The organism is Mycobacterium sp. MFM001 (genome assembly GCF_003402475.1).
GTDB lineage: Bacteria > Actinomycetota > Actinomycetes > Mycobacteriales > Mycobacteriaceae > Mycobacterium.
The window spans coordinates 1-55013 of the sequence record NZ_BFAB01000018.1; the positions used below are offsets into that span (position 1 = coordinate 1).

At 67.2% G+C, this 55013-nt stretch carries 59 protein-coding genes and 1 pseudogene (1 of these 60 running past the window's edge); 32 read left to right on the forward strand and 28 right to left on the reverse strand.

Translation table 11 applies throughout. The features are described from left to right. Positions 1 to 66: 66 nt before the first annotated feature. A complete protein-coding gene (locus MFM001_RS21935; protein WP_116377375.1) occupies positions 67 to 972 on the reverse strand; it encodes an alpha/beta hydrolase-fold protein in 906 nt (301 codons plus the stop codon). Positions 973 to 1044: 72 nt separating this feature from the next. Between MFM001_RS21935 and MFM001_RS21940 the strand changes: the two genes are divergently transcribed. Together MFM001_RS21940 and MFM001_RS21945 are read left to right on the forward strand one after the other, a co-directional pair. After that, positions 1045 to 1665, forward strand: coding sequence for a TetR/AcrR family transcriptional regulator (locus tag MFM001_RS21940; protein WP_116377376.1), 621 nt, complete (start codon positions 1045 to 1047; stop codon positions 1663 to 1665). A gap of 28 nt (positions 1666 to 1693) precedes the next feature. Next, a complete protein-coding gene (locus MFM001_RS21945; RefSeq protein WP_116377377.1) occupies positions 1694 to 3118 on the forward strand; it encodes an APC family permease in 1425 nt (474 codons plus the stop codon). Here MFM001_RS21945 and MFM001_RS21950 read toward each other — a convergent pair. Further along, complete coding sequence (locus tag MFM001_RS21950; RefSeq protein ID WP_304481790.1) at positions 3081 to 3977, reverse strand: DUF429 domain-containing protein; 897 nt, start codon at positions 3975 to 3977, stop codon at positions 3081 to 3083. The genes MFM001_RS21945 and MFM001_RS21950 overlap by 38 nt on opposite strands. A gap of 22 nt (positions 3978 to 3999) precedes the next feature. Here MFM001_RS21950 and purB point away from each other — a divergent pair, with 22 nt between their 5' ends. The 3 genes from purB to MFM001_RS21965 are packed head-to-tail and all read left to right on the forward strand — an operon-like array spanning position 4000 to position 7723. Beyond that, on the forward strand, positions 4000 to 5412 hold the full coding sequence (purB, locus tag MFM001_RS21955; protein ID WP_116377378.1) for an adenylosuccinate lyase: 1413 nt from the start codon (positions 4000 to 4002) through the stop codon (positions 5410 to 5412). Positions 5413 to 5417: 5 nt separating this feature from the next. Beyond that, entirely contained in the window at positions 5418 to 6638 is a 1221-nt protein-coding gene (locus MFM001_RS21960) for a cytochrome P450 (RefSeq protein WP_116377379.1), read from the forward strand. Beyond that, positions 6635 to 7723 carry a tellurite resistance/C4-dicarboxylate transporter family protein gene (locus tag MFM001_RS21965; protein ID WP_255422466.1) on the forward strand — a complete coding sequence of 363 codons (1089 nt, stop codon included), beginning with the start codon at positions 6635 to 6637 and terminating at the stop codon, positions 7721 to 7723. The genes MFM001_RS21960 and MFM001_RS21965 overlap by 4 nt, the downstream gene beginning before the upstream one ends. Here the strand turns inward: MFM001_RS21965 and MFM001_RS21970 are convergent. After that, a complete protein-coding gene (locus tag MFM001_RS21970; protein WP_116377381.1) occupies positions 7623 to 8237 on the reverse strand; it encodes a hypothetical protein in 615 nt (204 codons plus the stop codon). The two genes, MFM001_RS21965 and MFM001_RS21970, sit on opposite strands and share 101 nt — an antisense overlap. 99 nt (positions 8238 to 8336) lie before the next feature. Between MFM001_RS21970 and MFM001_RS21975 the strand changes: the two genes are divergently transcribed. Together MFM001_RS21975 and MFM001_RS21980 are read left to right on the forward strand one after the other, a co-directional pair. Continuing rightward, positions 8337 to 9230 (forward strand): phosphoribosylaminoimidazolesuccinocarboxamide synthase, encoded by an 894-nt coding sequence (locus MFM001_RS21975; protein ID WP_116377382.1) that lies wholly within the window; start codon positions 8337 to 8339, stop codon positions 9228 to 9230. Further along, entirely contained in the window at positions 9227 to 11365 is a 2139-nt protein-coding gene (locus MFM001_RS21980; RefSeq protein WP_116377383.1) for a S9 family peptidase, read from the forward strand. The genes MFM001_RS21975 and MFM001_RS21980 overlap by 4 nt, the downstream gene beginning before the upstream one ends. Here MFM001_RS21980 and MFM001_RS21985 read toward each other — a convergent pair. Together MFM001_RS21985 and MFM001_RS21990 are read right to left on the reverse strand one after the other, a co-directional pair. Continuing rightward, entirely contained in the window at positions 11294 to 11740 is a 447-nt protein-coding gene (locus MFM001_RS21985) for a DoxX family protein (protein WP_116377384.1), read from the reverse strand. The genes MFM001_RS21980 and MFM001_RS21985 overlap by 72 nt on opposite strands. A gap of 34 nt (positions 11741 to 11774) precedes the next feature. Then, positions 11775 to 13349, reverse strand: coding sequence for a DHA2 family efflux MFS transporter permease subunit (locus MFM001_RS21990; RefSeq protein ID WP_371685601.1), 1575 nt, complete (start codon positions 13347 to 13349; stop codon positions 11775 to 11777). A gap of 61 nt (positions 13350 to 13410) precedes the next feature. Between MFM001_RS21990 and MFM001_RS21995 the strand changes: the two genes are divergently transcribed. The 3 genes from MFM001_RS21995 (at position 13411) to MFM001_RS22005 (ending at position 16345) form a co-directional block, all read left to right on the forward strand. Then, positions 13411 to 13899, forward strand: coding sequence for a glutathione peroxidase (locus tag MFM001_RS21995; protein ID WP_116377386.1), 489 nt, complete (start codon positions 13411 to 13413; stop codon positions 13897 to 13899). A 76-nt stretch (positions 13900 to 13975) separates the two neighbouring features. Beyond that, positions 13976 to 14680 carry a DUF2334 domain-containing protein gene (locus MFM001_RS22000; protein WP_116377387.1) on the forward strand — a complete coding sequence of 235 codons (705 nt, stop codon included), beginning with the start codon at positions 13976 to 13978 and terminating at the stop codon, positions 14678 to 14680. A gap of 18 nt (positions 14681 to 14698) precedes the next feature. Further along, the gene (locus tag MFM001_RS22005) at positions 14699 to 16345 is read left to right on the forward strand and encodes an FAD-binding dehydrogenase (protein WP_116377388.1); all 1647 of its coding nucleotides are present in this window, start codon (positions 14699 to 14701) and stop codon (positions 16343 to 16345) included. 67 nt (positions 16346 to 16412) lie between these two features. Here the strand turns inward: MFM001_RS22005 and MFM001_RS22010 are convergent, their stop codons facing one another. Next, positions 16413 to 17051 carry an MBL fold metallo-hydrolase gene (locus MFM001_RS22010; RefSeq protein ID WP_116377449.1) on the reverse strand — a complete coding sequence of 213 codons (639 nt, stop codon included), beginning with the start codon at positions 17049 to 17051 and terminating at the stop codon, positions 16413 to 16415. A gap of 27 nt (positions 17052 to 17078) precedes the next feature. Here MFM001_RS22010 and MFM001_RS22015 point away from each other — a divergent pair, with 27 nt between their 5' ends. Genes MFM001_RS22015 through purQ form a run of 3 tightly spaced genes read left to right on the forward strand, consistent with a single transcriptional unit; the run spans position 17079 to position 18715 of the window. Then, positions 17079 to 17750 (forward strand): ATPase, encoded by a 672-nt coding sequence (locus tag MFM001_RS22015; protein WP_238159335.1) that lies wholly within the window; start codon positions 17079 to 17081, stop codon positions 17748 to 17750. Positions 17751 to 17804: 54 nt separating this feature from the next. Beyond that, positions 17805 to 18044, forward strand: coding sequence for a phosphoribosylformylglycinamidine synthase subunit PurS (gene purS, locus MFM001_RS22020; RefSeq protein WP_062538764.1), 240 nt, complete (start codon positions 17805 to 17807; stop codon positions 18042 to 18044). Further along, positions 18041 to 18715: a phosphoribosylformylglycinamidine synthase subunit PurQ gene (gene purQ / locus MFM001_RS22025; protein ID WP_116377389.1), complete on the forward strand. Its 675-nt coding sequence runs from the start codon at positions 18041 to 18043 to the stop codon at positions 18713 to 18715. Before purS ends, purQ begins: the two co-directional genes overlap by 4 nt. A 40-nt stretch (positions 18716 to 18755) precedes the next feature. On the opposite strand, the pseudogene MFM001_RS24980 reads toward purQ, so the two are convergent. Then, a pseudogene (locus MFM001_RS24980) lies at positions 18756 to 19988 on the reverse strand (glycosyltransferase); the annotation flags it as partial. Positions 19989 to 20125: 137 nt separating this feature from the next. Here MFM001_RS24980 and MFM001_RS22035 point away from each other — a divergent pair. Further along, entirely contained in the window at positions 20126 to 20704 is a 579-nt protein-coding gene (locus MFM001_RS22035; protein ID WP_160118033.1) for a TetR/AcrR family transcriptional regulator, read from the forward strand. Between the two features lie 83 nt (positions 20705 to 20787). Here MFM001_RS22035 and MFM001_RS22040 read toward each other — a convergent pair whose 3' ends face one another. Next, positions 20788 to 21585, reverse strand: a complete 798-nt coding sequence (locus MFM001_RS22040; RefSeq protein WP_116377391.1) for a family 1 encapsulin nanocompartment shell protein — start codon at positions 21583 to 21585, stop codon at positions 20788 to 20790. Continuing rightward, on the reverse strand, positions 21582 to 22595 hold the full coding sequence (locus MFM001_RS22045) for a Dyp-type peroxidase (protein WP_116377450.1): 1014 nt from the start codon (positions 22593 to 22595) through the stop codon (positions 21582 to 21584). The genes MFM001_RS22040 and MFM001_RS22045 overlap by 4 nt, the downstream gene beginning before the upstream one ends. Positions 22596 to 22644: 49 nt before the next feature. Here MFM001_RS22045 and MFM001_RS22050 point away from each other — a divergent pair, with 49 nt between their 5' ends. After that, the gene (locus MFM001_RS22050; protein WP_116377392.1) at positions 22645 to 23886 is read left to right on the forward strand and encodes a M18 family aminopeptidase; all 1242 of its coding nucleotides are present in this window, start codon (positions 22645 to 22647) and stop codon (positions 23884 to 23886) included. A 4-nt stretch (positions 23887 to 23890) separates the two neighbouring features. Here MFM001_RS22050 and MFM001_RS22055 read toward each other — a convergent pair whose 3' ends face one another. Next, positions 23891 to 24283, reverse strand: coding sequence for a nuclear transport factor 2 family protein (locus MFM001_RS22055; RefSeq protein WP_116377393.1), 393 nt, complete (start codon positions 24281 to 24283; stop codon positions 23891 to 23893). A 126-nt stretch (positions 24284 to 24409) separates the two neighbouring features. Here MFM001_RS22055 and MFM001_RS22060 point away from each other — a divergent pair, with 126 nt between their 5' ends. Next, entirely contained in the window at positions 24410 to 25216 is an 807-nt protein-coding gene (locus MFM001_RS22060; protein ID WP_116377394.1) for a helix-turn-helix domain-containing protein, read from the forward strand. Between the two features lie 14 nt (positions 25217 to 25230). After that, complete coding sequence (locus MFM001_RS22065) at positions 25231 to 25578, forward strand: VOC family protein (protein ID WP_116377395.1); 348 nt, start codon at positions 25231 to 25233, stop codon at positions 25576 to 25578. Here MFM001_RS22065 and MFM001_RS22070 read toward each other — a convergent pair. Next, positions 25575 to 25814 (reverse strand): hypothetical protein, encoded by a 240-nt coding sequence (locus tag MFM001_RS22070; protein WP_116377451.1) that lies wholly within the window; start codon positions 25812 to 25814, stop codon positions 25575 to 25577. The genes MFM001_RS22065 and MFM001_RS22070 overlap by 4 nt on opposite strands. Before the next feature lie 153 nt (positions 25815 to 25967). Between MFM001_RS22070 and purL the strand changes: the two genes are divergently transcribed. From purL to purM, 6 genes are all read left to right on the forward strand, one after another. Next, positions 25968 to 28268 carry a phosphoribosylformylglycinamidine synthase subunit PurL gene (gene purL, locus MFM001_RS22075; RefSeq protein ID WP_192887023.1) on the forward strand — a complete coding sequence of 767 codons (2301 nt, stop codon included), beginning with the start codon at positions 25968 to 25970 and terminating at the stop codon, positions 28266 to 28268. Between the two features lie 4 nt (positions 28269 to 28272). Continuing rightward, on the forward strand, positions 28273 to 30027 hold the full coding sequence (locus MFM001_RS22080) for an alpha/beta-hydrolase family protein (RefSeq protein WP_116377396.1): 1755 nt from the start codon (positions 28273 to 28275) through the stop codon (positions 30025 to 30027). Continuing rightward, a complete protein-coding gene (locus tag MFM001_RS22085) occupies positions 30027 to 30653 on the forward strand; it encodes a CPBP family intramembrane glutamic endopeptidase (RefSeq protein ID WP_116377397.1) in 627 nt (208 codons plus the stop codon). The genes MFM001_RS22080 and MFM001_RS22085 overlap by 1 nt, the downstream gene beginning before the upstream one ends. After that, positions 30637 to 31023, forward strand: coding sequence for a sterol carrier family protein (locus MFM001_RS22090; protein WP_116377398.1), 387 nt, complete (start codon positions 30637 to 30639; stop codon positions 31021 to 31023). Before MFM001_RS22085 ends, MFM001_RS22090 begins: the two co-directional genes overlap by 17 nt. 158 nt (positions 31024 to 31181) lie before the next feature. After that, a complete protein-coding gene (purF, locus tag MFM001_RS22095) occupies positions 31182 to 32738 on the forward strand; it encodes an amidophosphoribosyltransferase (RefSeq protein WP_192887024.1) in 1557 nt (518 codons plus the stop codon). 28 nt (positions 32739 to 32766) lie between these two features. Beyond that, complete coding sequence (gene purM, locus MFM001_RS22100; protein ID WP_116377400.1) at positions 32767 to 33849, forward strand: phosphoribosylformylglycinamidine cyclo-ligase; 1083 nt, start codon at positions 32767 to 32769, stop codon at positions 33847 to 33849. Here purM and MFM001_RS22105 read toward each other — a convergent pair. Beyond that, on the reverse strand, positions 33846 to 34037 hold the full coding sequence (locus MFM001_RS22105) for a DUF3073 domain-containing protein (RefSeq protein ID WP_116377401.1): 192 nt from the start codon (positions 34035 to 34037) through the stop codon (positions 33846 to 33848). The two genes, purM and MFM001_RS22105, sit on opposite strands and share 4 nt — an antisense overlap. A gap of 136 nt (positions 34038 to 34173) precedes the next feature. Next, positions 34174 to 35268: a folate-binding protein YgfZ gene (locus MFM001_RS22110; RefSeq protein WP_116377402.1), complete on the reverse strand. Its 1095-nt coding sequence runs from the start codon at positions 35266 to 35268 to the stop codon at positions 34174 to 34176. A gap of 135 nt (positions 35269 to 35403) precedes the next feature. Here MFM001_RS22110 and MFM001_RS22115 point away from each other — a divergent pair, with 135 nt between their 5' ends. Next, on the forward strand, positions 35404 to 36255 hold the full coding sequence (locus MFM001_RS22115; protein ID WP_116377453.1) for an aminodeoxychorismate lyase: 852 nt from the start codon (positions 35404 to 35406) through the stop codon (positions 36253 to 36255). Positions 36256 to 36482: 227 nt separating this feature from the next. Here the strand turns inward: MFM001_RS22115 and MFM001_RS22120 are convergent, their stop codons facing one another. The 7 genes from MFM001_RS22120 to lmeA form a co-directional block, all read right to left on the reverse strand. After that, positions 36483 to 37124 (reverse strand): FABP family protein, encoded by a 642-nt coding sequence (locus MFM001_RS22120; RefSeq protein ID WP_116377403.1) that lies wholly within the window; start codon positions 37122 to 37124, stop codon positions 36483 to 36485. Between the two features lie 117 nt (positions 37125 to 37241). Beyond that, entirely contained in the window at positions 37242 to 37544 is a 303-nt protein-coding gene (locus MFM001_RS22130; protein WP_045374431.1) for a DUF1416 domain-containing protein, read from the reverse strand. Position 37545: 1 nt separating this feature from the next. Further along, the gene (locus tag MFM001_RS22135) at positions 37546 to 38379 is read right to left on the reverse strand and encodes a sulfurtransferase (protein WP_116377405.1); all 834 of its coding nucleotides are present in this window, start codon (positions 38377 to 38379) and stop codon (positions 37546 to 37548) included. Further along, on the reverse strand, positions 38358 to 38846 hold the full coding sequence (locus MFM001_RS22140) for a DUF4395 domain-containing protein (protein WP_116377406.1): 489 nt from the start codon (positions 38844 to 38846) through the stop codon (positions 38358 to 38360). The genes MFM001_RS22135 and MFM001_RS22140 overlap by 22 nt, the downstream gene beginning before the upstream one ends. 81 nt (positions 38847 to 38927) lie before the next feature. After that, positions 38928 to 39020: an Ms5788A family Cys-rich leader peptide gene (locus tag MFM001_RS25255; protein WP_371685602.1), complete on the reverse strand. Its 93-nt coding sequence runs from the start codon at positions 39018 to 39020 to the stop codon at positions 38928 to 38930. A gap of 29 nt (positions 39021 to 39049) precedes the next feature. Continuing rightward, entirely contained in the window at positions 39050 to 39454 is a 405-nt protein-coding gene (locus MFM001_RS22145) for a thioredoxin family protein (RefSeq protein WP_116377407.1), read from the reverse strand. Continuing rightward, positions 39451 to 40263, reverse strand: a complete 813-nt coding sequence (gene lmeA / locus MFM001_RS22150) for a mannan chain length control protein LmeA (protein ID WP_160118034.1) — start codon at positions 40261 to 40263, stop codon at positions 39451 to 39453. Before lmeA ends, MFM001_RS22145 begins: the two co-directional genes overlap by 4 nt. A gap of 128 nt (positions 40264 to 40391) precedes the next feature. Here lmeA and MFM001_RS22155 point away from each other — a divergent pair, with 128 nt between their 5' ends. Genes MFM001_RS22155 through pstB form a run of 6 tightly spaced genes read left to right on the forward strand, consistent with a single transcriptional unit; the run spans position 40392 to position 45969 of the window. Continuing rightward, complete coding sequence (locus MFM001_RS22155) at positions 40392 to 41156, forward strand: response regulator transcription factor (RefSeq protein ID WP_116377409.1); 765 nt, start codon at positions 40392 to 40394, stop codon at positions 41154 to 41156. Further along, positions 41153 to 42049, forward strand: a complete 897-nt coding sequence (gene mshD, locus MFM001_RS22160) for a mycothiol synthase (RefSeq protein ID WP_116377410.1) — start codon at positions 41153 to 41155, stop codon at positions 42047 to 42049. Before MFM001_RS22155 ends, mshD begins: the two co-directional genes overlap by 4 nt. A gap of 43 nt (positions 42050 to 42092) precedes the next feature. Further along, positions 42093 to 43220 (forward strand): phosphate ABC transporter substrate-binding protein PstS, encoded by a 1128-nt coding sequence (pstS, locus tag MFM001_RS22165; protein ID WP_238159336.1) that lies wholly within the window; start codon positions 42093 to 42095, stop codon positions 43218 to 43220. Positions 43221 to 43243: 23 nt separating this feature from the next. Then, positions 43244 to 44269: a phosphate ABC transporter permease subunit PstC gene (gene pstC, locus MFM001_RS22170; RefSeq protein WP_192887025.1), complete on the forward strand. Its 1026-nt coding sequence runs from the start codon at positions 43244 to 43246 to the stop codon at positions 44267 to 44269. Next, positions 44266 to 45180 (forward strand): phosphate ABC transporter permease PstA, encoded by a 915-nt coding sequence (gene pstA, locus MFM001_RS22175; RefSeq protein WP_116377412.1) that lies wholly within the window; start codon positions 44266 to 44268, stop codon positions 45178 to 45180. The genes pstC and pstA overlap by 4 nt, the downstream gene beginning before the upstream one ends. Positions 45181 to 45192: 12 nt before the next feature. Continuing rightward, positions 45193 to 45969, forward strand: a complete 777-nt coding sequence (pstB, locus tag MFM001_RS22180; RefSeq protein WP_116377413.1) for a phosphate ABC transporter ATP-binding protein PstB — start codon at positions 45193 to 45195, stop codon at positions 45967 to 45969. Here pstB and phoU read toward each other — a convergent pair. From phoU to MFM001_RS22205, 5 genes are all read right to left on the reverse strand, one after another. After that, entirely contained in the window at positions 45966 to 46634 is a 669-nt protein-coding gene (phoU, locus tag MFM001_RS22185; protein ID WP_116377414.1) for a phosphate signaling complex protein PhoU, read from the reverse strand. The two genes, pstB and phoU, sit on opposite strands and share 4 nt — an antisense overlap. Before the next feature lie 74 nt (positions 46635 to 46708). After that, the gene (locus MFM001_RS22190; protein ID WP_116377415.1) at positions 46709 to 48826 is read right to left on the reverse strand and encodes an LCP family protein; all 2118 of its coding nucleotides are present in this window, start codon (positions 48824 to 48826) and stop codon (positions 46709 to 46711) included. Positions 48827 to 49010: 184 nt separating this feature from the next. Further along, entirely contained in the window at positions 49011 to 50144 is a 1134-nt protein-coding gene (gene dusB / locus MFM001_RS22195; protein WP_116377416.1) for a tRNA dihydrouridine synthase DusB, read from the reverse strand. A 6-nt stretch (positions 50145 to 50150) separates the two neighbouring features. Beyond that, on the reverse strand, positions 50151 to 51173 hold the full coding sequence (locus MFM001_RS22200; protein ID WP_116377417.1) for an acyl-ACP desaturase: 1023 nt from the start codon (positions 51171 to 51173) through the stop codon (positions 50151 to 50153). A 101-nt stretch (positions 51174 to 51274) separates the two neighbouring features. Next, positions 51275 to 51856 carry a TetR/AcrR family transcriptional regulator gene (locus tag MFM001_RS22205; RefSeq protein WP_116377418.1) on the reverse strand — a complete coding sequence of 194 codons (582 nt, stop codon included), beginning with the start codon at positions 51854 to 51856 and terminating at the stop codon, positions 51275 to 51277. A 70-nt stretch (positions 51857 to 51926) separates the two neighbouring features. On the opposite strand from MFM001_RS22205, the gene MFM001_RS22210 reads away from it, so the two are divergent. Next, positions 51927 to 52925, forward strand: a complete 999-nt coding sequence (locus tag MFM001_RS22210) for an oxygenase MpaB family protein (RefSeq protein ID WP_116377419.1) — start codon at positions 51927 to 51929, stop codon at positions 52923 to 52925. A 6-nt stretch (positions 52926 to 52931) separates the two neighbouring features. Here MFM001_RS22210 and MFM001_RS22215 read toward each other — a convergent pair whose 3' ends face one another. The 3 genes from MFM001_RS22215 to MFM001_RS22225 are packed head-to-tail and all read right to left on the reverse strand — an operon-like array spanning position 52932 to position 54067. Further along, entirely contained in the window at positions 52932 to 53135 is a 204-nt protein-coding gene (locus MFM001_RS22215) for a zinc transporter Slc39a7 (protein WP_116377420.1), read from the reverse strand. 4 nt (positions 53136 to 53139) lie between these two features. Continuing rightward, on the reverse strand, positions 53140 to 53529 hold the full coding sequence (locus tag MFM001_RS22220; RefSeq protein WP_116377421.1) for a metalloregulator ArsR/SmtB family transcription factor: 390 nt from the start codon (positions 53527 to 53529) through the stop codon (positions 53140 to 53142). Between the two features lie 40 nt (positions 53530 to 53569). After that, complete coding sequence (locus MFM001_RS22225) at positions 53570 to 54067, reverse strand: nucleoside deaminase (protein WP_116377422.1); 498 nt, start codon at positions 54065 to 54067, stop codon at positions 53570 to 53572. Between the two features lie 69 nt (positions 54068 to 54136). Here MFM001_RS22225 and MFM001_RS22230 point away from each other — a divergent pair, with 69 nt between their 5' ends. Continuing rightward, positions 54137 to 55013, forward strand: partial view of an SAM-dependent methyltransferase gene (locus MFM001_RS22230; RefSeq protein ID WP_116377423.1) — the 5' portion only. Its footprint extends 20 nt past the window's final position; the window shows 877 of its 897 coding nt (coding positions 1-877); the start codon lies at positions 54137 to 54139; its stop codon lies beyond the right edge, outside the window.

Sequence of the window (55013 nt, forward strand, 5' to 3'; positions counted from 1 at the left end):
GAGAGACGCAGAATCGCACGCGGAACGCCCGCGCAATGCGATTCTGTGTCTGCTCGGCCATGTTGACTACGCCGTGAGCAGCGGCGCCATCCACGTCAGTTCGGCCGGCAGCTGCGAGCTCCAGAACGACGCGTCATGCCCGCCCGGCGAAAACCCGCCCGCCGGCGGATTGGGCAGCTGCGCGACGAACTGCTTGGTCGCGCTGTAGAACGGATCGCTGTCGCCGCAGTCGACCCGAATCGGGATGGACGCCAGCGCAGGCATTCCGAACACCGAGTTGGCCGACCAGTCGTCGGGGCCGTCGAACGCGCCGGGCGCCGCCGCGCCGGGTGAGGTCCACAGCGCCGGACTCACCGCGCAGATCGCTGCGGTGCGGGCCGCTCCGAGCCGCCCGCCGAGCAGCAATGCGCCGTAGCCGCCCATCGACCAGCCCAGAAACGCCACCCGCGAGGTATCCAGGCCCTGGCCCCCGAGCATCGGGATGAGTTCGTTCAGCACCATCGCGCCCGAGTCCTCGCCGGAAGCCCTTTTGTGCCAATAACTTCCGCCGCCGTCGACCGCGACCACCGCGAACGGCGGCAGCCCAGCGTTGACGGCCTGGGCCAGCCCCTGCTCGACACCGCCGGCCATCACGGTGGACGCGTCAGAGCCCTTGCCGTGCAGGGCGATTACCGGGCGCAGCGCCTTGGTCTGCCCGGGCGGGCGGGCGATCGCCCAGTTGGTCGTCACCCCACCGCGCGCCGCCGACACAAACGACCCGGTCGACATCGTCGGCGCCGCAGCGGGAGCCGGTTCCAGCGGTGGCGGCGGAACGAGCGGGATGCCGGTGCCGGTCATCGTCACCGGCGTCGCCGCCGAAGGCCGGACGGGAAGCAGCGAGTCCAGTGCGTAGGCGCCGAGCGCCCCCGCCGCCGCGCCGGCGCCAAGGCGCAGCACGGTACGACGACTCAGCTCGGGCATGCGGCTCATCATAAAGGGGTGGCCCTGTGGGCGTTTGTCCGAAAGGGCAATGCGGCCCCTGCCCGACTGGCAGCATGACTATGCGTGACAGCAGCCGTCACTCCCAAGGGAGAACGTCGCCGGTACGCGCTGGTCAGCGCGGCCGCTGAGCTGTTGTGCGAAGGCGGGTTCGAGGCGGTGCGACACCGGGCGGTCGCGCGCCGGGCGGGCCTGCCGTTGGCGTCGACCACCTATTACTTCTCCTGTCTGGACGACCTGATCGCCAGCGCGGTATCGCATGTCGGGATGCTGGAAGTGGCACAGCTGCGGGCCCGGGTCGCGGGTTTGTCCCGGCGCCGCCGCGGCCCGGAGACAACCGCCGACGTGCTTGTCGACCTGCTCGTCGGCGACGAACCCGGTCCCCGCCTGACCGAGCAGCTGATCTCGCGCTACGAGCGCTATATCGCCTGCGCCCGGCTGCCCGCGTTACGCGACATCCAGCGCCGGAATCTGCGCCAGCGCGTCGACGCCGTCGCGGAGGCGATCGAGCGGTCGGGACGCTCGGTGCGCCTGGAGTTGGTGTCGGCGCTGATCTGCGCCGTCGACGGCGCGGTAGTGTCGGCGCTGGTGGACGACCAACAGAATGCGCGGGATGTCGCACGCGCCACGGTGATCGACATCATCGACGTGCTCGCGCCGTTCGACCAGCGGCCCGTGCAGATTTGAGCCCACGCCGGTCTCGTTGGCGGGCAACATGAACGGGCCTGACACCGACGAGCAGCAGCCCCGGCTGCGCCGGGTGCTGGGCCCGGGGCTGCTGCTGTTGTTCATCCTCGGCGACATCTTGGGCACCGGGGTGTACGCGCTGATCGGCGACGTGGCCGCCGAAGTCGGGGGTGCGGCGTGGGTCGCGTTTCTGCTGGCGTTCCTGATCGCCGCCGTGACCGCGTTGAGCTACCTGGAATTGGTGACCAAATACCCGCAAGCGGCCGGGGCGGCGCTATATGCCCAAAAGGCGTTCGGCAACCAGTTTGTGACGTTCCTGGTGGCGTTCGTCGTGATGTGCGCGGCCATCACGTCGGCGTCGACGGCATCGCGGTTCTTCGCGGCCAACTTCGTCGTCGCATTCCGCTTCGGCTGGGGCACGGTGGGGGTCACCGCGATCGCGCTGCTGTTCATGGCGGTGCTGGCCGCGGTGAACCTGCGCGGCGTGGGCGAAAGCGTCAAGCTCAACGTCGTACTGTCCGCCATCGAGATCACCGGGTTGTGCATGGTGATCTTCGCCGGGTTGTGGGCCTTCTTCGGCAGTCGGCACGTCGACTACTCGAGGGTGATGGCGTTCGAAACCGGCGGCGGCAAGAGCGTTTTCGTGGCGTTGACCACCGCGACATCGCTGGCGTTCTTCGCGATGACCGGTTTCGAGGATTCGGTCAACATGGCTGAGGAGACCAAGAACCCCGTCCGGGTTTTCCCAAGGGTCCTGCTCACCGGGCTGAGTATCGCCGCGCTGGTCTACATCGTCGTGGCGATCGTGTCGGTGGCGTTGGTGCCCATCGGCGAGCTGAAGACCAGCGACACGCCGCTGATCGACGTCGTCAGGCTCGGCGCGCCGGGCTTGCCGATCAAGGACGTCCTGCCGTTCGTCTCGATGGTTGCGGTGTCCAACACGGCGCTGATCAGCATGCTGATGGCCAGCCGGCTGATCTACGGGATGTCTCGTCAGCGAGTGTTGCCGCCCGTGCTGGGCGCGGTCAGCCGGAGGCGGCGCGCGCCGTGGGTGGCGATCCTGTTCACCACGGCGATCGCGTTCGCGGTGATCCTCTATGTCACCGCGGTCGCCAACACCGACGCGATTGAAGTGCTCGGCGGGACGACGTCGCTGCTGTTGCTGGCGGTTTTCACGATGGTCAACGTCGCCGTGCTGGTGCTGCGCCGCGACGCCCGGACCGGTCGCCGGCACTTCAGGACGCCGACGCCCTTGCCGGTGATCGGCTGTGTGGCGTCGCTGTATCTGGTGACGCCGCTCTCGGGGCGGCCGGGGCAGCAGTATCTGCTGGCCGCGATCCTGGTGGTGAGCGGAGTGGTGCTGTCGCTGCTGACTGTCGTGCTCAAGCGCCGCCTCGGCGATCGTGACGGCGGCATCACCGACGCCGCGCGCCTGGCCGACGCTCCCGACTGAGCGCCAACTGGCGCAGCGTCTCTAGCTCGAGCTGGGCGTCTTCGAGCAGTGCGGCGATCCGCGCGAGGCGCTCCTCGACTTCATCATCGTCACGCGCGGGCTCGGCCGCGGCGGCGAGATCGGGCGGAAGCGACGGGGTGACGATGTATCCCGTCGCGACGTCGCCGTAGATCGTCGTGTCATCCGGGCGCTGATACCAGTACTGCGCGATGTAGGCGCACATCACCGCGTCGACGGGATCCTCGGCCCCGTCCAACTGCACCGGGCGGGTGGCCGCCGCCACCCGGTTGCGCAACTCGACCCAGGCCACGTTGTGGTTCACCCGCAGCCGCGGCGAAGCCTCGTCGAGTTGCTCGATCAGCGTCATCAAGCGCAGCAACTCGCCTCGTCGGGCATCGACGGAGCCGCGCTTGTACTTCAGCGTGCGGTCCAGGCTGAACAACACCACAGTCGCCGGATGCGGATACACCTCGATGGCGCGTCGCGGCGCCGCCGACCGCGGGTTCATGTCGAGGCTCAGCGCGTCGGCCAGTCTGGCCGCCCGCGGCAAACGCGCGAACTCGGGCCTGCCGGTGAAGGCCGGGCGGGCACCCGCTTCGAACTTGTGGAAGTCGTGGTTGAGCGCCTTCTCGCAGGGTCGATACCCCGCCGGGTTTTTGACGATCAGCGGCGCATCGAACGCCACCAGGCATTCGTCCTGGACGTATGCGGACAGCGCGTTCTCGATGCTCGCGTCGTCCTGTGCGGTGCCGACGTGCAGCAGCCGGCCGTCGCCGTCGACAACAGCGATGCCGCTCTGGTTGATTTCTCCCCAGGCAAGGTCGACGCCGACGAAGTGCATCTGCTCAGCTTGCCGCATCGCGACCGTAAGCTGTGACGTTGTGAGCATCCCGAATGTGCTGGCCGGCCGCTACGCCAGTGCGGAGATGGTGGGCATCTGGTCGCCGGAGGCCAAGGTGGTCGCCGAACGGCGGCTGTGGCTGGCGGTACTGCGGGCACAGGCGGAACTCGGCGTCGACGTCCCCTCTTCTGTTCTTTCCGACTACGAGCAGGTGCTCGACGACGTCGACCTGGCCTCCATCGCGGATCGCGAACGCGCTCTGCGCCACGACGTCAAGGCGCGCATCGAGGAATTCAACGCGCTGGCCGGCCACGAGCACGTGCACAAGGGTATGACCAGCCGCGACCTGACCGAGAACGTCGAGCAGCTGCAGATCCGCCGCTCGCTGGAGCTGGTGTTCTCCCACGGCGTGGCGGTGGCCGCCCGGCTGGCCGAGCGGGCCGTGACCTACCGGGATCTGGTGATGGCCGGGCGCAGCCACAACGTCGCCGCGCAGGCCACCACGCTGGGCAAGCGATTCGCCTCGGCCGCGCAGGAGACGCTGATCGCGTTGACCCGGCTGCGCGAGCTGATCGACCGCTACCCGCTGCGCGGCATCAAAGGCCCGATGGGCACCGCGCAGGACATGCTCGACCTGCTGGGTGACCGGACGAAGCTGGCCGAACTCGAGCGGCGGGTCGCTGAATTCTTGGGATTCTCAACGGTTTTGACCAGTGTCGGGCAGGTGTATCCCCGGTCACTGGACCACGACGTCGTCTCGGCGCTGGTGCAGTTCGGCGCGGGCCCGTCGTCGCTGGCGCACACCATCCGGCTGATGGCCGGCCACGACCTGGTCACCGAAGGGTTTGCGCCCGGCCAGGTCGGCTCGTCGGCGATGCCGCATAAGATGAACACTCGCAGCTGCGAGCGGATCAACGGCCTGCAGGTCGTTTTGCGCGGCTACGCCTCGATGGCCGCCGAGCTGGCCGGCGCGCAATGGAACGAGGGCGACGTGTTCTGCTCGGTGGTGCGACGAGTCGCGTTGCCGGACAGCTTCTTTGCCGTCGACGGCCAGACCGAGACGCTGCTGACCGTGCTCGACGAGTTCGGCGCCTACCCGGCGGTGATCCAGCGCGAGCTGGACCGTTACTTGCCGTTCCTGGCGACGACCAAGGTGTTGATGGCCGCGGTGCGCGCCGGAATGGGTCGTGAAGCCGCCCACGAAGTGATCCGGGAGCACGCCGTCGCGGCCGCGCTGGCGATGCGCGAAGGCGCCGACCCCGATCTGCTGGACCGGCTGGCGGCCGACCCGCGGCTGCCGCTGGACCGCACCGCGCTGGACGCGGCGCTCGCCGACAAGCAGGCATTCATCGGTGCCGCAGGCGATCAGGTCGATGCGGTGGCCGCGGCAGTCGACGCGCTGGTCGCCCGCTATCCGGATGCGGCCAAGTACACCCCGGGTGCCATCCTGTAATCGCCATGACCGTCTGCGACTTCGATCTGACCGATCTGGACAACTTCGCCGACGGATTCCCGCACGACCTGTTCGCCGTCCATCGCCGCGACGCGCCGGTGTTCTGGCACGAGCCCACCGAGCACACCCCCGACGGCGAAGGGTTCTGGTCGGTGGCCACCTACGTGGAAACCCTTGCGGTGCTTCGCGATCCGACGACGTACTCCTCGGTCACCGGCGGCCAGCGGCCATACGGCGGCACACTACTGCAGGACCTGGAGATCGCCGGCCAGGTGCTCAACATGATGGACGACCCGAGGCATTCGCAAATCCGTCGGCTGGTCAGCTCAGGGCTGACGCCGCGGATGATCCGTCTGGTCGAGGACGATCTCCGGGCCAGGGCGCGCCGGCTGCTTGATGCGGTGGTGCCCGGTGAACCGGTCGACTTTCTGGTCGACATCGCCACCGAACTGCCCATGCAGATGATTTGCATCTTGCTGGGAGTGCCGGAGTCCGAACGACATTGGCTGTTCGAGGCCATCGAGCCGCAGTTCGACTTCGGCGGCTCCCGCAAGGCATCCCTGTCGCAACTCTCGGTCGAGGAGGCCGGGTCGCGGATGTATGCCTATGGCCAGGAGTTGATCGCGGCCAAGCGGGCCGAGCCGACGGACGACATGCTGTCGGTGGTGGCCAACGCGACGTTGGAAGACGCGCCGGCTTTGTCGGATCTCGAGCTGTACCTGTTCTTTTCCCTGTTGTTCAGCGCCGGCGCGGAGACGACACGCAACGCGGTCGGTGGTGGGCTGCTGGCGTTGGCACAGCATCCGGATCAATGGCAGGCGCTGCGTTCCGATTTCGACCTACTGCCCACGGCCGTCGAGGAGATGGTGCGGTGGACGTCGCCGTCGCCGTCCAAGCGACGCACCGCCACCCGCGACGTCACCCTCGGCGGACAGTCGATCAAGGCGGGGCAAAAAGTGCAGATCTGGGAGGGCTCGGCCAACCGCGACGAGAGCGTGTTCGATCGCGCCGGCCAGTTCGACATTACTCGAAAACCCAATCCGCACTTGGGTTTCGGGCAGGGCGTGCATTACTGTCTGGGCGCCAACCTGGCGCGGCTGGAACTGCGGGTGCTGTTCGAGGAACTGCTTTCCCGGTTTGGCGCAGTGCGGGTTGTGCAGCCCGTCGAATGGACTCGCAGCAACCGGCACACCGGCATCCGGCACCTGGTCGTGGAATTCGTGTGACGACCCGGTTGCCAGCTGCCACGCTGACGCCGGACGTGTTCTCGGCGGTGATGGCGACCGGGATCTTGTCGATTGCCGCACGCAACCACCACTACGGGCGGATCAGCGGAACGTTGGGCATTCTCGCGTCGGTTGGCCTGCTGGTTCTCGTCGCACTCGTGGTCTTCGGCGTCGCAGCCAAACGCCGCCTAGTGAGTTGGGACCTAAGCGATCCCGACGTCACGCTGCGCCTCTTCACGTTCGTGGCGGCGTGTGCGGTGCTGGACAGCCGGCTGGCGTCGGATCCGGTGGTGGCCTGGGTGCTCGGCGTGACCGGGCTGTCCGCCTGGCTCGTCCTGATGGCACTGACCGCACGCAATATGTCGAGGCGACGGTGGACGGCGTTGCGGGATCAGGCCCACGGGGCATGGGAGCTGGCCAGCGTTGGCACGTCCGGTCTGGCGATCGTCAGCAGCCAGGACGCGCGGTATACCGGTCACCACTGGTGGCTCGCGGTCGCGGTGCCTATCTGGATCGTCGCGATCCTGCTCTACGGGCTGATGACCTGGCTGATCCTGTGGCGGGCCGTCGCCGAGCGGCAGGACCGCGACGGATTCGAGCCCGACACCTGGATTCTGATGGGCGCGTTGGCCATCGCCACGCTGGCCGGCGACGACATCCACCAACTGTCGCCCGGCTGGCTGGCCGGAACCGTGCGCACCGTGACGATAGTGACCTGGGTGGCGGCCACGCTGTGGATACCGCCGCTGATCTACTTCGGCCTGCATCGGATCACCCGGCGTCCCGACGTGCTGCAGCTGACCGGGGCGTGGTGGACGCTGGTGTTCCCGCTCGGCATGTACTCGGTGGCCACCCACGCCATGGCGTACGAGCTCGGTGTGCGGTCCATGCGGACCATCTCGCTGGTGTTCTTCTGGAACGCGTTGGCCGCGTGGGTGATTGTGGCCGTCGGCGGATTGCTGCGGGCCCGGCATCGCGTCCGGGCTAGCGAATCCGGATGCCCGCCGAGCGCAGCTCGAGGGCGGCCAGGCCGCGGATGGCGGCAGGATCCTCGCGGCGCCAGGCGCCGACGGGATCGGTGCTGACGGCCGAGAGCCTGCGCAGCGGCCGGTTCGCCAACGCCCGCAACGCCAGGAGCTGTTCGCCGGCCGGGGTGGCCGCCAGCGCCGTCACGGTCCATTTGCGCCGGAAGAAGCGGATCCGCAGCACCAGCCACGGCATCACCACCGCGAGAATCGGCGGCGCCGCGACCGCCCCGGCCAGCACCACCGCCAGCCAGGTGGCCGTGGTGTCCAGGTTGTGCCCGGCGCCGGCGATGTCGAGAGCGGCCTTGCTGGCCGCGGTCAGCGGCTTGCTGACCGCATCGCCGACCAGCGGGATGCGATCGGCGCTGTGGCCTGCCGATGCCAGGTTGCCGGCCACGCCGTGTGCGCCGCCTTCGACCTGCCGGCCGACGTCGGCGATCGTCGACACCGCGCTGTGCACAGCCAGGCCGACCAGCACCCAGCCGAACGTCCATGCCGCGATGACGGCGTCGCTGAACAGTTGGGCCAGCAGTCGGCCCGGAGTGGTGGCGTAGGGCAAGAACCGCGACTTCATGGTCCCGATCCCAGCACACTGGCGGCCCGGCCGGGTCTGATGATGGCGACCCACTGCGCCCGGCTCCGCCGCGCTCGTGATCGCCATTAAGCTGACCCGATGCGTCCCGCCCTGTCCGACTACGAGCACCTGGCCAGCGGCAAGGTCCGCGAGTTGTACCGCGTCGACGACGAGCACCTGCTGTTCGTCGCGACCGACCGGATTTCGGCGTTCGACTATGTCCTCGACAGCACGATTCCGGACAAGGGCCGCATCCTGACCGCAATGAGCGTGTTCTTCTTCGACTTCGTCGAAGCGCCCAACCACTTGGCCGGTCCGCCGGACGACCCGCGTATCCCCGACGAGGTCCTGGGCCGCGCTCTGGTGGTGCGACAGCTCGAGATGCTTCCGGTGGAGTGCGTGGCCCGGGGCTACCTGACCGGCTCCGGGCTGTTGGACTACGAGCGGACCGGCAAACTGTGCGGCATCCCCTTGCCGCCGGGCTTGGTCGAGGCCAGCCGGTTCCCCACTCCGCTGTTCACCCCGGCGACGAAAGCCGAACTGGGACAACATGACGAGAACATTCCGTTCGCGCGGGTGATCGAGATGGTGGGCGCGGTGCGGGCCAACCAGCTGCGCGACCGTACGCTGCAGACCTATGTGCAGGCCGCCGACCACGCGCTGAGGAAGGGAATCATCATCGCGGACACCAAATTCGAGTTCGGTCTCGACAGCCACGGCAACCTGGTGCTGGCCGACGAGGTCTTCACCCCCGACTCGTCGCGGTACTGGCCGGCCGACGGCTACCGGGCCGGCGTAGTGCAGACCAGCTTCGACAAGCAGTTCGTCCGTAACTGGCTCACCGGCCCCGAGTCCGGCTGGGACCGCTCCGGATCGGAACCGCCGCCGCCGCTGCCGGACGACATCATCGACGCCACCCGGGCCCGCTACGTCGAGGCCTACGAACGGATTTCCGGACTGCGGTTCGACGACTGGATCGGACCCGGGGCGTGACGCCCAGGCCGCCCGTCGCCAAACGGGTGGAGACCAAGCGCGAATTCCACGGCGACGTGTTCGTCGATCCCTACGAATGGCTGCGGGACAAGTCCGACCCTGAGGTAATCGCCTACCTCGAGGCCGAGAACGACTACGCCGAGCAGGGCACTGCGCAACTGGAGCCGTTGCGGCAGCGCATTTTCGACGAGATCAAGTCGCGTACCAAGGAAACCGACCTGTCGGTGCCCACCCGGCGAGGTGAATGGTGGTACTACGCGCGAAGTTTCGAAGGAAAGCAGTACGGCGTCCAATGCCGTTGCCCGGTAGCAGATCCGGACGACTGGACCCCGCCCATCTTCGACGAGCACACCGAGATCCCCGGCGAGCAGGTTTTACTCGACGAAAACGTCGAAGCCCAGGGCCACGACTTCTTCTCACTGGGCGCGGCCAGTGTCAGTCCGGACGGCAACGTCCTGGCCTATTCGGTCGACGTCGTCGGCGACGAGCGATACACGTTGCGGTTCAAGGACTTACGGACCGGTGAGCGCTATTCCGACGAGATCGTCGGCATCGGCGCGGGAGCAACCTGGGCGACCGACAACCACACCGTGTACTACGTGACGCTGGACGCGGCCTGGCGGCCCGATACGGTGTGGCGGCATCGGCTGGGTTCGGGTCTGCCCGCCGAAAAGGTCTACCACGAGCCTGACGAACGGTTCTGGCTGGCGGTCGGCCGCACTCGCAGCGACGCGTATGTGCTGATCGCGTCCGGCTCGGCCATCACCTCCGAGGTGCGCTACGCCGACGCCGCCGATCCGCAGGCCGAGTTCAGGGTGGTGTGGCCCCGCCGCGACGGCGTCGAGTACTCGGTGGAGCATGCGATTGTCGGCGGCCAGGACCGGTTTTTGATTCTGCACAACGACAATGCGGTGAACTTCACGCTTGTCGAGACGCCGGTGGACAACCCGGCGGAGCAGCGAACGCTGATCGAGCACCGCGACGACGTCCGGCTCGACGCCGTCGATGCCTTCCAGCGTCATCTGGTGGTCAGCTACCGACGCGAGGCGCTGCCGCGGATTCAGTTGTGGCCAATCGCGGACGATTACGGTGAGCCCGAAGAGATTTCATTCCAGTCCGAGCTGATGTCGAGCGGGCTGGGCGCCAACCCGACCTGGGGTTCACCCAAATTGCGGATCGGCGCCGGGTCGTTCGTCACCCCGGTGCAGATCTACGACATGGACCTGGTCAGCGGCGAACGCACCTTGCTACGAGAAGAGCCGGTGCTCGGCGACTACCGGCGCGAGGACTACGTCGAGCGGCGCGACTGGGCGTACGCCGAGGATGGCACCCGGATCCCGGTGTCGATCGTCTACCGCGACGGCATCGAATTCCCGGCACCGACAGCGCTTTACGGCTACGGCGCCTACGAGATCTGTGAAGACCCGCGGTTCTCCATCGCCCGGTTGTCGCTGCTGGACCGCGGCATGGCGTTCGCCATCGCGCACGTCCGCGGCGGCGGCGAGATGGGCCGGCTGTGGTACGAGCAGGGCAAGCTGCTGAACAAGAAGAACACCTTCACCGACTTCGTTGCGGTGGCACGGCATTTGGTGGACTCCGGGCTGACCCGACCGGAGAAGCTGGTGGCGCTGGGCGGCAGCGCGGGCGGGCTGCTGATGGGCGCCGTCGCCAACCTGGCGCCGGAACTGTTCGCCGGCATCTGGGCACAGGTGCCCTTCGTCGACCCGCTGACCACCATCTTGGACCCGTCGCTGCCGTTGACCGTCACCGAATGGGACGAGTGGGGAAACCCCTTGCAGGACAAGGATGTCTACTACTACATGAAGTCCTACTCGCCCTACGAGAACGTCGCCCCCAAGGACTATCCACCGATCTTTGCGATGACGTCGCTGAACGACACCAGGGTCTACTATGTCGAGCCGGCGAAATGGGTTGCGGCACTGCGGCACATCAAACCCGACGGGAACCAGGTGCTGTTGAAGACCCAGATGAGCGCCGGCCACGGCGGTATCAGCGGTCGCTACGAGCGCTGGAAAGAGATCGCCTACCAGTACGCGTGGCTGCTAGCGGCTGCTGACAATGACCACTATGGCAGCGGCCAGGTAGACGATCTCCTCAGCGGTGCGCAAGGGTAGCCGCGTCGTCATCGACTTCGGCGGATCGGGCATCCGGGCGGCGTTCACGTTGGCCGGGAACATCAACAGCATCAGCAGCAGCAGGCAGATGGCGGCCGCCGGCCGGGTCGCCGGCAGCAATAGGCCGGCGGCGCCGAGGAACTCCAGCACACCGGTGACAGTGACCAGAAGTTCGGGCGACGGCAGCCGTGCCGGCACGATCGCGATCAGGTCGCGGCGCAACGGCGGCACAAAATGCGCCACGCCGGTCAGGATGAACATCGCCGCCAGCCCGACGGCGATCGCTTTGGGCCAGTTGCCGACGTAGTCGACACCGAGCCAGCCGATGATGCGGGCGGCGATGCTGCCCACCAGCAAAGTGATCAGCGGAGCCATAGCCCGACCCTCCTATCTGGTCACCGACAAGATATCAGTGCGCCAGCGTTGGCAGCTGCTCTGCGGCAACGGGTTTCCTGGGCAGAAACGCCGCGGGAATATATGTCAGCACCAACAGAACGCACGCCGCCACGAACACCGCGGTGTAGGCGTGTGACAAGTCGTGCAGCACATTGCTCATGAAATCTGGTGCAAGGGCACGACGAGGTATCGCCGCGGGATTGGGTGTCACACCGTTGCGCGCTGCTTCCTGTTTGAGAATCGTGAATTTGTCGGCGGCGGAAATGTCTTTGCTGCGGTTGAACTGGTTTGTCAGGATCACCGACATCAGCGCGATGCTGATCGAGTTCGCCACTTGGAGATTGACGTGGATCAGCGCCGAACCGCGCGCCACCTGATGCGGCGCCAGCGACTGCACCGACGCCGCGATCAGCGGCATCGCAATGCAACCCAGGCCCATGCCCATCAACACCAGACCGACCAGCAGGAGCGGCAGGTAGTCGACCTGAGTCGAAACACCATAGGCGAACGTGGCCATGCCGGCACCGATCAGCGTGATGCCCACCAGAACAATCTTGTCGGGGCCGCGCCTGTCCAGTAGCCACCCGGCAATCGGCATGGTCAGCAGCGCGCCGACCCGCTCAGGCATCATGTGCACCCCGGACTGCAGCGGCGTCTGGTGCAGCAACTGCTGGAAGCAGCTCGGGATGAGCAGCACAGCGCCGAAAAATGCTGCGGAGAAAAGCAGCATCGCCGAGTTGGCAGCGGTGACCTCCCGGTTTTTGAACAGCCGCAGATCGATCAGCGGGTGATTCGTCCGGTACAACGCGTGGAAGACGAACCCGCTGACCAGCACGAGGCCCACGGCCGCCGGTATCCACACGTGCCTGTCGGTGACTGTCCCGCGGCCGGGGATGGACGACACTCCGTACAGCAGAGCCCCGAGGCCGGGCGACAGCAGCAGCATCCCGACGACGTCGAACGGCTCCGACGACGTCGCTCGATCCGGCGGGAAGACGACCGCCGCCAAGACGAACGCCGCCACGCCGATCGGCAGGTTGATGCCGAAGATCCACTCCCAGCCGTAGGCGTCGATCAGCCAGCCGCCCAGAACGGGTCCGGCGATCGGTCCGAGCAGCATCGGGATGCCCAGCACTGCCATCAGACGACCGATGCGCTTCGGACCCGCTTCTCGCGTCAAGATCGTGACGGCCAGTGGCATCAGCATGCCGCCGCCGACGCCCTGCACCACTCGAAATGCGATGAGCAGGCTGATGTTTGGCGCCGTCGCGCACAGCACCGAGCCCGCTGTGAACGCCACCACCGATGCCATGAACAACCGCTTGGTGCCGAACCGGTCGGCAGCCCAGCCGGCCAGCGGGATCACGGTGGCCAACGCAAGCGTGTAGCCGGTCATCGTCCAGGCGACGACCGCCTGGGTGGAGTCGAATTCGGCGACAAAGGTGCGCTGAGCGACGGCGACGACCGTGGAGTCCATGATCGCCATCAACACGGCCAGGGCGCAGACGCCGGCTATCCGGAGCAGGCGCGCATCGAGCTTGTCCGAGTAGCCCGGCTCCACGGTGGCGGCAGTTGGCGGCACGGCCACCAGCGTACGACTAGCTAGGTGATCAAGCTACTTTGCGGCCGCTTCCCGTAGGCTGCCGGGTATGTCCCTCACCGATGTTCCCCTGACCACTCTCGACGGCCGCCCGACCTCGCTGGCCGATTACGCTGACCGCGCCGTGCTGCTGGTCAACGTGGCGTCGAAATGTGGTCTGACGCCCCAATACAACGCGCTGCAGCAGCTGGCGCAGGACTACGCCGAGCGTGGGCTGACCGTGATCGGGGTTCCGTGCAACCAGTTCATGGGCCAGGAACCGGGCAGCGCCGAGGAAATCCAGACCTTTTGCTCCACCACCTACGGTGTGACATTTCCGTTGCTGGCGAAAACCGAGGTCAACGGGCCGGGCCGGCATCCGCTCTACACCGAACTGACTAAAACGCCCGACGCCGGCGGTGAGGCCGGGGACGTGCAGTGGAACTTCGAGAAGTTCCTGATCGCGCCAGGCGGCGCGGTGGTGAACCGGTTCCGGCCGCGAACGGAGCCCGACGCACCGGAAGTGATCTCCGCCATCGAAGCCGTGTTGCCGAGTTAGCTGGCACACACCGATCGTCGCCCGTTGGCTGCGCAGATTTCACCGTCTGTAAACCTCGCACCGGCACACTAGTGGTGTGTCTGGAAAGCTGATCGTCTCGGTTTCCGGGATCGGCGAGCGAACATTGGGCGACGTCGAAGCGTTCTGCGCGGAGATGGACGCCCGAGAGGTGCCGGTCTCGTTGCTGGTAGCCCCGCGCCTCAAGGGCGGCTACCGGCTCGACCGTGATCCGCACACGGTGGAGTGGTTGACCGCCCGGCGTGCCGGCGGTGACGCGATCGTGTTGCACGGCTACGACGAGGCGGCCACCAAGAAGCGCCGCGGGGAGTTCGCGACGCTGCCGGCCCACGAGGCCAACCTGCGGCTGATGGCGGCTGACCGGGTGCTCGAACACCTCGGCCTGCGCACCCGGCTGTTCGCCGCACCCAGGTGGACGGTGTCGCCTGGAGCGGTGACTGTACTGCCCCGCAACGGTTTTCGTCTGCTGGCCGATCTGCACGGGATCACCGACCTGGTTCGGCACACCACCGTGCGGGCCCGCGTACTCGGGATCGGGGAGGGATTCCTCGCCGAGCCGTGGTGGTGTCGGATGCTGGTGCTGTCGGCCGAGCGCATCGCGCGCCGCGACGGCATTGTGCGGGTGGCGGTCGGCGCCCGTCAGCTGCGCAAGCCGGGTCCGCTGCAGGCGATGCTAGATGCCGTCGACCTCGCGTTGCTGCACGGCTGCGAGCCAACGGTGTATCAGTGGCAGGCCGATCGGGCACTACCCGACGTAGCCTGACGGTTACTGTTTAGCGTCATGAGCGACGCTGACGTCATCGTTGTTGGAGCGGGGCTGGCCGGGCTGGTGGCCGCGTGTGAAGTGGCCGACCGGGGCATGCGGGTGCTGATCCTCGACCAGGAGAACAGCGCCAACCTGGGCGGCCAGGCGTTCTGGTCGTTCGGCGGCTTGTTCTTCGTCGACAGCCCCGAACAACGCCGCCTCGGTGTGCGCGACAGCCACGAACTGGCGCTGCAGGATTGGCTCGGCACCGCCGGGTTCGACAGGCCCGAAGACTACTGGCCGAGGCAATGGGCGCATGCCTACGTCGATTTCGCGGCCGGCGAGAAGCGCAGCTGGTTGCGTGCCCGGGGCTTGCAGATTTTCCCGTTGGTGGGTTGGGCCGAGCGCGGCGGGTATGACGCGCGTGGGCATGGCAACTCGGTGCCGCGTTTCCACATCACCTGGGGCACCGGTCCGGCGCTGGTCGAGATCTTTGCCCGGCGGCTGCGCGACCGCTCGACCGTGCGGTTCGCGCATCGCCACCAAGTCGACGAGCTGATCGTCGAGAACGGCGCGGTGACTGGCGTGCGGGGCAGCGTCCTGGAGCCTTCCGCCGAACCGCGCGGTGTGCCGTCGTCGCGGAAAGTGGTGTCGCAGTTCGAGTTCCGTGCTCCAGCGGTGATCGTCACCAGCGGCGGTATTGGCGGCAACCATGACATGGTGCGGGAGAATTGGCCGAAGCGGATGGGCCGTGTTCCCGAGCAGCTGCTGAGCGGGGTCCCTGCTCACGTCGACGGGCGGATGATCGGCATTTCGGAAAAGGCCGGCGCCCGGGTGATCAACCGCGACCGGATGTGGCATTACACCGAGGGCATCACCAACTACGACCCGATCTGGCCGCTGCACGGCATCCGGATCATCCCCGGGCCGTCGTCACTCTGGTTGGACGCTAAGGGCAAGCGGCTGCCGGCGCCGCTGTATCCGGGTTTCGACACGCTTGGCACGCTGGAGTACATCGCCCAGTCCGGCTATGACTACACCTGGTTTATCTTGAACAGCAAGATCATTGAGAAGGAATTTGCGCTGTCGGGTCAGGAGCAGAACCCCGACTTGACTGGACGTAGCCTGCGCGAACTGCTGCGCAACCGGGCCAGCTCCGGACCGCCCGGCCCAGTGCAGGCTTTCATCGACAGGGGCGTGGACTTCGTCAGCGCAAACTCGTTGCGGGACTTGGTGTCTGCGATGAACAAACTGCCCGACGTGCTGGCACTGGACTACGCCGCGGTGGCCGAGGAGGTGACCGCGCGAGACCGCGAGGTGGCCAACCGGTTCAGCAAGGACAGCCAGATCACCGCGATCCGCGGCGCCCGCACCTATCTGGGCGATCGGTTGGGCCGGGTGGTGGCCCCGCACCGCTTGACGGATCCGAAGGCCGGGCCGCTGATCGCGGTCAAGCTGCACATCCTCACCCGAAAAACGTTGGGCGGCTTGGAAACCGACCTGGACTCGCGGGTGCTCAAGGCCGACGGCACTCCGTTCGAGGGGCTGTACGCCGCCGGCGAGGTGGCCGGTTTCGGCGGCGGTGGCGTGCACGGCTACCGGGCACTGGAGGGTACGTTCCTCGGAGGCTGCATCTTCTCGGGTCGCGCCGCGGGCCGCGGCGCCGCGGGCGACATCGCCTAGGTTGCGCGAGCAGACAGAGAATCGCGTTACCGGGGCGGGATTTGGGCGATTCTGCGTCTGCTCGCGGTTAGAAGGTGACCGCGGATTCCTCAGGCAGTACCTGAAAATCGGTGTCGGTCATTTCGCTGAGCCGGCCGTAGAAGATCCCGCGGGCGTCGGGCGCGATGATGCCCTGGTGGATCGGCACCGCTCGGGCCGGCGCGACGGCGCGCAGATAATCCACCGCCTCGGAGACCTTCATCCACGGCGCCGCCGCCGGGGTGGCCAGCACGTCCACTGGCTCGTTGGGAACGAACAAGGCGTCGCCGGGATGCATGAAGCGCGCGGGATGGTCACCGTCACCCACCAGATACGAGATGTTGTCAATAACGGGGATTTCCGGGTGGATGACCGCGTGCCGGCCGCCCACGGCACGGATGGTCAGTTCGCCGACAGACAGCTCGTCGCCGACATTGACGACCTTGCAGGGCTCGCCGAGTTGGGCGGCCGTTTGCGGGTCGGCGTACAGGGCGGCGTCCGGGTTGGCGTCGCACAGCGCGGGCAGGCGTGCGGTGTCCACGTGATCGGGATGCTGATGGGTGATCACGATCGCCGAAAGCCCGGTGATTCCCTCAAAACCGTGCGAAAAATTACCTGGGTCGAATAACACAGTGGTATGGCCGAAGTCGGCAAGCAGACAGGAATGGCCGAAATGCGTGAGTTCCATATCTACGATTGTGCGCTCAGGGGGTAGGTGCTTGTGCGGGTAATCCTGGCGACGATGCTGCTTGCGGGCGGGCTGGTGGCCGCGCCTCTGTCGGTCGCGCGCGCCGACGCGGAGACCTGCCCGCCGGTGTGCGACAAGATTCCCGATTCCGCGTGGATCCGGCCGCGGGCCGTCCCGCTGAACTCGACCTACCATTGGCCGTCGTTGGCCGGCATCGCGGTGCCGCTGACGGGCGCGACGCCGCGGTTCCGGTTCGAGGAGCTGTGCGCCACTCCGGAATTCCCGCAAGACACTCGCGACTCGGCGGTCGCTAGCCGGGCAACCGTCGTGAATCCGCAAGGACAATGGCAGCTGCAGGCGCAGGTGCTGCACTGGCGCGGCGACACGGCGCGGGGCGGCCAAAACGTCTCGTCGGTGTTCAACATCGCCGCGGCTGCGCTGCGTGGCTGTCAGCTGGGATCGCCGGCGCAGTCGCCGTCGGTCACCGTCGACGGAGCCAATCGGCTGGCCGTGGTGATCAGCGGGCCCGTGATCATGCACACCTACCTCGTCGCGCACCCGCAGAGCAGCACCATCAGCGAACTCACGCTGTGGTCGTCGACCCCGCCACAGGTACCGTGGCCGGTGATCTCCGACGACCAGGTTCTGGACGCGATGACCGCCCCGATCTGCGAGGCGTACATCGCCTCGTGTCCCTGATCCGGGGCACCGGTAGAGTTGGCGCCGAGCAAACAGATCTGAGGAGGAGCGCCGGTGGCCCGGGTGGTTGTGCATGTGATGCCCAAGGCCGAGATACTCGACCCGCAGGGGCAGGCGATTGTCGGCGCGTTGGGCCGCCTGGGGCACAGCGGAATCTCAGATGTGCGCCAGGGCAAGCGATTTGAGTTGGAGGTCGACGACAGCGTCGACGATTCCGAGCTTGCCCAGATTGCCGAATCGCTGTTGGCCAACACCGTGATCGAGGACTGGACCGTGAGCCGGGAAGCGACGTGACAGCGCGCATCGGGGTCATCACCTTTCCCGGATCGCTCGACGACGTCGACGCAGCGCGGGCGGTCCGGTTCGTGGGCGCCGAGGTGGTCAACCTGTGGCACGCCGACGCCGAGCTCAAGAGCGTCGACGCCGTCGTGGTGCCCGGTGGGTTCTCCTACGGTGACTATCTGCGAGCCGGAGCTATCGCCCGGTTCGCGCCGGTGATGGGCGAAGTAGTCGCCGCCGCGAAGCGCGGTCTCCCAGTTTTGGGTATTTGCAACGGTTTTCAGGTGCTCTGCGAGGCCGGGCTACTGCCCGGCGCGCTAACCCGTAATGCCGGTTTGCATTTCGTCTGCCGCGACGTGTGGTTGCGGGTGGAGTCGACGACGACGGCGTGGACGTCGCGCTTCGAGCCGAACGCCGATCTGCTGGTACCGCTGAAGTCCGGCGAAGGCCGCTACGTCGCGTCCGAAAAGGTGCTCGACGAGCTGGAAGGCGAAGGGCGCGTGGTGTTTCGGTACCACGACAACATCAATGGCTCGCTGCGCAATATCGCCGGAATCAGTTCGGCCAACGGCCGGGTTGTCGGGCTGATGCCGCATCCCGAGCATGCGATCGAAGCATTGACCGGCCCGTCCGACGACGGGCTGGGCCTGTTCTACTCGGCGCTGGATTCCGTTCTGGCGGCATAGTTTCGCCGGCGATCAATTGGTCAACGATGCCGGCTAAGCCGGCGAAACCGGGAGCTGCGGCCATTTCGGCTGCCACGCGTCGACTCGCTTGACGGTAGCGTGGCTCATTCAGCACGGCGAGAATATCTCGGCGCAGGGCGCGCGGTGTGGGTCGTTCGCTTCTGATGCGGCGTCCGACGCCAGACCATGCGACGCGAGCGCCGACCTCGGGCTTGTCCTCCTTGCCGCCGGTGGCCACAATCGGCACGCCGTAGCGCAAGGCGTACTGGACGCCGCCGTAACCACCGTTGGTTACGTAAACCGCTGTGCGGGGCAGTAATTCGTCGTACGGCAGGTACATCGCCGCGCGCGCGTTGGCCGGCAGCGGAGGCAGCGTATCCAGCGGGCGGCCACCTGTTGCGACCGCCACCAGAACGTCCTCGTCGGCAAGTGCGCGCAGCGCCGGCGCGATCGCTTGCTCATAGTCGGTGTTGGCAACCGTGCCTTGGGTGACATGGATTACGGGCCGGGTCCCGTCGAGATCGGGCCACCACTCCGGTAGCGGAGCCTGTGAACCGGTGGCGGAAAGCGGCCCGGCGAAGTGAAGTCTCAAAGGGGCGTCGGACAGGGGATATTCGAACGAGGGAACGCTGAACTGGACGAGCGCGTCGGCCCGGCGCCCCCAATCCGCGAATATGCACGGCAGATCGTTGCCGTGCACTTCCCGGTGCAGGTCATTCACGGCCTGGTTTGCGCGCCGTAGCAGTCGGCGATTCAGGGCTGCCAGCACGGCGTTTCGAGGGCGGTTCAGAAAACGAGTCGGTGGCAACCCCATGCCGAACGGAGCGGTGTCACGGCTCTCGATGCAGAGCGGAACGACCCCACAGGTGACGACCGCCGGGCGCGCCGGACGCTCCTGCTGGAGCAGGAACGCTGCGCCCACGAAAACAGGTTCGGCTAGCACGGCGTCGGCAGGTCGTTCCGCGAGCGCGGTGATGATCGTGTCGTACTGCGCCTTGGCGGGCCGGGCAAAGACGTGTTCGATGTCGAAAGCGATTGCCTTGATGCCCTTCAGCCCGGCACGTTCGGGAAAGTCTTGCAAATAGCTTTCGTCGAAGTCGGCTTCTGCGGGCAGCGGCACATACGTCGCGCCCGTCGCGGTGACCTTGTCGGCGAACCGAGAGCCGGTGATGAAGCGTACGTCGTCGCCACGCTTGACAAAGTTCTCCGCGACCGCCAGCAGTGGCGTCACATGACCGTGCGCGGGCACGCTGGCGATGATGATCGCTGCCACGGCGTCTCCTTCGACGCGCTGATTTGTATCAGGTAGTATTCATTACTGTGTCACCCAAGTCAATATCCCGCGGAACACCCCGTGCGTATCGCTCCGAGCTGCGTAAGCAGCAGGCGGAGTCGACGCGGTCGCGGGTGGTGGCAACCGCGGCCGAGTTGTTCGCTGCTGACGGCTACGCGCGTACGACCTTGGCGAAAATCGCCGAGGCCGCCGGTGTATCCGCCGAAACAGTACAGACCCAAGGGCCCAAGGCCGCTCTCCTGATCGCGGCCATCGAATACGCCGCGTTCGGCGTAACCGGCGAAAAGAGCATTCTCAATCTGGACGTAGGCCGCACACTCATGGCGATCGAGGGTTGCCAGGAGGCGGTGGACTTCCTCGTTGCGGCCCAAACCGATGTGCACCAGCGCACCGCGCAACTGGCCTTGGCGCTAATCGGCGGTGCCGGCGCCGATCCCGAATTGGATAAATACCTCAACGAGATACTCGCGAACATCAACTTGCAGAGCCGCGGGATCCTGGGGTCCTTCCGCGATCGCGGCTGGTTGCGTGATGATGTTCCCTTCGACGAGATCGTCGAAACCGCGGTGGTGCTGTGCAGCGTCGACACCTACTTGCGGATCGTCCACCGCGACGGGTGGAGCGTGGATACCTATCGAAAGTGGCTGCGGCGCATGCTGAGTGAAGCGGTATTCGCTAAGTCAGAAGCAACGTAACGACGGAAAACGAGCGTGCGCAAACACGGTCGAAACCGCGGCGTGGCGACCGGGGACGCGCACGCTCGCGCCAAGCGAAGGGACTACGTCCCTAAGCAGACTGAGGCTTCGGCGGTGTAGCACAGGAACGTCAAGGTTTCCTGCATGTACAACTGCACGGTGTCGGCGTCGTGGGACAGGTAACCGATCGCCACGTCGGTGCCCAACTGTAAGTCGAAATCACCACCGCGAGTAGTCAATACGAACGCGCCGTCGATTGCAGGCGCCCAGATGATGTCGCCGTCGACCAGCCGGTGCAGGTGCTCGCGGATCGGGTAGCCGTGTTCGGTGGTCTCGCTGACCTTCGTGTATGCGTCGGCTGACAGCAGCACCGAATACGGGCCGTCGACACCGGCCAGGCGCAGGCCCGACAGCGCCTGGGTGATCACGTCGGGGAAGTCGCGGGCATCCTCGGGCAGGGTCAGCGCCGGGTTGGAGCTGGCGCTTCGGATACCTTCGATCGACGCCGCCGGATAGCCCTCGAAGATCGCCCGGTCTTCCACGAACGCCAGCTTCTTCGCAGCCGTCTTCACGGGATCCCAGTCGGCGTCTTGGGCGCCGCGCTCCACGTCGTCGATCTCCGCGCGCGACAAGGTGAACGGAACCCGCAGTCGTACAAGCGGTTTGCTGGCCCGCAGGTGCGCCTCCACCCCGTCGGTGGGCGCCTTCACGTCCTCCAGCCGGCCGGTGCCGACGGCCGCCGCCGTCGGTCCGCCCGGCTCGCTGACGTCGACCACCCGGCGCCCCGCGATATGACGCTTGAACGTCCGCGTCGCCTCCAATTCGATTTCGGCCCAAGCGGCTTCGGTGATCGGCGCCAGCTCGCGGTAGAGGTTGTTCATTGCGGGTTTCCTTTCAGACTGCCGATCGCCAATGATCCGTCTTCCGATCCGGAATCCAACGCCGGAGCCGCGGCACCCGGCAGTGGCGGCGGATCGTCGAGGAAGTCGACGATAGGGGAGAAGAACATTCCGCCGGTGATCGCGGTGGAGAAGTCCAGGATGCGGTCGGTGTTGCCCGGTGGATCGCCGAGGAACATGTTGCGCAGCATCTGTTCGGTGACGCCCGGGCTCCGCGAATAGCCAATGTAATACGTGCCGTATTCGCCCTTGCCGACCTCGCCGAACGGCATGTTGTGCCGCACGATTTTGAGTTCGTTGCCCTCGTCGTCTTCGACCTTGTTCAGCGTCAGGTGCGAGTTGGCCGGCTTGTCGTCGTCGTCGAATTCGATGTCTTCCAGCTTAGTTCGGCCGAACGCTCGCTCCTGCTCGGTGACCGACAACGAATTCCAGCCCGCCATGTCGTGCACGTACTTCTGCACGTGCACATAGCATCCGCCGGCGAAGTCAGGATCCTCGTCGCCGATCTGCGTCGAGCTGAGCGCCAACGGGCCGTCGGGATTCTCGGTGCCGTCGACGAATCCGAGCAGATCGCGGTTGTCGAAGAACCGGAAGCCGTGCACCTCGTCGACAACCGTCACCGCGCCGGCCATCGCGTCGATCAGCCGCGTCGCCAGCTCGAAACAGACATCCATGGTCTCGGCCCGGATATGGAACAACACGTCGCCCGGTGTGGCCGGAGCGACGTGTCGTGGGCCGCGCAGTTCGATGAACGGATGCAGTTCAGCGGGCCGCGGACCCGCGAACAATCGGTCCCAGGCATCGGATCCGATCGAGGTGATCACCGACAGACGTTTTGCCGGATCGCGGAATCCGATGGCGCGCACCAGCCCGGAGATGTCCGTCAGCGCGTCGTGCACGGCCTCCTCGCCGCCCTCGTTGATGGTGACCACAAGAAAGATCGCGGCCGGCGTCAACGGAGCAAGAACCGGTTGCGGCTGCACGTCGGGCACGGGTTCGACCCTAACGTCCCGGCCGGTGCCGTGATGAAAGGATGGGAACATGGCGGCGACGGCACCAGGGCTGTGCGAATTCATCGACGCGTCGCCGTCGCCGTTTCACGTCTGCGCGACCGTCGCCGAACGGCTGCGCGCAGCCGGTTACACCGAGCTGGCGGAGAACGACCAATGGCCGCGCGAGGGCGGCCGCTACTTCACCATCCGGGCCGGCTCGCTGGTGGCCTGGAACAGCGCCGCCGACGGCCCGTTTCGCATTGTCGGCGGCCACACCGACAGCCCCAATCTGCGGGTCAAGCAACACCCCGACCGTCAGGTCGCCGGATGGCAGATGGTGGCGCTGCAGCCCTACGGCGGCGCCTGGCTGAACTCGTGGCTGGACCGGGACCTGGGGATCAGCGGGCGGCTGTCGACAAGCGACGGCACTCACCGGCTGGTCCGCATCGACCAGCCGATCCTGCGGGTCCCGCAGCTGGCCATCCATCTGGCCGAGGACCGCAAGTCGGTGACGCTCGACCCTCAGCGTCACGTCAACGCGGTGTGGGCGACGGGTGAGACGGGCTCGTTTCTCGACTACGTCGCCGAGCAGGCCGGTGTCGATCCCGGCGAGGTTCTCGGCTTCGACCTGATGACCCACGATCTGACGCCCTCGACGCTGTCGGACCTGAACGGCGCGTTGCTCAGCGCGCCGCGGCTGGACAACCAGGCCACCTGCTACGCGGCGACCGAAGCTTTCCTGGCCGCGCAGCCGAGCGGATATCTGCCGGTGCTGGCGCTGTTCGACCACGAGGAGGTCGGCTCGACGTCCGATCACGGCGCCAACTCCGAACTGCTGCTGACGGCGCTGGAACGAATCGTGCTGGCGGGCGGCGGCGGTCGCGAAGACTTCCTGCGCCGACTGCCCGGATCGATGGTTGCCTCCGGCGACATGGCCCACGCCACGCATCCCAACTACCCGGACCGGCACGAACCCGGCCATCAGATCGCCGTCAACGCCGGGCCCGTCCTCAAGGTGCAGCCCAACCTGCGCTATGCCACCGACGGCCGCACCGCCGCGGCGTTCGCCCTGGCCTGCCGGCAAGCGGGTGTCTCGCTACAGCGTTACGAGCATCGGGCCGACCTGCCCTGCGGCTCCACGATCGGCCCGATGACCTCGGCGCGGACCGGCATCCCGACCGTCGACGTCGGGGCCGCCCAGCTGGCCATGCACTCAGCGCGGGAGCTGATGGGCGCCCACGACGTCGCCGCCTACGCGGCGGCGCTGCAGGCGTTCCTCGCGCCGCGGTAGCCGCTCACCGCTGGTTCACGGGTGCGTAGCGGATGACGTTCTCCACGACCTTGCCGTCGCGGCTGCGGACCCGGTCGAGCCCGCGGATCGTGAACGGTCCGGCCGGGCCGGTGCCTTCGCCGACGTAGTGCAGGAACACCAGCTGCTCGCCCGCGGCGGCGCCGGGGACCGTCGCGCTGTCGACGAGCTCGAGCCGCAAATCCGGCGCCGTCGCCAGCAGTTCGGCGATCTTCGCCGTGTAGGCGTCGACGCCTCGGACCGGCTCCGGGTCGTCGGGCCAGTAGCCGACGATGTCGTCGGCCAGCACGTTCACCCCGCCGGACAGATCCGGCGCGGCCCAAAACCTGGCCCACAGCTCGGCACTGAACGTCGGGGTGGCGGACTGAATGTCGGTCATGGCTTCCTCCAAGGGATCCGGCGCTCCGGTGGAGCGCGTCGTATCGAGCGTGCGTCGACGGGCTGCGGCCGCACAATTACCTGCGAGGTCATCGCCCCGGTGCGACGACATGGTTAGCGTTTCCTTGTGACCGACGCGACGGTTGGTGTGTTGCTGCGTGAATGGCGGGCGCGCCGTCGGGTAAGCCAGCTGGACCTCTCGCTGAGTGTCGGCGTGTCGGCACGACATCTGAGCTTCGTCGAGACCGGGCGCTCCCGGCCCAGCCCCGAGATGGTGCTGGCGCTGGCGGACGGCCTGGACATCCCGCTGCGAGAGCGCAACACGCTGCTGCTCGCCGCCGGCTACGCCCCGCGCTACCCATCGCGGCCGCTGGCCGACGACGCGCTCATCCCGGCTCGCGCCGCGGTGCAGCGGCTTCTCGCTGCGCACGACCCGTACCCGGGCGTGGTGATCGACCGGTGCTGGAACATCCTTGAGGCCAACGCCGCGGCGGCCGCGCTCACCGCCGGCGTGCCCGAGAGCTTGCTCGGACCGCCGGTCAACGTGTACCGGCTGTGCCTGCACCCCGATGGCCTTGCCGGCCGGACCCTGAATTTCACCGAATGGGCGGGCTATCTGCTCCAGCAGCTTCGCCGCACGATCGCGCTTACCGGCGACCCGGAATTGCAGGCACTCGACGCGGAGGTCCGCGCATACCCCGGTGTCGCCGCCCTGGCGGGGCGGAACACAGCGCCGGATACGACGTCGCTGCTTGTCCCGTTTGAACTCGCGGTTGATGGCGGGCAACGGCTTTCGATGTTCACCACGTTGACGACGTTCGGAACACCGCTCGACGTCACCCTCGCCGAGCTTGCGGTCGAGTTGTTCTACCCGGCCGATACCGAAAGCGCCGAATTGTTGCGCACAAGTGGGTCCGTCAGCTCGGCCGGGTGAGTACGGTCGCGGCTATGGCACTCAAGGTGGAAATGGTCACGTTCGACTGCACCGACCCTGCGAAGCTGGCCGGTTGGTGGGCCGAGCAGTTCGACGGTCAGGCCCAGGAGTTGATCCCCGGCGAATTCGTTGCGGTGAGCCGGGCCGACGGGCCACGGCTGGGCTTTCAGAAGGTGCCCGATCCCACGCCGGGAAAGAACCGGGTACACCTGGATTTCAGCGCTGCCGACGTGGACGGCGAGGTTGCGCGGCTCACCGCCGCCGGGGCCACCGAGGTCGGCCGGCACAGCATCGGAGACAACTTCCGCTGGGTCGTGATGACCGACCCCGGTGGCAATGCCTTCTGCATCGCTGGGGCTTAGGACTTGAACGCCTCGTCAAGGCGCCTTACCAGCAGTTGCTCGGCCATCTGCGCGCCCTTGCGGCTATCGGCTTGGGCCTTGCGGAACAATTCGGCGACCTCGTTGTCGCCGTCGCGCTCGGCATCCTGGATGTAGGTTTCCAGACGCAGGGCGTTTTCCAGGCACTGCTCGGTGTACCAAATCAGGTTGTAGTTCTTGTCTTTGGTCCCCGTGACTTGTCCGGACTCAACACTCATCTCATCCTCCAATCGGTTGTTGTCGGACCCTGTGCGGCTACCCATCCGATCGCCATGCAAACGCTGGTCGTCGGAAAAATCGACGGTGTATCCAGGGCGGAAAACCAAGGATTCACACTCGGCCAATGAGCGAGTCGGCGAGGTAACTAAGCTGTGTCCGTGACGTCCGGCCTCACCCACGCGGTGGATACCGTCGAGCGCGCCGCAGCCACCCCCGATCAGCCGCAACCGTTTCGCGAGCTGGGCCTCAAAGATGACGAATACCAGCGCATTCGCGACATCCTCGGCCGCCGGCCCACCGACGCCGAGCTGGCCATGTACTCGGTGATGTGGAGCGAGCACTGCTCCTACAAGTCGTCCAAGGTCCACCTGCGCTACTTCGGCGAGACCACCACCAACGAAATGCGGGCCGGCATGCTGGCCGGCATCGGCGAGAATGCCGGAGTCGTCGACATCGGCGACGGCTGGGCGGTCACCTTCAAGGTCGAATCACACAACCACCCGTCCTACGTCGAGCCGTACCAGGGCGCCGCCACAGGCGTCGGCGGCATCGTGCGCGACATCATGGCGATGGGCGCTCGCCCGGTCGCGGTGATGGACCAACTGCGCTTCGGCGCGGCCGACGCCCCGGATACCCGCCGGGTGCTCGACGGGGTGGTCCGCGGCATCGGCGGCTACGGCAACTCACTGGGGCTGCCCAACATCGGCGGCGAAACCGTCTTCGATGCCTGCTATGCCGGCAATCCATTGGTGAACGCCCTGTGCGTCGGCGTGCTGCGCACCGAGGATCTTCACTTGGCGTTCGCGTCGGGCGCCGGCAACAAGATCATCCTTTTCGGCGCGCGCACCGGTCTCGACGGCATCGGCGGGGTGTCGGTGCTGGCGTCGGACACCTTCGCCGGCGACGAGTCCGGACCGGGCCGCAAGAAGCTGCCGTCGGTGCAAGTCGGCGACCCGTTCATGGAGAAAGTGCTCATCGAGTGCTGCCTGGAGCTCTACGCCGCCGACCTGGTGATCGGCATCCAAGACCTCGGCGGAGCCGGATTAGCCTGTGCCACATCGGAATTGGCGTCAGCCGGCGACGGCGGCATGGCCATCGAACTGGACACCGTGCCGCTGCGAGCCAAGAACATGACCCCGGCCGAAGTCCTCTGCAGCGAGTCGCAGGAACGGATGTGCGCGGTGGTCGCACCGGAAAACGTGGACGCGTTCATGGCGGTGTGCCGCAAATGGGACGTGCTGGCCACCGTGATCGGCGAGGTCACCGACGGCGACCGGCTGAAGATCAGCTGGCACGGTGAGACGGTGGTCGACGTGCCGCCGCGCACGGTGGCCCATCAGGGCCCGGTGTATGAGCGCCCGGTCGCCCGCCCCGACACCCAGGACGCACTGAACGCCGACCGGTCCACCCGGTTGCCCCGGCCGGCAACCGGCGACGAGCTGCGCGCGACTTTGCTTGCGCTGCTGGGCAGTCCGCACCTGTGCAGCCGCGCGTTCGTCACCGAGCAATACGACCGCTACGTGCGCGGCAACACCGTGCTGGCCGAACACGCCGACGGCGGCATGCTGCGCATCGACGAAACCACCGGTCGCGGCATCGCGGTGTCCACCGACGCGTCGGGCCGCTACACGCAATTGGATCCCTACACTGGCGCCCAGCTTGCGCTGGCCGAGGCGTACCGCAACGTCGCCGCCACCGGCGCCACCCCCGTCGCGGTCACCAACTGCCTCAACTTCGGCTCGCCGGAGGATCCTGGGGTGATGTGGCAGTTCGCCCAGGCGGTCCGTGGGTTGGCGGATGGTTGTGCGGCACTTGGCATTCCGGTGACCGGCGGCAACGTCAGCTTCTACAACCAGACCGGCTCGACGCCGATCATGCCCACCCCGGTCGTCGGTGTGCTGGGTGTCATCGACGACGTGAGCCGTCGCCTGCCCACCGGCATGGGCACCGAACCCGGCGAGTCGCTGCTGCTGCTCGGTGACACCCGCGACGAGTTCGACGGCTCCATCTGGGCGCAGGTCACCGCCGATCATCTGGGCGGACAGCCGCCGCAGGTGGACCTGGCCCGCGAAAAGCTGCTCGCCGAAGTGCTGGCCGCCGCCTCCCGCGACGGGCTGGTGTCGGCGGCCCACGACCTGTCCGAAGGTGGCTTGGCGCAGGCGGTGGTGGAATCGGCGCTGGCCGGTGAAACCGGTTGCCGCATCGTGCTTCCCGAGGGCGCCGATCCGTTCGTGTCGTTGTTCTCCGAGTCGGCGGGCCGGGTGCTGGTGGCCGTCCCGCGCACCGAGGAGAGTCGGTTCGTCTCCATGTGCGAGGCGCGCGGGCTGCCCGCCGCCCGCATCGGCGTCGTCGACCAGGGCTCGGATTCGGTGGAGGTGCAGGGACTGTTCACGGTGTCATTGGCCGAGCTGCGCAGCACGTCCGAAGGGGTGCTGCCGCGACTGTTCGGGTAACTGCATGAGCGCTTCAGTCGACGACGTCACCGCCGAAGCGCTGCCGACCCATGGCAGGCATCCGCTCGTGGTGTGGGCGTGGAGCCTGCTGCGGCTGAAATTCATTGGTGTGGCGTTCGGGGCGTTGTTCTTCTGCTTGTCGCTGACTCCCTCGTTGCTGCCGCGGGACTGGCTGTTCCAAGGGCTGATCGGCGGCATCAACGCGGCTTTCGGCTACGGACTGGGCGTGGTGATCGGCAAGGCCGCAGACCGCGTCGTGCTTCGCAGCGCCGGCTGGTGGCCACCGCCCGCGCGGGTGCTGTTCTGGATGAAGGCGGCGGTGGTCGTCATCTCGCCGGTGGCGTGCGTGCTGATGCTCATCCCGGCCGCATCCTGGCAGCGGCAGGTGTCGGCGCTGATGGGTATCGAAGGACCGACGACGCCGGCTTATCTGCGGACACTGATGGTCGCGATCGCTGTCAGTGCATTGCTGGTCGCGACATTCCGAGTTCTGATCGACGCCATCAAGCTGCTGGCCCGAATGTTGATCCGGCGCTGGCACATCCACGACGAGGTGGCGTTGTTCATCGGCACCGCGATCGTGGTGGCGCTGCTGGTCACCCTGATCAACGGCGTCCTGATGCGTGGATTCTTCGCCGGGGCCAACAAGATCTTCGAGCCGCAGAACACCGAGACCCGCGAAGGGCTGACCCAGCCTACGCTGCCCGAAAAGTCAGGCAGCCCAATGTCATTGGCGCCATGGGACACGCTGGGTTATCAGGGCCGCAACTTCGTCGCCACCGGTCCGCATGCCGCCGAGCTCACTCGCATCAACGGCCGGCCCGCCCGCGAACCCATCCGCGTGTATGCCGGACTGCACACCGCCGACGACGACGCCGGCCGGATGAAGATCCTGGTGCGCGAACTCGAACGCACCGCCGCATCCGACCGCAAGGTGTTGGTCATCGTGCCGACCACCGGCACCGGGTGGATCAATCCGGTGGCCGCGCGCGCGATCGAGATGATGTACAACGGCGACACCGCGATGGTCGGCGTGCAGTATTCCTATCTGCCAAGCTGGATTTCGTTCCTGGCCGACCGGCAGAAGTCGAAGGATTCCGGGCGGGCCCTGGTCGACGCCGTCCACGGCTACTGGCAGCAACTTCCGGCCGATCACCGACCGAAGCTGGTGCTCTACGGCGAAAGCCTGGGCTCGATGGCCGGGCAGAGTGCGTTCGGATTCCTTCCCGACATTCCGAGGATGGGCTTCGACGGCGTGTTGTGGGTCGGCCCGCCGCACGAGAGCCCGCTCTGGCATGCGCTGATGGTGCGACGCGACCCCGGCACCCCCGAGGTGCAACCTCGCTACGACAACGGGCGGACGGTGCGGTTCTCCGAGGCGGTCACCAGCGACGACGTCGCCCGCATCGCCGAGCCGCCGTGGGACGGCACCCGAGTTCTGTTCCTGCAACACCCTTCTGACCCCGTCGTCTGGTGGTCGCCCGACCTGTTGTTCTCCCGGCCAGACTGGCTGGTCGAACCGCCCGGCCAGGACCGCACCGCGGCGATGAGCTGGTATCCCGTGGTGACGTTCTGGCAAGTCAGCGCCGACCTGACCGACGCCGAGAGCATGCCCGGCGGCCATGGTCACAACTACGGCGACATCGTGCTCGACGGCTGGGCCGCGGTCGCCCCGCCGGAGGGCTGGCAGCCCAGCGACACCGAACGCATGCGCGTCGCGCTGAAACAGACCGAAAGCGCTGACGGACCCGAACACTGATGAACTCCAACGCGTTTCGTACCGTGGGGCTGGCGGGAGCTCTGGTCGGCTGGAGCTTTGTCGGCCCTCGGGTTCGGATGCCGTGGCGCATCGTGGCGCAATCCGGTTTGGCAGGCTTGCTGGTCCTGGTGACCCGCGCGCCGTTGGGGCTGTCTGCGTCGCGCATGCGGGCGGGATTGCGGATCGGGCTGGCGGCAGCGGTTCCCGCGGCGACCGTCGTCGCGACGACGACAGCGGTGCCGGTCGTGCGGCTCTCGATGGCCGATCGGGAGCTGCCGCGGCCGACACCGCTCTGGCTGTTGTTGCGGATACCGGTGGGCACCGTGTGGGCAGAGGAGGCCGCATACCGCGGGGCGTTAAGTGCCACGGCAAGAACAGCTTTCGGTGAAACGCGCGGCCGGTTGCTCCAGGCCGCCGCGTTCGGGCTGTCTCATATCGCCGACGCCCGCGCCACCGGCGAACCGGTGCTGCCCACGGTTGTGGCCACCGGCATCGCCGGCTGGGTATTCGGTTGGCTCGCCGAACGTTCCGGCAGCCTGGCCGCGCCGATGCTGGCACACCTGGCGATCAACGAGGCTGGCGCCGCCGCGGCGCTGGCCGTGCAGGCGTATGGCCGCGCGTCGTAAAGCCGATCCGGCCCAGACCCGTGACGCGGTGCTGGCCCTCGAGGACTGGCTGCGCGACGATAGTCGGCCCGCGCCTGAGCGCGCCGAACTGGCGATCGCCGTGCGGCTCACCGCCCACACCCTGGCCGAGCAGGCGCCCGGCGCCAGCGTCGAGGTCCGCATTCCGCCGTTCGTCGCCGTCCAGTGCGTTGCCGGGCCGCGGCACACCCGCGGCACTCCGCCCAACGTCGTCGAAACCGATCCGCGGACCTGGCTGTTGCTGGCCACCGGGCTGCTCACGGTGCTCGACGCCCAGGCCACCGGAGCGCTGCGGCTGTCCGGCTCCCGGGCCGGCGAGATCGCGGCCTGGCTACCGCTGGTGACCTTGTGACTTGTGTGGCACACGCGACGGCTGGAGCCTTGTGGGAACCATCCTTTGCCGCAACCCGTTAGCAAGGTGCGCAACACGCTCGTCCGATTCGGCGACTCGACCGTCGTCCCCGTAGACTCCGTTACGTCACCAATCGCGCCCCAGGGAGCCGCCACATCGTGACCGCCCAGCAGCCGCTGCCCGAGGAAAATCCGCCCGGCGAAGAGTGCGGCGTATTCGGCGTATGGGCGCCCGGCGAGGAAGTCGCCAAGCTGACCTATTACGGCCTCTACGCATTGCAGCACCGCGGCCAGGAAGCCGCCGGCATCGCTGTCGCCGACGGTTCGCAGGTGCTGGTGTTCAAGGACCTCGGCCTGGTCAGCCAGGTGTTCGAGGAACAGACACTGGCGGCCATGGAAGGCCACGTGGCGATCGGGCACTGCCGCTACTCCACCACCGGCAACACCACCTGGGAAAACGCCCAGCCGGTGTTTCGCAACACGGCCGCCGGCACCGGGGTGGCGCTCGGGCACAACGGCAACCTGGTCAACAGCACGGCACTGGTCGCCCGGGCCCGCGAGGCAGGACTGATCAACACCCGGGTGCCCGGCGCGGCCACCACCGACTCCGACATCCTGGGCGCCTTGCTGGCCCACGGCGCGGCCGACTCCAGCCTGGAACAGGCGGCCCTGGAGCTGCTGCCGACCGTGCGCGGCGCGTTCTGCCTGACCTTCATGGACGAAAACACCCTCTACGCGGCCCGCGACCCGCACGGGGTGCGGCCGTTGTCGCTGGGCCGGCTGGACCGCGGCTGGGTGGTGGCCTCGGAAACCGCCGCGCTGGACATCGTCGGCGCCTCGTTTGTGCGTGACATCGAGCCCGGCGAGCTGCTGGCGATCGACGCCGACGGGGTGCGCTCCGCCCGCTTCGCCAACCCGACCCCGAAGGGCTGCATCTTCGAATACGTCTACCTGGCCCGGCCGGACAGCACGATCGCCGGCCGCTCGGTGCACGGCGCGCGAGTCGAGATCGGCCGGCGGCTGGCCCGCGAATGCCCGATCGACGCCGACCTGGTGATCGGCGTCCCGGAATCCGGCACGCCCGCCGCGGTCGGCTATGCGCAGGAGTCCGGCATCCCGTACGGGCAGGGCCTGATGAAGAACGCCTACGTCGGGCGCACGTTCATCCAGCCGTCGCAGACCATCCGCCAACTCGGCATCCGGCTCAAGCTCAACCCGCTCAAAGAGGTCATCCGCGGCAAGCGGCTGATCGTCGTCGACGACTCGATTGTGCGCGGCAACACCCAGCGCGCGCTGGTGCGGATGCTGCGCGAGGCCGGTGCCGTCGAGGTGCACGTGCGGATTGCGTCGCCACCGGTGAAGTGGCCATGCTTCTACGGCATCGACTTCCCGTCGCCGGCCGAGCTGATCGCCAACGCCGTCGAAGACGAGGACGAAATGCTCGAAGCCGTGCGGCATGCCATCAACGCCGACACGCTGGGCTACATCTCGCTGCGCGGTCTGATCGCGGCCACCGAGCAGCCCACCTCACGGTTGTGCTCGGCCTGCTTCGACGGCCAGTACCCGATCGAACTGCCCAGTGAAACGGCACTGGGCAAGAACGTCATCGAGCACATGCTGGCCACCGCCGCACGCGGGGCCGGGGTGCGCGCCGACATCGCGGCCGCCGACGTATCGCCCGAGGCCGAGCAGGCCTCAGTGCTGCGGCATCCGTAAGCCGCGTCGACCGGTAGCCTTTATCGCGATGACCCAGCGCGCAAAAGACCCGGGCCCCCACGGCGTCACCTACGCATCGGCGGGAGTCGACATCCAAGCCGGCGAGCGCGCGGTAGAGCTGTTCAAGCCGTTGGCGTCGAAAGCCACTCGTCCGGAGGTGCGCAGCAAGCTGGGCGGATTCGCCGGATTGTTCGCGCTGCGCAGCGGCTATCGGGAGCCGCTGCTGGCGGCCTCCAGCGACGGTGTGGGCACCAAGCTGGCGGTTGCCCAGGCGATGGACAAGCACGACACCGTGGGCCTGGACCTGGTCGCGATGGTCGTCGACGACCTCGTGGTCTGCGGCGCCGAGCCGCTGTTCCTGTTGGACTACATCGCGTTGGGCCGCATCGTGCCCGAACGGCTCAACGCGATCGTCGCCGGCATCGCGGACGGATGCATGCGTGCGGGCTGCGCGCTGCTCGGCGGCGAGACCGCCGAACACCCCGGCCTGATCGAACCGGACCACTACGACATCTCCGGCACCGCCGTCGGTGTCGTCGAGGCCGACGACGTGCTGGGTCCCGAGCGCGTCAAGCCCGGCGACGTCATCATCGCGATGGGGTCTTCGGGGCTGCATTCCAACGGGTATTCGTTGGCCCGCAAGGTCCTGCTGGACATCGACCGGATGAACCTCGCCGGCTATGTCGAGGAGTTCGGCCGCACGCTGGGCGAAGAGCTGCTCGAGCCCACCCTGATCTACGCCAAGGACTGTCTGGCGCTGGCCGCTGAAACCCACGTCCGCACCTTTTGCCACATCACCGGCGGCGGGCTGGCCGGCAATCTGGAACGCGTCATCCCGCACGGGCTGGTCGCTGAGGTCGACCGTGGCACCTGGACGCCGGCGCCGGTGTTCGCGATGATCGCGCAGCGCGGCCGGGTGGCACGTGCCGAGATGGAGAAGACATTCAACATGGGCGTGGGCATGGTCGCGGTCGTCGCTCCCGAGGACACCGACCGGGCACTGGCCATCTTGACTGCGCGGCACTTGGACTGCTGGGTGCTGGGCACCGTCAGCAAGGGCGGGAAAGAAGGCCCGCGAGCCAAGCTCGTCGGGCAACACCCGAGGTTTTAGCGGCGCCAGTCGTCTTCGTCGGCCCAGGAGTCGCTCGGAAACGGCTCGTCGCCGTCGCGCTGGGCGGAGTCGTCGTCGCTCGAACCGGACAGCTCGCGCTGAAGCCGCTCGAAATCGGTCTGCGGGGTGCTGTACTTCAGTTCTCGAGCAACCTTGGTCTGCTTCGCCTTAGCCCGGCCGCGGCCCATGGGGGAACCCCCTCGCGCAATAACGGAGCGGCCCAAGAGAAGGCGGCTCCGATCTGTCAGTGAATTTATTGTCCTGCCGACAGTTTACCGTGCCCCGCGGGTGCGTGCTGGCCTGCCCTACCCACCGGTACGACCGTCATCGGGCGGTGCCGCGCAGCCGCTCGACGGCGGCCCGCCCGGCGCCAACCGCATCCGGTGGCGGCATGGAATCGCGATCGATGACCGCGGTCACACCGGCGTCGGCGCCTGTGGCCAACTCGATGTCGGCGGTCAGCCCGCGTTTGAGCAAAGCCAGCGCCACCGGGCCCAGATCGACATGGTCGACGACGGTTCCCAGCCGGCCCACCGAGCGTCCGTTGGCCTGTACCGGATCGCCCGTCGACGGCCGATCCACCGAGCCGTCGAGGTGCAAGAGCACCAGCATGCGTGGCGGTTTGCCCAGGTTGTGCACGCGCGCGACGGTCTCCTGGCCCCGGTAGCAGCCCTTGTCCAGGTGGACCGCGCCCAGCCCCGGGCCGCCGATCCAGCCGACTTCGTGCGGGATTGTGCGCTCGTCGGTGTCGACTCCGAGCCGCGGGCGTAGCGCCGCCACCCGGTGCGCCTCGTAGGTCCACACTCCGGCCGGTCGAAACTTGGCTTGCGTCAAGCGGTTTCGCCAATCCGCCGCTTCGTTGCGCGGCACCAGCAGGTCCAGCTCGATCTGGCCGTCCCGCGCACTGGTCATCCGTCGCAGGAAACCACCACCGGGCAGCGGCACCGCCGTCATCTCGGCGGGCAACGCGGCCACGCCGAGAGCGTCGAGAACCGGCCGGTCGGCCAGCCGCGGACCCAACAGCGACAGCACCGCCAGGTCGGCGGCGGCGGGGCTCACGTCGGACCAGAACACCATTTTGCGCAGGTAGTCCAGCAGCGGCTCGCCGCGCCACGGCTCGGTGTCGACGTAGGTGACGCCGCCCAACTCGGTCTGGATCCAGTGGTCCTCGATGCGGCCCTGGCCGTCCAGGCTGAGGTTCTCGGTGCTGGCCCCATCGGGCAGCTCGCTGACGTGTTGGGTCGAGATGCTGTGCAGCCAAGTCTGCCGGTCGGCACCGGTCAGCGTGATCGTTTTGCGGTGCGAGCGGTCCACCAGCACGGCGTCGGACTCGGCCGCGCGCTGCTCGCCGAGCGGGTCGCCGTAATGCCAGGTTGCGCCGGCGTCCGGACTGGTTTCGGGGGCGGGGACTGCGGACACATGTCAACTCTACGGCCCGTCTGTCGCTGCCCGGCCCCTGCGAACGTGCGGCAACCCGCACGTTGGGCAACGAACGTGCGGCCAGCCGCACGCCCAATGCATATAGGCTCTTCGGTCATGACAGACCACCCGGGCGTGGTCGTCACGCTCGACGGCGAGATCCATCCGCCGGGGACGCCGCTGCTGTTCGCCGACGACCTCGCCGCGGTGCGTGGCGACGGCGTGTTCGAGACCTTGCTGGTCCGCGACGGCCGGGCCTGCCTCGTGGAGGCGCATCTGGACCGGCTGACCCTGTCGGCCAAACTGATGGATTTGCCGCAGCCTGACCTGCCCGCGTGGCGGCACGCGATCGATGCGGCGGCGCGCAGCTGGGCGGCCGACACCGCCGACGAGGGCGCGATGCGGTTGGTTTACAGCCGCGGCAGGGAGCGCGGCTCGGCGCCGACGGCATATGTGACCGTCAACCCGGTCGCGGCCCGGGTGGGCGCCGCGCGTCGCGACGGGGTGGCCGCGCTGACCCTGCCTCGCGAACTTCCGTCCAGCGGTGTCGACGCGATGCCGTGGCTGCTGGCCGGCGCCAAGACCCTGTCGTATGCCATCAACATGGCCGCGTTGCGGCACGCCGCCCGGCACGGCGCCGGCGACGTCATCTTCGTCAGTTCCGACGGTTATGTCCTCGAAGGTCCGCGGTCCACGGTGGTGATCGCCACCGAAAACCGTTGCCTGCTGACGCCGCCGCCGTGGTATCCGATCCTGCGCGGCACCACGCAGCAGGCGTTGTTCGAAGTCGCGCGCGCCAAAGGCTACGACTGCGACTACCGCGCGCTTCGGGTATCGGACCTTTTTGACGCGCAAGGGATTTGGCTGGTGTCCAGTATGACGCTGGCCGCGCGTGTGCACACCTTGGACGGCCGGTTGTTGCCGCCCGCACCGATTGCCGCCGAATTCGCCGAGCTGGTTGACGCCGCGATTGTCAGCGATCGCTGAATTCAGTTGTGGCCCCAGCCGGTTAGCGGGTACGGTCGGCCGTACACAGGGAAGGAGGTGGTCCGAGAAATTGATTAGCTTATGGACTTGTGAGGTGGCTGCGCGCTAAAGCGCGAGCGGTTGGAATCACCTGCGCGCGCTGGCGAATTCCCCGCAGTCACCCGGCCCCCGAGCCTCCGGTCTGTCCAACCAGGAACTACGGCTCGGGGGCCGTCCCATGTCTGGACCTATCCCGCGAACCGGGAGAGCCGCGCCGACAGGTGCGGCACCAGCCCGCCGTCGGCGTCGACGCGTTCTTCGACATAAGCCAAGTCGCCGCCCTCGACGATGCCGTAGAGCCGCTTGGCGCCCCCGACGAGTACGCCGGACTTACTGCAGGCCAGCGCATCGGTGACCAACTCCCACGACGACTGGGTCCGCGGCCGGCCGTAGAACAACTCGACGTAGCCCGCGGAGTGCGCCAGCAGCAGCTCGATGGCCTGCGACTCGCCTGCGTCGTTGGGGTCGACGACGAAGCGCCAGAATCCGGTCTCGCGCAGGTCGTGTCCGTCGTAGTCACCGGAGTCGGTGAGCCGCCACGACCGCGCCTCCCAATTCAGGTAGTCGCCGCCGTCGTGGCTGACCACGATCTGCTGGCCGAACCGGTAGTCGCCGTGGGCGCCGCGGCCCTCACCCTCACCGCGCCACACCCCGACCAAAGGCAGCAGCGCCAGCAAGGCGTCGTGCAGGTTGGCGCCCTCGCGCAGGTTGGCGGTGTCGGCGGGGCCCGGCAGGTCGTCGAAGACCGGAATGTTGCGCGACGCAGTCACTTTGGCGCGCTCGGCGGCGGCTGCCACCGCCCGATCGCCAGAACCGGCTCGGTCAGTCACGACTCGTCGTTGATCAGCCGATACAGCGCATACAGCGCGAACCAGGTAATGACCACGACGGCCGCGACCAGCATGATCTCGAAGAACAGCACCACGCGACGAGTCTAACCGCCTCGGTCAGGCGATCTTGACGTCCACCTCGTGGATGCCGGCGCCCGACGGCGTCACGACCGCGTCGCCGTTTCCGGCTGCCGACAGTGCGCGCAGCGTCCAGGACCCCGGCGCGGCGAAGAACCGGAAGTCACCGGTGGCCGACGCGACGACCTCGGCCGTGAACTCGTCGCTGGAGTCCAGCAGCCGCACAAACGCGCCGCCGACGGCCTGGCCGTCGCGGTCCACGACGCGGCCGGTGATGACGGTCTCCTTCTCCAGGTCGACGCTGGCCGGCAACGTCTGTCCTTGCTTCGGTGCAGAGCACATATCAGCTTCCCAACTCGATCGGGGCCCCCACCAGGGAGCCGTATTCCGTCCAACTGCCGTCGTAGTTCTTGACGTTCTTATGCCCGAGCAACTCCTGCAACACGAACCAGGTGTGCGACGAGCGCTCACCGATCCGGCAATAGGCGATGGTCTCCTTCGACCCGTCCAGGCCGGCGGCGGCATACAGCTTGGCCAGCTCCTCGTCGGATTTGAAGGTGCCGTCCTCGTTGGCGGCTTTGCTCCACGGCACGTTGATCGCGCCGGGGATGTGACCGGGCCGCTGGCTTTGCTCCTGCGGCAGGTGCGCAGGCGCCAGGATCTTGCCGGAAAATTCGTCGGGGGAGCGCACGTCGACCAGGTTCTTGACGTTGATGGCCGCGATGACCTCGTCACGGAACGCGCGGATCGAGTTGTCGGGCGCCTTGGCGGTGTAGGAGGTCGCCGGGCGGTTCACCTTGTCCGCCGACAGCGGACGGCCGTCCAGCTCCCACTTCTTGCGGCCGCCGTCGAGCAGCTTGACCTTGTCGTGCCCGTAGAGCTTGAAGTACCAGTACGCGTAGGCGGCGAACCAGTTGTTGTTGCCGCCGTAGAGGATCACGGTGTCGTCGTTGGAGATGCCGCGATCGGACAGCAGCTTGGAAAACTGCTGAGCGTCGACGAAGTCACGGCGGACCGGGTCCTGCAAATCGGTGCGCCAGTCCAGCTTGACCGCGCCGGGGATGTGGCCGGTGTCGTAGGCGCTGGTGTCCTCGTCGACTTCGACGAAGACGGTGTTGGCGGCGTCGAGATTGCTCTCGGCCCAGTCAGCGGAGACTAGGACGTCGGAGCGTGCCATGGTGTGGATCCTTTCGGTTGGTTACGCAGACGCGCGACGAGCGGGTAGAGCTGGCAGCCCAGGCAGATGCCGAAGGCCGCGTTGAGGAAGGCCGCCGCCAGTGCGGCCGCGGTAGCGACGATCCCGACCAGGGGAGCGCCGGCGGCGAATCCGGCCACGCCGATGGCGGCGAAGACGAATCCGACCAGTTGCGCGAATTTCAGCGGGGCCACTGGCTCCCGCTCACGGACCGGTCCCAGCCGCGGCGCCACCAGGGTGGCGAACACCACGCCGTAGGGATGCCGGCGCGGCCCGGCCCAGGCGCCGATCGCGAACACGATGGCCTGCAGGCCAAGGATGACGGCGGCGGCCGGGACACTGATTCCGGCGACGATCAGCGTGGTCACCAGCACCGCGGTGGTGACCCAGGCGACGAATCGCGGTCCGCGGACGTCCACCTGGGCGGTGGTGGTGGTTGTTGACGACATATAGCTGCTCCTGTTGAGAACGGGAAGGGATGGAGGCACGCCACAATGGCTGCTTCCGAGAGCGGCGCGAGACGGCGCTACTCAGCAGCTACAACAACAACAGCAGCAACCCGCGGTGCGGCACAGATCGACTGCGCGGCGCTTGGTGAGCACGAGCTCGAGGCGGGCGGACACGTCGGACAGCTTACCCAATGGCCCGACAGTCAAGCCAACAGCGGGGTCAGGGCCGAGCGAAGGTCCTCGGCCTTGGGAACCCCGGCGCTGCGGTACCGCTGCCGGCCGTCGCCGTCGAAGATGAATGTCGTCGGCAGCGACAGCACCGAAAGGCGGCGCGCCGCAGCCGGGTTGGCGTCCATGTCGATTTCCACGTGCGTCACGTCACCGAGGTCGCCGCAGACCTGGCTGACCACGCGGCGCACCCGGTCGCACGGCGCGCACCAGGCGGCGCTGAAGTGCACGACGGTCGGCCCGTCCGACGACAAGCCGAGGTCAGCGGTGTCCACGTCGGATCCCACGGCCCGGACCACCCCGGCGCGACGGGTCAGCAGCCATCCGACGAGGGCTGCCAGCACCAAGGCGGCCACGACAGCGACCAGTGCAGTAGTCATGCCTGGTTGAACCCGTCGAGCGTGATCGTTACTCCCTGGGTGATGCCCTCGATGATCACGTCCGAGCCGCGCGCGCCCTGGCTCGTCGGCGCCACTCCGAACGGCAGCCGCTGGTCGGGCAACTGCTGGCGGAACGCGGCCAGCACCGCGTCGCGCTTGTCGTCGGGCACTTTCTGGTTGGCGGTGTCCGGCCCGGTCAGTACACCGGTCGGGGTGAACACCAGGGTCGTGCGGTCCGCGCCGGCGATGGACAGATCGACCGCGACGCTGACCCGCTTGTCGAAGTGGGCCGATGTCGGCGTGCCCGTGAACACCAGCCCGTGGCTGCCGGAGATCCCGGACTCGGTGGTGCCGCCGGTGGCGTCGTTTGTCTCCTGCGGCGGCGCCTCGACCATCAGGTCGGTGATGCCCATGTATCGGCCGAGGTGCACCGAGTCGATGATGATGCGGCTCTCGAGCTTGCCGATCGGCAGCTTGGCGTTCGGCCGGACCAGCCATGACGCTTCCGCCAGGCCGATGGAGTGCATGGTGGCCTCCAGCGTCGCCTTCCCTGTCTTGGGATGGTCGACGGCGCTGGCCTTGATCTCCACTTCGTCGTAGTGGCGCCGCATGGCCTGCGGGATCACCGGGAAGCCCAGAATCGCGACAAAGGGATCCGAGCCCAGGTGTGCGGTGTCGCGCAGCGTGCGGGACAACCGGTATTCGGCGTAGATGGTGGTGCCGAAGTCGATCCCGACGGCCCCGATGAGTACCAGCACGACGGCCAGCCCAGCTCCGGCCGCACCGATCAGCACCCTGCGCATCCCGATATTGTGGCCCTGCTTCGTCAACAGGCGAAACGCCAGGTCGCACGTTATCGTTAGATGACCTGGCCGCTAACTACACATATCGCCGCGAATCTGGGAGACGCCTTTCCCACGACGCTGGAGGGGCTTGCTTGGATCTATTGCTGCTGACCGCGGAGCCGCACCCCGACTCGGTCCTGCCGTCGTTGTCGCTGCTCGCCCACACGGTGCGGACAGCGCCGGCCGACGTTTCGTCGCTGCTGGAAGCAGGCAGCGCCGACGTCGTGCTGGTCGACGCGCGCACTGACCTGCCGGCGGCGCGCGGTCTGTGCCGTCTGCTGGGCACGACGGGCCGGTCGATTCCCGTCGTGGCGGTGGTGAGCGAAGGTGGCCTGGTGGCGGTCAACGCCGACTGGGGGCTCGACGAGATCCTGTTGCCGGCCACCGGGCCCGGCGAGATCGACGCGCGGCTGCGGCTGCTCGTGGGACGCCGCGGCGGCCTGGCCGACCAGGAGAGCGCGGGCAAGATCAGCCTCGGCGAGCTGGTGATCGACGAGGGCACCTACACCGCCCGACTGCGGGGTCGCCCGCTGGACCTGACATATAAGGAGTTCGAGCTGCTGAAGTACCTGGCGCAGCACGCCGGCCGGGTCTTCACCCGCGCGCAGCTGCTGCACGAGGTGTGGGGCTACGACTTCTTCGGCGGCACCCGCACCGTCGACGTGCATGTGCGACGGCTGCGGGCCAAGCTCGGCCCGGAGTACGAGTCGCTGATCGGCACCGTGCGCAACGTGGGTTACAAGGCGGTCCGCCCGGCCCGTGGCCGGGCCCCCGAGCCCGACCCGGCCGACGACGAGGAGGAGCCGGGTCTGGACACCAACTCCGACCCGCTCGTCGACCCGTTGCGCAGCCAGTGACGGACTGGCGCTCACAGCTGACCGCCGACGAACAGCGGCAGGTGCGTGAACTGGTCGCGGCGGCAACAGAATTCGACGCGGTGGCACCCGTCGGCGAGCAGGTACTGCGAGAGCTTGCGCATCGGCGAACCCAGCATCTGGTGGTCAAAGCTGCCGACCAGACGGTGATCGGCTATCTCAATCTCGCTGCACCGCAAGACGAACCGGGCATGGCCGAGCTCGTGGTCCACCCGCACGCACGCCGTCGCGGCATCGGTACCGACTTGATACGCGCTGCGTTGGCGAAAACCAATGGGCGCAACCGATTTTGGGCACACGGCACATTGGAGTCGGCCCGCGCGACGGCGTCGGCGCTGGGTCTGGTGCCGGTGCGCGAACTCATCCAGATGCGCCGCTCCCTCAACGACGTCGCTGCACCCGCTGTGCCCGAGGGGGTGCGGATCCGCACCTATGCCGGCGTCGGCGACGACGACGAACTGTTGCGGGTCAACAACACCGCGTTCGCCGCGCATCCGGAACAAAGCGGCTTGACGCCTGCCGATCTGGCCGAGCGGCGCGCCGAACCGTGGTTCGACCCCGACGGACTGTTTTTGGCGTTCGACCAGTCAACCGACAAGTTGCTGGGCTTTCACTGGACCAAGGTGCATCCCGGCCAGACCGGCCTGGGTGAGGTCTACGTCGTCGGCGTCGACCCGGCGGCTCAGGGCCGTGGGCTGGGCGCCGTGCTGACCGCGGTCGGGGTGGCATACCTGGCGCGTCGGCTGGCCGACACGACGGATCCGGCGGTGATGCTGTACGTCGAGGCGGACAACACCGCGGCGCTGCGGACCTATCGGCGGCTGGGGTTCACGCAGTACAGCGTCGACACCGCCTATGCTGCGGGTGTCCACTGACCTGTTCACCCGGTGTTCACGGATAACCGGCAGGCTCCTACCCGTGCGCACTGCGCCGCACGACGTTCGAGAAAGGACGCGCTACACGGTGGGTAAAGCGTTGATCGCGGCGGCGGTCTTGAGCCTGGTATTGGCCGGCTGTGGCAGCGACAACAACATCGGCACCCCCGCGACGTCGTCGGCCGCGATCGACTGCGGCGGCAAAGACGCTCTCACCGGCGAAGGCTCGACCGCCCAGCAGAACGCGATCGCGTTATTCAACCAAGCCTGGAACCGGTTCTGCCCCCGCAAGAACGTGTCCTACAACCCGACCGGGTCGGGTGCCGGCCGCGAGCAGTTCGTCGCCGGCCATGTCGACTTCGCCGGCTCGGACTCGCCGCTGACCGCCGACCAGGTCGAGCCGGCGACCAAGCGCTGCAACGGGAATCCGGCCTGGCACCTGCCGCTGGTGTTCGGGCCGGTGGCGGTGGCCTACCACCTCGACGGCGTCAACCCACTCGTCGTCAACGCCGACGTGCTGGCCAAGATCTTCACCGGCAAGATCACCAATTGGCGTGACCCGGAGATCGTGGCGCTCAACCACGGCGTCACCTTGCCCGACACGGATATTGCGCCGATCTACCGGTCGGACTCGTCGGGCACCACCGACAACTTTCAGAAGTACCTCGGCGCCGCGGCCCCGCAGAGCTGGACCAAAGGCGCCGGCAGCGAGTTTCAGGGCGGCGTCGGCGAGGGCGTGCAGAAGTCCGCGGGCGTGGTGCAGGCCGTGCAGTCCACGCCCGGCGCCATCGCCTATGTCGAGAAGGGCTTCGCCGATCAGGCCTCGCTGACCTACGCCCAGATCGACGACGGCGGCGGCGCGGTGGCGCTGAGCGACGACGCCGCGCGCAACGCCATCGACGACGCCAAGTTCGCCGGCGCCGGCAACGACCTGCGGCTGGACCTGAACTCCCTCTACGGCACCAAAGAGCCCGGCGCCTACCCGCTGGTGCTGGTGACCTACGAGATCGTGTGCTCGAAAGGCTACGACCCGGGGATTTCGACCGCGCTCAAGTCATTTCTGACCGCGGCCGCCGACTACGGTCAAAACGGTCTTTCACCGGCCGGATACATCCCGCTGCCGGACAGGTTCAAGCAGCGCCTCGTGGCGGCGATCGGCGCGATCCAGTAAGAACCGACAGCGATGGGACCCAAGTGACAACGCCAAATCCGTCTGATGCGGGTTCGGGTGAGGTCGTCGCTGCGCCGGTTCCCGAGCCGATCACTCCGCCCACCATCCCGTGGGGCCGAAGCAAACCCCGGCTGGGTGATCGCGTCTTTCGCGGGCTGTCGGAAGGCTCCGGTGTCCTGATCGTCGTGCTGATCGGCGCGATCGCGGTGTTCCTGCTGTGGCGCGCCATCCCGGCGCTGGCCCGCAACAAGGAGAACTTCTTCACCTACGGCGGCAACTGGGTCACCACCGACACCTCGGCGATGCACTTCGGCATCTTCGACATGCTGCAGGTCACGGTTTTTGTGGCGTTGTTCGCCCTGACGCTGGCCATGCCGGTGGCGCTGGGCATCGCGATCTATCTCACCCAGTACGCGCCGCGGCGGGTGGTGGGCCCGCTGGCCTACATGGTGGACCTGCTCGCCGCGGTGCCGTCGATCATCTACGGCGTCTGGGGTCTGTATGTGCTGGCGCCGCGGTTGCGGCCGATCGCGACGTGGCTCAACGACCACCTGGGGTGGTGTTTCCTGTTCGCCAACGGCAACGCGTCGGTGGCCGGCGGCGGCACGATCTTCACCGCGGGAATCGTGCTGGCGGTGATGATCCTGCCGATCATCACCGCGGTCACCCGCGAGGTTTTCGTCCAGACGCCGCAGTCCCACATCGAGGCGGCGCTGGCGCTCGGCGCCACCCGCTGGGAAGTGGTCAAGACGACGGTGCTGCCGTTCGGCCGGTCGGGCTACATCAGCGGCGCGATGCTGGGGCTCGGCCGCGCGCTGGGCGAGACCGTCGCGCTGCTGATCATCCTGCGGGGCACGCAATCGGCGTTCGGCTGGTCGCTGTTCGACGGCGGCTACACCTTTGCCAGCAAGATCGCGGCGACCGCGTCGGAATTCAACAACCAGTACAAGGCCGGCGCGTACATCGCCGCCGGCCTGGTGCTGTTCCTGCTGACCTTCGTGGTCAATGCGTTCGCGCGTGCGGCGGTCGCCGGTAAGGGAACGCGATGACGTCGATCCTGGACCGGCCGCTCAAGGCGCGCACTTTCGCCGGCACAAGCCTGCGGCGGCGGGTCGCCGACAACGTCGCGACCGTTCTGGTGACGCTGTCGATGGCGGTCGCGCTGGTCCCGCTGCTGTGGGTGCTCTACTCCGTGATCGCGAAGGGATTCCGGGCGGTTACCTCCGCTGTGTGGTGGTCACACTCGCAGGCCGGGATGACGGCGTTCGTGACCGGCGGCGGCGCTTATCACGCGATCGTCGGCACAGTGCTGCAGGGACTGGTCTGCGCGGCCATCTCCATTCCGATCGGGATTTTCGTCGCGATCTACCTCGTCGAATACGGCGCGGGCACCGGCCTGGGCCGGTTGACGACGTTCATGGTCGACATCCTCACCGGCGTGCCGTCGATTGTCGCGGCCTTGTTCATCTACGCGCTGTGCGTGGCCACCCTGGGTCTTCCTCGTTCCGGGTTGGCGGTGTCGCTGGCGTTGGTGTTGTTGATGCTTCCGGTGATCATCCGGGCGACCGAGGAGATGCTACGGATCGTTCCGGTGGATTTGCGCGAGGCCAGCTACGCGCTCGGCGTACCGAAGTGGAAAACCATTGCCCGCATTGTGATTCCGACGGGCCTGTCCGGAATCATCACCGGCATCATGTTGGCGCTGGCGCGGGTGATGGGCGAGACGGCGCCACTGCTGATTCTGGTGGGCTATTCGCAGGCGATGAACTTCGACATGGTCAGCGGCTTCATGGGGTCGCTGCCCGGTATGATGTATGACCAGACCTCGGCGGGGGCGGGCGCCAACCCGGTGCCGACCGAACGACTGTGGGGCGCTGCGGTGACGCTTATACTGCTGATCGCCGTGATCAATGTCGGGGCCAAAGTGGTCGCGAAAATCTTTGCGCCTAAGAAATTCTAGGCAGGAGAAGCGGTGGCTAAGCGGTTAGACCTCAAAGACCTCAACATCTATTACGGGTCGTTTCATGCGGTCGCCGATGTATCGCTGTCGGTGCTGCCGCGCAGTGTGACCGCGTTCATCGGCCCGTCCGGCTGCGGCAAGACGACGGTGCTGCGCACGCTCAACCGCATGCACGAAGTCATCCCCGGCGCCCGCGTGGAGGGCACGGTGCTGCTCGACGACGACGACATCTACGGCCCCGGTATCGACCCGGTTGGTGTGCGCAGGGCGATCGGGATGGTGTTCCAGCGGCCAAATCCCTTCCCCACCATGTCAATTCGCGACAACGTGGTGGCCGGGCTGAAGCTGCAGGGCGTGCGCAACCGCAAGGTGCTCGACGACACCGCCGAATACTCGTTGCGCGGCGCGAACTTATGGGACGAGGTCAAAGACCGGCTTGACCGGCCAGGCGGCGGGCTGTCCGGCGGACAGCAGCAGCGGCTGTGCATCGCCCGGGCCATCGCCGTGCAGCCCGACGTGCTGCTGATGGACGAGCCGTGCTCGGCGCTGGACCCGATTTCGACGATGGCGATCGAGGAGCTGATCGCCGAGCTGAAGCAGGATTACACCATCGTTATCGTCACGCACAACATGCAGCAGGCCGCGCGGGTCAGCAACCAGACCGCGTTCTTCAACCTCGAGGCCGTCGGGAAACCCGGCCGGCTGGTGGAGATTGACGACACCGAGAAGATCTTCTCCAACCCCACCCAAAAAGCCACCGAAGACTACATTTCCGGCCGCTTCGGCTAGCCCGTGGACGGCACCGTGTCGTCTTCGGGGAACCGGCCGGTCGCCTGGAAAATGACGCGGCGCGCCACCTCGACGGCGTGGTCTGCGAAGCGCTCGTAGAACCGGCCCAGCAATGTCACGTCGACCGCAGCTGCCACCCCGTGTTTCCACTCGCGGTCCATCAGCACGGTGAACAGGTGCCGGTGCAGGTCGTCCATCGCGTCGTCTTCTTCACGGATGCGGGCCGCCTTCTCCGGGTCGCGTGACAACAGCACCTCCTGCGCACTGTTGCCCAATTCGACTGCGACCCTGCCCATTTCGGCGAAGTACCCGTTGACCTCTTCGGGCAGCGCATGCTGGGGGTGGCGCCGTCGGGCGATCTTGGCGACGTGCAGAGCCAGCGCACCCATCCGATCGATGTCGGCGACCATCTGGATCGCGCTGACAATCGCGCGCAGGTCACCGGCGACCGGTGCCTGCAAGGCCAACAGCACGAAAGCGCTTTCCTCCGCGCGGGCGCTCAGCGTCGCGATTTTCTCGTGATCGGAAATAACCTGTTCGGCCAGCACCAGGTCGGCCTGCAGCAGCGCCTGCGTCGCGCGTTCCATCGCGGCCCCGGCGAGCCCACACATTTCGCCGAGCCGCTCGGAGAGCCCGGAAAGCTGTTCCTGGTAGGCGGTCCGCATGGTGTCAAGACTACGTTCTCGGCCGGGAAAAGCCAGGAAGGACGACCTGAAATGACGGTGAATGCCAATTACGGCTATTCGCAGGTGGTGTCGGCCGCGTTGGTAACCGTCAAGTCCTCGGGAAGCTTGGTCGGTGTGTTGTTGGCACTGCGGTCGATTTGCAAGCTGACCGACGAGCCACTCGGCGGCGGCGCCGAGACAGCGCGGAAGTCCGGGCCCAGCACAACCTGCACCGCCTGCTCAATTCCGGTGACCCGCTCCACCTTTGAGCTGCCGAACGACGCCGCCACCGTCGCGGCGGCCTGCTCGTTGCCCGGCGAGAAGAACACCGTCGTCGATTTCAGCGAGCTGGGGTAGTCGTCGGGTTCCTTGACCTTGAAACCGTACTGCTGCAACTCAGCGGCGGCGGTCGCGGCCAGACCCGACTTGCCCGTCGAGTTGGACACCTGCACGGTGATCTCCTGCGGCGATGTCGTCACGGCCTGCACCTGCTCGGCGTGCGGCGCGGTGGACGGGCTGGGCTGCGCCGCTTGACTGGTGGTCGACTGGGTTGTCGGTGACGACGTCGCGTTCTTGTCGTTCTCACCGGGCAGCGGATCGTCGTTGATGATCGCGTCGAAGAGCGCCCGCACGTCGGCGGTGCGCGGCGGCTCGTTGCCGTTCTCGTCGGTTTCGCCGGTCGGCACGGTCACGAAGGTGATGTGGCCGGCCGAGACACCCTGGACCGACTGGCCGAGGTCGACAAGGTCCTTGGTCTTGACGTTGTCGACGTAACTGTCACTGATGAACATGTTGACGACGTTGTTGAGCTTGCTCATCGAGAAGAACGTGTCGCGGGAGATCAGCGAACGCAGCAGCGACGACAAGAACAACTGCTGGCGTTTGATGCGCCCGTAGTCGCCGTTGTTCTCGGTGGTGACGTTGCGGGCCCGCACATAATTCAACGCCGTCGTCCCGTCGATGACTTGGCGACCGGCGTGGGCGAGCACCGTGCCCAGTTCGGCGTCCTTCAGCGGGGTGGTCGTGCAGACTTCGACGCCGCCGAGCGCGTCGACCATCTTGGCGAAGCCGGCGAAGTCGATGGCCATGAAACGGTTGATCGACAGGCCGGACAGCTTCTGGATGACCTTCACCAGACACTTCGGTCCGCCGAACGCATAAGCGGAGTTCAGTTTGGTCTCGGTATAGACGTATCGGTCGCCGTACTTTCCGGTTTCCTCGTCGTAGAGCGGGCCGTACGCAGCGGTGTCGGGGTTCCACGCCTCGCATTTCATCGGCGTGATCGCCAGATCGCGCGGAAACGACACCGCGACCACGCGTTTACGGTTCGCCGGGATGTTGACCAGCATGATGGTGTCGGAGCGGGCGCCGCCGGCGTCCTCAGTGTCGCCTGCCCCCATCTCGCCGTTGGCCCCGGCCCGGGAGTCGACACCGACGATCAAGAAGTTCTCGTCGCCGTACTGGCCGTTGGGGTCCATGATGTCGTGCGAATGAGGGTCGAGCGCGCTGACGTTGTTGAGTCGGTTGTTCTTCGACGCGCTCCACTGGTACGCCCCGCCGGTCAGGGCCAGCGACAGCACGGCGATCAATGCCGCCACCGAGCGGCCGGCCACCAGCAGCGGCCGGCGCTTGCGTTTCGGTGCGGGCTCCGGGATTTCCGCCGCGTCCGGGTCTCCGACGATCCGGGCCGGCGGCACCCGCCCCGACGCCGGCGGCAGCACCGTGGTTTCGTCGGCCGCGGCGAGACGCCGTGGGCGGGGCGCGATGTCCAAGTCGGGCAGCTCGGACGCGTACGCCGACGACATCGGCGCGGCGTAGGCGTCGAATCGGTACTCCGGCTCGTCCTGGGGCTCTGGCTCCGGCGGAAACTCGTCTGGCGGCTCGATTTCGGGTTCCGCGCGGTGGCGGCTGCGCCGGGCCGGGGGCGGACCGCCGACCTTGGCGATCAGATCGGCGACCGTGAGTCCGCCGTCGGTGTGGCAGCCGCCGGATGCCGTGTCTTCGCGGTTCCTGTGCCCAACCGGCGGTGCCGGCCGCCGGGGCGCGGCGACGGCGCCGCGAGTCGATGTTCCGAAACGTTCCCACGGCGCGGCGGGTAGCGATCGCAGAGGACTTCCGGTAATCCCGATGTCGTCACCCTCGACGGCTGCGGGGTGCGGGCGGCCCGGAGTGGCGTTGTTGCCGTCACTCATGTCCTACCGGCCTCCGAAACTCTGATGAGGTGCTCGACGTGTTCGTGCGCATACATCAGGGCAGTGCTGGCGGTGGCAGCACCACGAATTCGCGCTCCCCCCGGGGGTCCACCGGAGCGCGTTGCAACAAGTTCCACATCGTAGCCAGACATCGGCCGAAACGCGATGTCGAGATGGCTTCGATTCAGCCACCGGAGTGCATGATGTCGGCCCCGGCCGGGACGGTGCAGTCGTCGCGGTCGGTGAGCCAGCCGTCGGGCAGTGCGACGCGCGCCGGGGATCCCTGCCGGCCGCGCGGTCCGGTGGCCGCCTCCGGGAAGGGGACCGCGGCGTCGAGCTGGTCCAGCAGGCGGTCAAGCTCGTCGAGCGTCTTGACCAGCGCCAGCGCCCGTCGCAGCTCCGACCCGGCGGGGAAGCCGTGCAGATACCAGCCGATGTGCTTGCGGATGTCACGCATGCCCTTGTCTTCACCGAAGTGCGCGGCCAGCAGCGCCCCGTGCCGGCGGATGATGTCGGCGACCTGGCCCAGCGTCGGCGGCGTGGGCGGCGGGCTGCCGGTGAAGGCGGCCGAGAGCTCGGCGAACAGCCACGGCCGGCCCAGGCACCCGCGGCCGATGACGACGCCGTCGCAGCCGGTGCTGGCCATCATGGTCAGGGCGTCGCTGGCGTCGAAGATGTCGCCGTTGCCCAGCACCGGGATCGTCCGCACCTGGGCTTTGAGCGCCGCGATCTGCTCCCAGTCCGCCGCACCGGAGTAGCGCTGCGCCGCCGTGCGGGCATGCAGAGCCACCGCGGCGGCACCCTCGGATTCGGCGATGCGGCCGGCGTCGAGGTGGGTGTGGTGGTCGTCGTCGATGCCGACCCGGAACTTGACCGTCACCGGGATGCCGGTGCCCTCAGTGGCGCGCACGGCAGCCGCGACAATCTGGCCGAACAGCCGCCGCTTGTAGGGCAACGCCGCCCCGCCGCCGCGACGGGTCACCTTGGGCACCGGGCAGCCGAAGTTCATGTCGACGTGATCGGCCAGGTCCTCGTCGGCGATCATCTTCACCGCCGCGTAGGTGGTGGCCGGGTCGACGGTGTAGAGCTGCAGCGATCGCGGCGACTCGTCGGGGGAGAACGTCGTCATGTGCATGGTGGCCGGATGCCGCTCGACGAGCGCGCGTGCGGTCACCATCTCGCAGACGTAAAGGCCGCTGACCGTCCCGACCAGTGCCTGCTCGAGCTCCCGGCACAGCGTCCGGAACGCAACGTTTGTGACACCCGCCATCGGTGCTAACACCACCGGGCTGGCGAGCGTAATGGGCCCGATGCGCAACGCCGGCTACCGCCGGCTCATGGTGAGTTTGCCTGCGGTTTTGTGCAGCTCCTGGGCGGTGGTGCGCTTGCCTGTGCGTTCTTCTCGCTCCAGTTGGCGCCGCTTGGACACCTCGAACTTGTCGCAGGCTTGCTCGAGCTCCTTGATCAGCACCGCCAGGTCGTCGCGCATCGCGGCGGCTTCACCGGTGAAGTCCTCGCGCTCGAAGATGCGCCACTTCTTCAGGACCGGCATGACGACGTCCTCGAGATGGATGCGCGGGTCGTAGACGCCGCCGACGGCGATGACGACGGCCTTGCGGCGGAACTCCGGCACCTGAAAGCCGGGCATCTGGAAGTTGCGCAGCACCCGGTGCAGCGACTTCATCGCCTGGTTGGGCGCGATCTCGAATCCGGCCTCGCTGACGTCGCGGTAGAAGATCATGTGCAGGTTCTCGTCGGCCGAGACCTTGGCCAGCAGCTGGTCGGCGATTGCGTCGTTGCAGGCCCTACCGGTGTTGCGGTGCGAAATCCGGGTCGCGAGCTCCTGGAAGGTGACGTAAATGATCGAGTCGAACAGGCTCTCGGCGAACAGGTCTTCCCGAACCTGGTGGTTCTGGCCCGGGCTGAAACCCCGGTTGACCACCTCGATGCGCAGCAGCTCCAGCTCGACCGGGTCGACGGCCCGGGTCACCACCAGGTAGTCGCGCAGCGCCATCCCGTGCCGGTTTTCCTCGGCGGTCCAGCGGTTGACCCACTGGCCCCAGGCGCCGTCCATGCCGAAGTTCATCGCGATCTCGCGGTGGTAGCTCGGAAGGTTGTCCTCGGTGACCAGGTTCTGCACCATCGCCACCTGGGCGACGTCGGAAAGCTTCGACTGCCCGGGCTCCCAGTCCTGCCCGCCCAGCGCGTAGTAGTTCTTCCCGTCCGACCACGGGATGTAGTCGTGCGGGTTCCAGTTCTTGTGCATCGACAGATGCCGGTTGAGGTTCTTCTCGACGACGGGTTCGAGTTCGTGCAACAGGTGCAGGTCGGTCAGGTCAGCCGACATGGGCCCCTCCAGTTATCTGTATCTGTTGGTTGCAGTCAATATATCTGTGTACGTCGGTAGCATCAAGTTTCGCGATGTCAGCGTGCCGCCTGCTCGCGCGGCTAGACCGTGGCGCGGCTGAGCAGCATGTCGACGCAGTAGTCGATGAACTGCTTGCGGGTGGCCGCCAGCCGCCCGTCCAGGTATGCGGTGAACAGCGCGGTCAGGCCCCCGATCAGGCTGGTGGCGACCATGTTCTGCATGACCGGGTCGCCGATCCGGGTGAGCTTGCGCTGCAGCAGGTCGATGAAGTTGGGCATCCATTCCGCGCCGGAGCGGGTCAGCACCGGCTCCACCTCGGGTGCCAGCAGCAGCACGCGTCCCCGCACCGGGTCGTCGACCATCAACGCGACGAACTGCTCGACGGCTTCGCGCGGAGTGGCCGCCGATGTCAGCGTCGACATCGCCCGCGTGCAGACGTCGTCGTAGACCGCGCGCACGAATTCGTCTCGGTCGCTGAAGCTTTCGTAGAAGTAGCGTTCGGTCAGCCCGGCTTCGCGGCACACCGCCCGGACGGTGACCGCCGGACCCCCTTCGCCACCGAGCAATTGCACTCCGGCGGCGACGAGTTTGTCCCGGCGCAGAGCCTGGCGATCCTCGAGGGGAACACCGGACCAGCGCCCCCGTCGTTGACCGGACGACACATCGCTCCTAAGGTTTAGGTTGACAACGCATGTAGTCAGTGTGGCTGAGACCGGACAGGAAACATCATCAGTGACTCAAGATACTTTCCAGGCGCGCCCGCTGACCAGCGAAGTGGCCTCGGGCTGCCCGGTGTCGCCAGCCGGATACGACGCGCCGCCCACGCCGCTCGGACCTGATTCGCTCACCTGGAAATACTTCGGCGACTGGCGCGGGATGCTGCAGGGCCCGTGGGCGGGGTCGATGCAGAACATGCATCCGCAACTCGGCGCGGCGGTCGAGGATCACTCGACGTTTTTCCGGGAACGCTGGCCGCGGCTGCTGCGCTCGTTGTACCCGATCGGCGGCGTGGTGTTCGACGGCGATCGTGCACCGATTACCGGCGCCGAGGTGCGCGACTACCACGTCGACATCAAGGGCGTCGACGCTCAGGGCCGGCGCTACCACGCGCTCAATCCCGATGTCTTCTACTGGGCACACGCCACCTTCTTCGTCGGCACTTTGATTGTGGCCGAACGTTTTTGCGGCGGCATCACCGAGGCGCAGAAGCGGCAGCTCTTCGACGAGCACGTCGAGTGGTACCGGATGTATGGCATGAGCATGCGGCCGGTACCGGAATCCTGGGAGGACTTCCAGGTCTACTGGGACCACATGTGCCGCGAGGTTCTGGAGAACAACTATGCCGCCCGCGAGGTGCTCAATCTGACTGAGTTACCGAAACCGCCGTTCGCGCAACGGCTCCCGGATTGGCTGTGGGCCGCACAGCGAAAACTGATGGCACGGTTCTTCGTCTGGTTCACCGTGGGTCTCTACGACCCGCCGGTGCGCGAGCTGATGGGCTACACCTGGTCGTCTCGGGACGAGTGGCTGCACCGCCGATTTGGCGACGTCGTCCGGCTGGTCTTCGCCTTGGTGCCGCGGCGCTATCGCAAGCATCCGCGGGCCCGCGCCGGGTGGGACCGCGCCACCGGCCGCATCCCGGCCGACGCACCGCTGGTGCACACCCCTGCGCGCAACCTGCCGCCGGCCGACGAGCGGGACAACCCAAAGCACTACTGCCCCAACGTTTAACCCGCGTCAGTGGGCGTGGCTGTGCGCCTCCTCGAGCCCGGCCTGGTGCACGTGCTGATGAGTGTGTTCGGTGCCGTCGTCGTGTGCGTGGGCGTGCTCGTGTTCGACATGCTCGTGCTCGTGCGTCGTGTGGTCGTGCGTGTGAGCGACGCCGCCGTGCTCGTGTTCGTGTGAGTGCGGCGCTTCGTGCGGGTGGTCGTGGTGCGACATATCCTTATCTCCTTTGTTTCGTTGACTTTTCGGCAACGACCTGCAGTCCGGCGTCGGCGCGGTGATGCGGCGGAACGCCCGGACCGGCATGCTCGGCATTGAAGACGGCGTCGGTGACCAGCTGGCACACGTGATCGTTTTCCAGGCTGTAGAAGATCGTGGTGCCTTCGCGACGGGTGCGGACCAACCGGGCCATCCGCAGCTTGGCGAGGTGCTGCGAGACCGACGGGGCCGGCTTGCCCACATGCTCGGCAAGCTCGTTGACCGACATCTCCCGATGGGCGAGCGACCAGAGCACCTGGACCCGCGTCGGGTCGGCCAGCATGCGGAACACCTCGGCCACCAGGCGGACCTGATCGTCCGGCAGCCGCATATCCCTATTACTTGCATGCATACGCAGATAGTAGCGCAGCGCGGGTCCGGGCTGTCAAGGGTCAGCCGACGGGGGCGTCGGGCACCCGTCGTTCTCCGCCGTTGCGTTCGTTCCAGAACCGGTACACGTCGACCGCGTCGTCGCGGGGTTCGTAGCGCATCGGCAGACGCCGCTGGTCGGCCGGCTTGGCGAACTCCCCGTAAAACGTTGCGAGCTCGAAGTACTTGCGGTCGTCGACGTAGTAGGGCTCGTACTGCTCGCGGTTGGTGAGGAACACGACCTGATCCGGTGAGCAGTAGTACAGCGCACCCAGGCACATCGGGCACGGGTGGGCCAGCACATAGATGGTGGTGCCGACGAGGTGCTCGGTGCCCAGCTTCGTGCAGGCCTGACGGATGGCAAGGATCTCCGCGTGCGCGGTCGGGTCGTGGCTCTGGGCGACCTTGTTGGCGCTCTCGGCGAGGACTTCGCCGTCCTTGACGATCACCGTCGCAAACGGGCGCCCGCCTTCGGCGACGTTCCGGCGGGCCAGGTCGATGGTCCGTTGGGCGAAGTCCATGACAGTCCCCATCCGCTACAGATAACTAGCTGATCTATATTATTGAGAACCTCGGATGGGAGTACCCGAATGCGCACCGACAGCGATACCTGGGATCTGGCGAGCAGCGTCGGCGCGACGGCGACGATGGTTGCCGCACAACGAGCGCTGGCTGCGGCGGCATCGCTGATCGACGACCCGTTTGCTGCCCCGCTGGTGCGCGCGGTCGGCTACGACGTCTACACCCGCCTGGTGGACGGGCAGATCCCGGTCACCGAGGACTCCGAATTCGACCCGGACCGGATGGCCCGGGGGATGGCGGTCCGGACCCGGTTCTACGACCGCTTCTTTGTCGAGGCGACGGAGGGCGGCATCCGTCAGGCGGTCATCGTGGCGGCGGGCCTCGACGCGCGGGCGTACCGGTTGCCGTGGCCGGCGGGAACCGTCGTCTACGAGGTCGATATGCCCGAGGTGATCGATTTCAAGACCGCGACGCTGGCCAAGCTGGGCGCCGAGCCGACCGCGGAGCGGCGGACCGTGGCCGTCGATCTGCGCGACGACTGGCCGGCGGCGCTGCGGGATGCCGGATTCGACACGGACGCCGCCGCGGCGTGGAGTGCCGAGGGCCTCGTTGTGTATCTGCCACCCGAGGCCCAGGACGCGCTGTTCGACAACATCACCGCGCTCAGTGCTGCCGGCAGTCGATTGGCATCCGAATTCGTGCCGGACACAACGATTTTCGCTGATGAGCGGTGGCGTGCGCATCATGAGCGGATGAGCGAGCTCGGCTTCGACATCGACTTCAACGAGCTCGTCTACCACTTCGAACGCAGCCACATCATCGAGTACCTGACCCGGCATGGCTGGCAGGTGTCGCACCGCACCGTCGCGCAGCTGCACGCCGACAACGGTTTTACCTATCCCGACGACGACGTCGCGGCGGCTTTTGCCGACGTCACCTATCTCA

Excerpts from the sequence above, each read along its gene's own strand:
- MFM001_RS21960 (WP_116377379.1), top strand. The coding sequence starts at position 5,418 with ATGACCGTCTGCGACTTCGATCTGACCGATCTGGACAACTTCGCCGAC.
- MFM001_RS22040 (WP_116377391.1), bottom strand. The coding sequence starts at position 21,585 with ATGAACAACCTCTACCGCGAGCTGGCGCCGATCACCGAAGCCGCTTGG.
- MFM001_RS22085 (WP_116377397.1), top strand. The coding sequence starts at position 30,027 with ATGAACTCCAACGCGTTTCGTACCGTGGGGCTGGCGGGAGCTCTGGTC.
- MFM001_RS21970 (WP_116377381.1), bottom strand. The coding sequence starts at position 8,237 with ATGAAGTCGCGGTTCTTGCCCTACGCCACCACTCCGGGCCGACTGCTG.
- MFM001_RS22135 (WP_116377405.1), bottom strand. The coding sequence starts at position 38,379 with ATGGCACGCTCCGACGTCCTAGTCTCCGCTGACTGGGCCGAGAGCAAT.
- MFM001_RS21945 (WP_116377377.1), top strand. The coding sequence starts at position 1,694 with ATGAACGGGCCTGACACCGACGAGCAGCAGCCCCGGCTGCGCCGGGTG.
- MFM001_RS22145 (WP_116377407.1), bottom strand. The coding sequence starts at position 39,454 with ATGACTACTGCACTGGTCGCTGTCGTGGCCGCCTTGGTGCTGGCAGCC.
- MFM001_RS22090 (WP_116377398.1), top strand. The coding sequence starts at position 30,637 with ATGGCCGCGCGTCGTAAAGCCGATCCGGCCCAGACCCGTGACGCGGTG.
- phoU (WP_116377414.1), bottom strand. The coding sequence starts at position 46,634 with ATGCGGACCGCCTACCAGGAACAGCTTTCCGGGCTCTCCGAGCGGCTC.
- MFM001_RS22190 (WP_116377415.1), bottom strand. The coding sequence starts at position 48,826 with ATGAGTGACGGCAACAACGCCACTCCGGGCCGCCCGCACCCCGCAGCC.
- MFM001_RS22105 (WP_116377401.1), bottom strand. The coding sequence starts at position 34,037 with ATGGGCCGCGGCCGGGCTAAGGCGAAGCAGACCAAGGTTGCTCGAGAA.
- MFM001_RS22010 (WP_116377449.1), bottom strand. The coding sequence starts at position 17,051 with ATGGAACTCACGCATTTCGGCCATTCCTGTCTGCTTGCCGACTTCGGC.
- MFM001_RS22005 (WP_116377388.1), top strand. The coding sequence starts at position 14,699 with ATGAGCGACGCTGACGTCATCGTTGTTGGAGCGGGGCTGGCCGGGCTG.
- MFM001_RS22140 (WP_116377406.1), bottom strand. The coding sequence starts at position 38,846 with ATGTCGTCAACAACCACCACCACCGCCCAGGTGGACGTCCGCGGACCG.
- MFM001_RS22225 (WP_116377422.1), bottom strand. The coding sequence starts at position 54,067 with ATGGACTTCGCCCAACGGACCATCGACCTGGCCCGCCGGAACGTCGCC.
- MFM001_RS22050 (WP_116377392.1), top strand. The coding sequence starts at position 22,645 with ATGGCGGCGACGGCACCAGGGCTGTGCGAATTCATCGACGCGTCGCCG.
- MFM001_RS22215 (WP_116377420.1), bottom strand. The coding sequence starts at position 53,135 with ATGTCGCACCACGACCACCCGCACGAAGCGCCGCACTCACACGAACAC.
- MFM001_RS22070 (WP_116377451.1), bottom strand. The coding sequence starts at position 25,814 with ATGAGTGTTGAGTCCGGACAAGTCACGGGGACCAAAGACAAGAACTAC.
- MFM001_RS21995 (WP_116377386.1), top strand. The coding sequence starts at position 13,411 with ATGTCCCTCACCGATGTTCCCCTGACCACTCTCGACGGCCGCCCGACC.
- MFM001_RS21985 (WP_116377384.1), bottom strand. The coding sequence starts at position 11,740 with ATGGCTCCGCTGATCACTTTGCTGGTGGGCAGCATCGCCGCCCGCATC.
- MFM001_RS21935 (WP_116377375.1), bottom strand. The coding sequence starts at position 972 with ATGATGAGCCGCATGCCCGAGCTGAGTCGTCGTACCGTGCTGCGCCTT.
- MFM001_RS22055 (WP_116377393.1), bottom strand. The coding sequence starts at position 24,283 with ATGACCGACATTCAGTCCGCCACCCCGACGTTCAGTGCCGAGCTGTGG.
- purM (WP_116377400.1), top strand. The coding sequence starts at position 32,767 with ATGACCCAGCGCGCAAAAGACCCGGGCCCCCACGGCGTCACCTACGCA.
- MFM001_RS22200 (WP_116377417.1), bottom strand. The coding sequence starts at position 51,173 with ATGTCGGCTGACCTGACCGACCTGCACCTGTTGCACGAACTCGAACCC.
- MFM001_RS22130 (WP_045374431.1), bottom strand. The coding sequence starts at position 37,544 with ATGTGCTCTGCACCGAAGCAAGGACAGACGTTGCCGGCCAGCGTCGAC.
- MFM001_RS22220 (WP_116377421.1), bottom strand. The coding sequence starts at position 53,529 with ATGCATGCAAGTAATAGGGATATGCGGCTGCCGGACGATCAGGTCCGC.
- MFM001_RS21975 (WP_116377382.1), top strand. The coding sequence starts at position 8,337 with ATGCGTCCCGCCCTGTCCGACTACGAGCACCTGGCCAGCGGCAAGGTC.
- MFM001_RS22080 (WP_116377396.1), top strand. The coding sequence starts at position 28,273 with ATGAGCGCTTCAGTCGACGACGTCACCGCCGAAGCGCTGCCGACCCAT.
- MFM001_RS21950 (WP_304481790.1), bottom strand. The coding sequence starts at position 3,977 with ATGCGGCAAGCTGAGCAGATGCACTTCGTCGGCGTCGACCTTGCCTGG.
- MFM001_RS22065 (WP_116377395.1), top strand. The coding sequence starts at position 25,231 with ATGGCACTCAAGGTGGAAATGGTCACGTTCGACTGCACCGACCCTGCG.
- pstA (WP_116377412.1), top strand. The coding sequence starts at position 44,266 with ATGACGTCGATCCTGGACCGGCCGCTCAAGGCGCGCACTTTCGCCGGC.